Origin of the sequence: Pantoea sp. PSNIH1 (assembly GCF_007680655.1) — a bacterium.
Classification (GTDB): Bacteria; Pseudomonadota; Gammaproteobacteria; order Enterobacterales; family Enterobacteriaceae; genus Pantoea; species Pantoea eucrina.
This window is the reverse complement of the sequence record NZ_VEIP01000001.1, coordinates 1,315,629-1,373,299: the sequence shown is the minus strand read 5'-3', so window position 1 is coordinate 1,373,299 and position 57,671 is coordinate 1,315,629. Positions and strand designations below refer to the sequence as shown.

Sequence of the window (57,671 nt, the reverse complement as noted above, 5' to 3'; positions counted from 1 at the left end):
TGGGGGGGAACATTGTTAGGCATCAGCGTGACTTTTTTCAGTCCGACCTGCTGCGCCAGCGCCTCTGCCGGACGCAGATGACCATAATGCACCGGATCAAACGTGCCGCCAAACAGGGCGCAGAGTTCAGACATAATGTAATCCTGACGGAAAGTGACGCTGACAGAGCAGCAGCGAGAGCGTTTCCAGCTGCGGCCAGAGGTTCTGGCCATAATCCTGCTTCATGGTGAGCTCCAGCTCAGCCAGCAGGTGTACCGCCTGATGCAGTCGTTCAGCGTCCAGCCGCTGCAGCGCCCCGGTGAAGAGCGCGCGCCGGTTTTGCCAGATGCGCTGCTGATCCATCAGCGTGCGCAGAGGCTGCTTAGCCTGATTGCGCTGCAGATGCAGCAGCGTCAGCAGATCGCGCTGCAGGGTGCGCAGCAGGATCACCGGTTCGCTCTCCTCTTTCTGCAGCTGATGCAGGATATGCAGCGCCCGCTTGCCTTTCCCCGCCAGCAGCGCATCCACCCAGTGAAATGGCGTAAAATGGGCCGCATCATTGACTGCGGCTTCCACGCGCGGCAGCGTCAGTTTGCCGTCAGGCCAGAGCAGCGACAGCCGCTCCAGCGCCTGAGCCAGCGCCAGCAGATTGCCTTCATAGCAGTAGCACAGCAGCTGAACCGCTGCCTCATCGACGCTGAGCTGCATCGCTTTGGCCCGCGCGGCGACCCAGCGCGGCAGCTGTGCCTGTTCCGGCGTCTGACACGGCACCAGCACCGCCTGCGGACTCAGCGCTTTGTACCAGGCGCTGTTTTCCTGCGCTTTGGTCAGCTTTGTCATACGCAGCACCAGCAGGATATCGCTATGCAGCAGGGCAGAGAGGGTAACCAGCTGCTCAGCCATCGCAGCATTCGGGCCGTTTTCCGGCAGCGTCAGCGTCAGCGTCTGGCGCAGGGTGAACAGGCTCAGCGCCTGACAGCTGGCAAAAAGCGCCTGCCAGTCAGTCTGGGCATCCAGCGTGACCGAAAAGTGCTCTTCAAATCCCTGACTGCCGGCAGCAGCGCGGATAGCATCCGCACTCTCCTGGATCAGCAGGGGTTCATTACCGGCGAGAAAATAGCAGGCGCGCAGCCCCTCACGAAGCTGCGCGCGCAGTTGCTCAGGATAAATCCTGATCATTGCAGACTGGTGGCGGAAGAGGAGGGCACTTCCGGTGAATCAGAACCCGGGGCGATGATCTCCGGCTCCGGCAGCGTCTCTTTATTATTGAGCTGCGCGGCATGGACCGTCAGCAGTTTACGCACCAGCTGCTCTGCTCCACGCTGACGCATCTCCTGCAGGATCATATCCTGTTCCGCATCCTTTGCCAGTGCGGCGTTAGGGTTGTCGAAGAACGAGCGGTAGACCGTGGTGCTGATAGGGTAAATCCCTTTGCCGGGCAGCACGACCTGTGCGGTCAGCGTCATCACCAGCGAATATTCTGCCGTGGTACCGCTGATAAACACTGAAGCCGTGTCACGCGCCTGCCGCACGCCTCCCAGACGCAGCGTCGGGTAGGTTGCGCTGGCCTCTTTGCTGTCCTCAATGATGTTTACATCGTTGATGCGCAGCTGCTGACGCACGGTGCGCGCCAGCGGGCCGTAAGGATCGCCACTCTGTACAATCAGCGTTTTCATCTCCGGTGGCACCTGAGTGGTGCCGCGCGGATGAAATCCACAGCCTGCGGTGATCAGCACCGCAAACAGGACAAACAGCCTGATAACTAGTTGTCGCACAGTTCCTCCTGAACTTAACCCACGACCAGGTTAAGCAGTTTGCCAGGGACATAAATCACTTTTCGCAGGGTGACGCCGTCCAGATATTTTGCCACCAGTGGCTCCTGTGCGGCTCGCGCCTGCACCTGCTCCTGAGTGGCATCTGCTGCCACGGTGACTTTACCGCGTACTTTACCGTTAACCTGAACGACAACCAGCATTGAATCGTCGACCATTGCGGCTTCATCCGCTACCGGCCACGGCGCATTATCAATGCTGCCTTCGCCACCCAGCGCCTGCCACAGGACATAGCTGGCGTGCGGCGTGAACGGATAGAGCAGGCGCGTAACGGCGACCAGCGCTTCCTGCATCAGTGCGCGATCCTGTTCGCTCTCCTGCGGCGCGCGCAGCAGCTTGTTCATCAGCTCCATGATAGCAGCGATAGCGGTGTTAAAGGTCTGGCGACGACCAATGTCATCTGCGACTTTCGCAATGGTTTTATGCAGATCGCGACGCAGCGCTTTCTGTTCATCATTCAGTGCGCTGACATCCAGCGCGACAGTTGCGCCTTTCGCTACGTGATCGTAAGCCAGTTTCCAGACGCGTTTCAGGAAGCGGTTAGCGCCTTCCACACCAGACTCCTGCCACTCCAGGGTCATATCTGCCGGCGATGCAAACATCATAAACAGGCGTACGGTATCGGCGCCGTAACGCTCAACCATCAGCTGTGGATCGATGCCGTTGTTTTTCGACTTCGACATTTTGCTCATGCCGGCGTAGATAACGTCGCGGCCCTGATTGTCCACTGCTTTGGTAATACGTCCTTTATCATCGCGCTCAACGGTAACATCAACCGGAGAGACCCAGTTGCGCTCGCCGTTAACGCCAACATAGTAGAACGCGTCCGCCAGCACCATGCCCTGACACAGCAGGCGTTTTGCTGGCTCATCGGAGTTAACCAGGCCCGCGTCACGCAGCAGCTTGTGATAGAAGCGGAAGTACATCAGGTGCATGATGGCGTGTTCGATACCGCCTACGTACTGGTCTACCGGCAGCCAGTAGTTGGCCGCCGCCGGATCCAGCATGCCTTCGTTGTAGTTAGCGCAGGTATAGCGCGCGTAGTACCAGGAAGATTCCATAAAGGTGTCAAAGGTATCAGTTTCGCGCAGTGCTGGCTGACCATTCACGGTAGTTTTAGCCCACTCCGGGTCCGCTTTGATCGGGCTGGTGATACCATCCATGACCACATCTTCCGGCAGGATAACCGGCAGCTGATCTTCTGGCGCAGGGATGACCGTGCCATCTTCCAGCGTGACCATCGGAATAGGTGCACCCCAGTAGCGCTGACGCGAAACGCCCCAGTCGCGCAGACGGTAGTTAACTTTGCGTACGCCAACGCCTTTTGCCGTCAGCGCGTCGGCGATTGCGTTAAAGCCCGCCTGGTGATCCAGACCGTCAAACTCACCGGAATTAAACAGCGTGCCTTTTTCGGTCATGGCACCGCTGCTCAGATCGGGTTCTGTGCCATCAAGGTTGCGGATAACAGGCTTGATGTTCAGGCCATATTTAGTCGCAAACTCCCAGTCGCGCTGGTCATGACCAGGTACCGCCATCACCGCACCGGTGCCATATTCCATCAGTACAAAGTTCGCGACCCATACCGGAATGGCTTCACCGGTCAGCGGATGGATAGCAGACAGGCCGGTCGCCATGCCTTTTTTCTCCATCGTGGCCATATCCGCTTCTGCGACTTTAGTCGTACTGCACTCGGCAATGAAATCGGCCAGCACCGGATTGCCTGCGGCAGCCTGTCGCGCCAGCGGATGACCCGCCGCCACGGCGACGTAGGTCGCGCCCATAAAGGTATCGGGACGGGTGGTGTAAACCGTGACCTTTTCGTCGCTGTGCGCAACGTCAAAGGTGATTTCAACCCCTTCTGAACGGCCGATCCAGTTGCGCTGCATGGTTTTAACCTGCTCCGGCCACTCATCCAGCTTGTCGAGGTCGTTAAGCAGTTCTTCAGCGTAGTCGGTGATTTTGATAAACCACTGCGGGATCTCTTTGCGCTCAACTTTGGTGTCGCAGCGCCAGCAGCAGCCATCGATTACCTGCTCATTAGCCAGCACGGTCTGATCGTTCGGGCACCAGTTCACCGCCGAGGTCTTTTTGTACACCAGGCCTTTTTCGTAAAGTTTGGTGAAGAACCACTGTTCCCAGCGATAGTACTCTGGCTGACAGGTCGCCAGTTCACGGCTCCAGTCGTAGCCAAAGCCCAGCAGCTTCAGCTGGTTCTTCATGTAGTTGATGTTGTCGTAGGTCCATGGCGCCGGCGCAGTATTATTTTTTACCGCAGCGCCTTCAGCGGGCAGACCGAAAGCGTCCCAGCCAATCGGCTGCAGGACGTTTTTGCCCAGCATGCGCTGATAGCGGGCAATAACATCGCCAATGGTGTAGTTACGCACGTGGCCCATGTGCAGGCGGCCAGAAGGATAGGGCAGCATCGACAGGCAGTAATATTTCTCTTTGCCTTCCTGCTCGGTGACTTTGAAGGTTTCATTTTCGTCCCAGTGCTGCTGGACGCGGGATTCTATCTCTTCCGGGCGGTATTGCTCTTGCATGGCTGCCTGTGATCCTTAGTAAAAATCGTTTTCCCGGACCGCCTGTTGCAGCAGCAGAGCCGCTGACATCGTCGCCTGATGGCTTGACCGCCGCATCGGACAGGCCGGGTTTGTCTACTTATGATCCGCATAGCATACCCATAAGCCCCGCCCTCAACAACATTTCACCGTCCCTCTCCGCCGCTTTTCTGCGGAATGCGTTGCGGCTTCCGCGCTTTTGCAATTTCCGCGATGACCGTCAGAGCTTTTGCGATAAAGCGGCTAAACTTACAGCAGCCCTCACAGCAGAAAGGAGAATAAAATGAATAACGTGGCGCAGGCGTATCGAACCACGGTAGCAACGTTAACCCAGCGACTGGAGCACGGTGAACGCGATATCGACGCGCTGGTCGCGGAAGCGCGTCAGGATCTGCTGACCGACGAGAGTCTCTCATCTTCTGAAGTGGATGAAGTAATGCGGGCGGTGCGACGCGATCTTTACGAATTCTCCCGCAGCTATCCCGAAGCGGAGAGCGCGCTGGAAGATTCGGTCTTTTTACGTGTGATCCGTGAGAGCCTGTGGAAAGAGCTGGCGGATATCACAGATAAGAGTCAGCTGGAGTGGCGTGAGGTGTTTAAAGACCTGCATCATCACGGCGTTTATCAGAGCGGTGAGGTGGTGGGGCTGGGTAATCTGGTGTGCGAAAACTGCGGCTTTACGCGCGCTATCTATACGCCTGAAAGCCTGACGCGCTGCCCTGAGTGCAATCACGATCAGTTTCAGCGCCAGCCGTTTGAACCCTGACAGATTGCGTTAACAGCGCGCCGCTGCGTGTGTGCAGGCGGCGCGCATGGTTCAGCGGTTAGTGCAGAATTTTTGCCAGGAACTCTTTCGCGCGCCCGGACTGCGGATTATTAAAGAAGTCATCTTTGCGGGTATCTTCGACAATTTTTCCTTCATCCATAAAGATAACGCGATTAGCCACCTTACGCGCAAAGCCCATTTCGTGCGTCACCACCATCATCGTCATGCCTTCGTTTGCCAGTTCAACCATGACATCCAGCACTTCATTGATCATCTCCGGATCGAGCGCGGAGGTGGGCTCATCAAACAGCATGGCGATCGGGTCCATACAGAGCGCACGGGCGATGGCCACACGCTGTTGCTGGCCTCCTGAAAGCTGCCCCGGAAACTTCTCCGCGTGGGCAGAGAGCCCCACGCGCTTCAGCAGGGCTTGTCCTTTATCTCGCGCCGCCGTTTTATCGCGCTTCAGTACTTTTACCTGCGCCAGCACCAGGTTATCGATAATGCTCAGATGAGGAAACAGCTCAAAGTGCTGAAACACCATGCCGACCTGACTGCGCAGTTTGGCCAGATTAGTCTTTTTATTGTTCACTTCAGTGCCGTTGACCTGAATGCTGCCCTGCTGAACCGGCTCCAGTCCGTTGACGGTTTTAATCAGCGTGGATTTGCCCGAGCCCGAGGGCCCGCAGACCACCACCACTTCTCCTTTTTTTACCTCGGTTGAGCAGTCGGTCAGCACCTGAAAGTGCCCATACCACTTAGAAACATTTTTCAGGCTAATCATTTAAACTGTCCTTTTTCTTTTCAGATAGCTAACCAGCAACGACGCGCTCAGGCTGATCGCGAAATAGACCAGACCGGCAAACAGAACCATTTCTACCTGGGTACCATCGCGCTCGCCAATGGTAGAGGCGGTGCGGAAAAAATCAGCCAGGCTCAGTACATAGACCAGTGAGGTATCCTGGAACAGCACAATGCCCTGAGTAAGCAGCAGCGGCACCATGGCGCGAAACGCCTGCGGCAGAATAATCAGCTTCATTGATTGCCACTGCGTCATGCCGAGCGCCAGTGCGGCATTTGATTGTCCGCGAGAGATGCTCTGGATACCGGCGCGAATAATCTCCGAATAATAAGCAGCCTCAAACAGCGCAAAGGCCACCATGGCAGAGATAAGACGAATATCCGTCTGCGGCGACAGGCCCAGCACCTGCTGCAGAAAACTCGGCACAACCAGATAGAACCACAGCAGTACCATCACCAAAGGGACTGAACGGAACAGGTTGACGTAGAGTTTTGCAAACCAGCGTACCGGGGCAAACGTTGAGAGGCGCATAACGGCCAGAATGGTGCCCCAGATAATGCCGAACACCACCGCGACGGCGGTAATTTTAAGCGTAATCACCATGCCATTAAGCAGGTAGGGCAGGCTGGGCGGAATAGAGCTCCAGTCAAAATCGTACATTATTTCCCTCCCAGGTTGCCGGGCAGGCGAATTTTGCGTTCTACCAGACCCATGACCAGCATAATCACCAGATTGATGCCGACATAGGCGAGCGTAATCGCAGTAAAGGACTCATAGGCGTGCGCCGAGTAGTCGAGCAGCTTGCCCGCCTGGGCAGCCAGGTCGACCAGGCCAATCGTGGAGGCGATGGCGGAGTTCTTGACCAGGTTCAGCATTTCCGAGGTCATCGGCGGCACAATCACCCGGTAGGCGTTAGGCAGCAGCACATAACGATAGGTTTGTGGCAGCGTCAGCCCCATAGCCAGTCCGGCATTTTTCTGTCCGCGCGGCAGCGACTGAATCGCCGCCCGCACCTGCTCGCAGACGCGCGCTGCGGTAAAAAGTCCGAGACAGATCATGGAGGAGAGGAAGAACTGAATGTTTGGATCAAGCTCCGCCTTAAACCACATGCCGAGCTTCTCACCAACCAGTTCCGGCGCCACCAGATACCAGAAGAAAAACTGCACAATCAGCGGGATATTACGAAACAGCTCTACATAGCAGGTGCCAATCGCAGCCAGCAGGCGATTCGGTACGGTACGCAGAATGCCAAACAGCGATCCCACCAGGAAGGCGATAATCCAGGCGCAGCAGGAGACCGCGACGGTCACCTGAAATCCGGACCACAGCCAGCCAAGGTAGGTCGTATTGCCGAACGGAGCCTGCTGTAAAAAGATGCCCCAGTTCCAGTCGATACCCATAACGAGCTCCGGTAAAAAAGGGTAGCCAGGCTACCCATAAGATTGTTGAGCGGTCTCTTTTTTCCTGCCGCAGGGGAACGACCCGCAGCAGTCTGTCTGTCCGTACCGCATGTTCAGCAATCAGGAGGGCAGCCTGGCCGCCCTTGTTATCGTTGTTACGTTACAGCGCCTTGTCGTTAGGTGATTTAAACAGGGCCTGCATATCGGAGGAGAGTTCAAAATTCAGATTGAGGTTTTTTGGCGGAATAGGCTGTTTAAACCATTTATCAAACCATTTGGTCGCTTCACCGGAGGTCTGTGCCTTAGCAATGGTTTCATCCAGCAGTTGTTTGAACTGTGGATCGTCTTTACGCAGCATGCAGCCGTAAGCCTCTTTGGATTGCGCGGTACCCGTAATCTCCCAGTTATCAGGCTTTTTCGCCTTGGCGCGCTCACCGGCCAGCAGGGCATCATCCATCATAAAGGCGACGGCACGTCCGGTTTCCAGCGTGCGGAACGAATCGCCATGATCTTTAGCGCTGATAATGCGCATATCGAGCTTTTTCTCATCATTCAGCTTGCGCAGCAGAATTTCAGAGGTGGTACCGGAGGTGACCACAACCGTTTTGCCTTTCAGATCGGTGAAATCTTTAATGTCACCGCCTTTTTTCACCAGTAAACGGGTGCCGATGATGAAGATGGTGTCAGAGAAGGCCGCCTGCTGCTGACGCTCAACGTTGTTTGTCGTGGAACCACATTCAAAATCGTAAGTGCCGTTCTGCAGCAGAGGAATACGGTTCTGCGAGGTAATTGGCAGCATCTTGATCTGCAGATCGGGTTTATTCAGTTTGGCTTTGATCGCTGCCACAATGGCGCTGGAGTAGTCCTGCGAATAGCCGACGACTTTTTGCTGGTTGTCATAATAAGAAAAGGGAACGGATGACTCACGATGGCCGACGACAATAACGCCGCTGTCGTTAATCTTTTTCAGCGTGCCGGTGAAATCTTCTGCCTGAGCCGCGCCCGCTGCTGCTCCCAACAGCAGAAGTGATAAGGCCACTTTGCGCATTTGCATGTTCCAACTCCTTCGTGTGAATGTCGCGCAGAATAAAACTGCGCAGAGCGTGATGTTATGTCTGTGTCCTGCTGCTTTTTTAATAATCCTTTAGCGCAACTGCGCGCAGGATAGGGGACTAACATAGCGAAATGTTAACGCAATGAAACAAAAAAGTTTGTTTTTTGCGAGCCGCTCCGCACCATTACAAGGCAATGTAGCTGCCTTGCGCTGTTTCAGTGCGCAATCATGCCCGTTAACAGTGCGTGAAATTCACGACAGCAAGCCTGCTGCCGGGATTCGCCGCTGTCGTTATGGTTAACAGCAAGCTTCGTGCCACATTACGCAGCATTGCAGGAGAATGTTTCAGCGGAAAGACAAAAAAAAGCGAAGCCGTGGCTTCGCTTTCAGGGAGACGCGAGCGTCAGACGCGCCGGCGTGCAATGGCGGCGGTGATCGCTGCCAGCGTCAGTAACCAGACCGGCCAGATACCGCTGCGCGCATAGGGCGTTTCGCCTGCAGCAGGCGTTACGCGCGCCTCCAGTACCCGGCGGGTAAACTGCGGGATCATCTTTTCAACGTCGCCGTCGGCGTTGACCACGGCCGTAACGCCATTGTTTGTCGAGCGCAGCAGCGGGCGTCCCAGCTCAAGCGCACGCATGCGCGCCATCTGAAAATGCTGCCACGGACCGATCGAGTGGCCGAACCAGGCATCATTTGAAACCGTCAGCAGGAAGTTGGTATCTGGCCGGAAGTTGGCACGTACCTGTTCGCCCAGAACGATTTCATAGCAGATGGCGCTGGTGAGGTTATAACCCGCCACGTTCAGCTGTGGCTGGATGTAAGCACCGCGGCTGAAAGAGGACATGGGCAGATCGAAGAACGGCGCCAGCGGACGAAGCAGGCTCTCCAGCGGCACAAACTCGCCGAACGGCACCAGGTGATTTTTCTGATAGCGGTTACGGCTCTGGTAGTTATAAGGCTGTTTGCCACCGAGCACGATGACGGAGTTATAGTCGTGATAGCGGTTATCACCCTCAACGCGTGAGTCAACAATGCCGGTGATCAAACTGCTGCCGCGCGCGCGCAGTTCCGCGTCCAGCGCCTGTAAAAAGGGCTGCTGGTTACTTTCAAGATCGGTAATAGCTGATTCAGGCCAGATAATCAGCGGCGCACTGCCGATATAGGGCTGACTGTAGCTGGTATAGACGCGCAGCGTGTCGCGCAGCTGCTGCGGATCCCACTTCATCGATTGCGGGATATTACCCTGTACCATCGCCACGTCCACACTGCGTGCCGGCAGCGGCTGATACCAGTGCAGCATACGCAGCGGCCACGGCAGCAGCAGCAGGGCTGCGGCAACAATCAGGCTTTTCAGACTGCGCTGATGCAGGGCAAAGACCAGCAGGCCGGCAATCATCATCAGCAGGAAGGTAATGGTCTCTACGCCCGCAAGTGGCGCAATACCTTTCAGCGGACCGTCAATCTGGCTGTAGCCAAACTGCAGCCAGGGGAAACCCGTCAGGACCCAGCCGCGCAGAAACTCACTGATTTGCCATAACGCCGGCGCCGCCAGCGCCAGCCGCCATAGAGTAGCACGCGGCCAGAAGCGGTTGAGCACCACGGCAAACAGCAGCGGATAGAGCGCCAGATATGCTGCCAGCAGCAGCACCAGAAAGACGTTTACCGGCCCGGGCATACCGCCAAAGGTAGCGATGCTGACATAGACCCAGTTAATGCCGCTGCCAAACAGGCCAAAGCCCCATGTAAAGCCAAGCGCTGCAGCCTGGGCAGGACGACGGTTTAGCAGTAATACCTGCAAACCCGCCAGGGAGATAAGCGCCGCAGGCCAGAAATCGTAAGGAGAAAAGGCGAGGGTGCCGGTGGCACCCGCTATCAGCGCCAGCAGCAGACGCACCCGCTGGCGGGAAAAAAGAGAGGCAGATGCCATAAAGTTATTCGTCTTCGAGTTGCGGTTGTGGAGAATCTTCCGGAATTTTCACATGCACCTGAATAATACGACGGCTGTCCGCCATAGCGACTTTGAAGTGGTAGCCATCAATAGTGATACTCTCGCCGCGAGCCGGAAGGTGGCCAAAGCCCTGCATAACCAGACCGCCAATCGTATCCACTTCGTCATCGCTGAAATCGGTGCCGAACGCCTCGTTGAAATCTTCAATCGGCGTCAGCGCGCGTAACGTGTAGGTATGGCGATTCAGCTGGCGGATGTCGCGATCTTCTTCGTCGTCATACTCATCTTCGATTTCGCCGACAATCAGCTCCAGAATATCTTCGATGGTCACCAGGCCGGATACGCCACCAAATTCATCAATAACAATCGCCATATGATAGCGCTGCGAGCGGAACTCTTTCAGCATGCGGTCAACGCGCTTGCTTTCCGGCACCACTACCGCAGGACGCAGCACCTTTTCCATACTGAAGGGCTCAGCGCTGCTGCTCATAAACGGCAGCAGATCTTTCGCCATCAGAATGCCTTCAACGTGATCTTTATCTTCGCTGATGACCGGAAAACGGGAGTGCGCAGATTCAATAATCACGGCCAGGCACTCTTCCAGACTCTGATTGCGCTTCAGGGTGATCATCTGTGAGCGTGGGATCATGATATCGCGTACGCGCTGTTCGGCGATGTCGAGCACCCCTTCCAGCATGTCGCGGGTATCCTGGTCAATCAGCTCTTTTTGTTCAGAATCACGGATCAGACCCAGCAGTTCATCACGATTTTTAGGTTCACCGTGAAACAGCTGGCTAAGCAGCAGGGAAAAGAAGCCCTTTTTACTACTGGGGGCGTCGTTGTTTTGAGAATGGTCGTCGCTCATGGCGTTTTAATTACGATCTCGCTGTTAGATAAGGATAGCTGCCCGCGTCCCGCCGGCAGCACAGTAGCCTGAACCCACGGCTCAGGCGTCTTCTTTCTCCGAAATGTACGGGTCAGGATAACCAAGAGCAAGCATTATCTCAGTCTCCAGCGCCTCCATCTCTTCGGCTTCACTGTCTTCAATATGGTCATAGCCCAGCAGATGCAGCGTGCCGTGTACGACCATGTGTGCCCAGTGTGCTTCAGTGCTTTTACCCTGTTCAGCCGCTTCCTGCTCAACCACCTGGCGACAGATAATTAAATCACCCAGCAGCGGCAGCTCAATTCCTGGCGGCGCTTCAAAAGGAAAAGAGAGCACGTTGGTCGGCTTGTCTTTGCCGCGATAAGTCAGGTTTAGCTCGTGACTCTCCGCTTCATCAACCAGGCGAATCGTGACCTCACTTTCTGGCTGAAAGGGGGTAACGGCCGCTTCCAGCCAGCGCTGAAAAGCGGTTTCTTCCGGCAGGCCGTGCGCGTCGGCGCAGGCCTGCTGTAAATCCAGTACTACCGTACTCATGACGGCTCCTGTGGTGGTGTGGAGTGCACAGCCTGTGCGGCCAGCGACTCCCGTTTACGCTCTTCCGCCAGTTTATCACGACGCTTCTGATCCGCCTCTTCCCAGGCTTCATAAGCGTTCACAATACGTGCCACTACCGGATGGCGTACCACATCTTCGCTGTGGAAGAAGTTAAAGCTGATCTCTTCGACGTCAGCCAGCACTTCAATCGCGTGGCGCAGACCCGACTTGGTGCTGCGCGGCAGGTCAATCTGCGTCACGTCACCGGTGATCACCGCTTTGGAGTTAAAGCCGATGCGCGTCAGGAACATCTTCATCTGTTCAATGGTGGTGTTCTGGCTTTCATCAAGGATCACAAACGCATCATTCAGCGTACGACCGCGCATATAGGCGAGCGGTGCGACCTCAATCACGTTGCGCTCCATCAGCTTCTCAACCCGTTCAAAGCCGAGCATCTCAAACAGCGCGTCATAAAGCGGGCGCAGATAGGGATCAACCTTCTGGCTCAGATCGCCAGGCAGAAAGCCCAGTTTTTCACCCGCTTCTACCGCCGGGCGGGTCAGCAGGATACGACGAATCTCCTGGCGCTCCAGCGCATCAACCGCGGCGGCAACCGCAAGATAGGTTTTACCGGTACCCGCCGGGCCGATACCAAAGGTGATATCGTGGTCGAGGATGTTGGCGATGTACTGCGCCTGATTCGGCGTGCGCGGCTTAATCACACCGCGTTTGGTTTTAATGTTTACCGCTTTGCCATACTCCGGCACACTTTCAGCGGTCTGCTCCAGCACCCGGCTCTCTTTAATGGCCAGATGGATGTGATCCGGTTCGATATCCGGAATATGGCCGCGTACCGGGGCAGTATCCACGTACAGCGTACGCAGAATATGCGCGGCGGCCTCCACGCTGAGCGCGCGGCCCACCAGTTTGAAATGGTTGTCGCGGCGGTTGATTTCGATGCCCAGACGGCGTTCCAGCTGCTTCACATTGTCATCAAACGGACCGCACAGGCTCATCAGACGCTGGTTATCGGCGGGTTCCAGGGCGATTTCACGAGTTTCGATATTCAATTGAATCCTTTGGGTCACACAGGGCCAGTTGAAAAGGTGTATGGATGCCGCGCGTGCGCGTCATAAGCGTATGACAAAATTATTTATGGGACAGCACCAGGACGCAAGCGCAGGGAAAGATATTTGGGCGACCGCTGCAGAATGCAAGGGGTGGCGGATGAAACAGGCGGCAGCACGCTGCGTGCTGCCGCACAGTGATTAACTGTCAGGGTTGATACAGGCCGACGCCGGTTTCATCCTCTTTGCGGGTACGGGCAATGACGGCCGCCGGACTCTGCGCCACGCGCAGTCCCATGCGATCTTCAGTGCGTACGACCACGCCGCGCAGTGAGTTGGCATAGACATCGACGATTTCAACATCGACAAATTTGCCAATCATGTTCACCGAGCCTTCAAAGTTTACCACGCGGTTATTTTCAGTACGGCCGGTCAGTTCCATCACATTTTTACGTGATGTACCCTCAACCAGAATACGCTGAACGGTACCCACCATACGGCGGCTGATCGCCATCGCCTGCTGCTGGATACGATCCTGCAGAATATAAAGGCGCTGCTTTTTCTCCTCTTCCGGCACGTCGTCTGGCAGGTCAGCCGCAGGCGTACCCGGACGGGCGGAGTAGATAAAGCTGTAGCTGGTGTCAAAGTTAACGTCGTGGATCAGCTTCATGGTCTGTTCGAAGTCGTGCTGAGTTTCACCCGGGAAACCGATGATAAAATCAGAGCTGATTTCGATATCAGGACGTGCTGCGCGCAGCTTGCGAATAATCGCTTTGTACTCCAGCGCAGTGTGCGCCCGCTTCATCAGCGTCAGAATACGGTCAGCGCCGCTCTGGACCGGCAGATGCAGGAAGCTCACCAGCTCTGGCGTATCACGATAGACATCAATGATGTCATCGGTGAACTCAATCGGATGGCTGGTGGTAAAGCGGATGCGGTCGATACCATCAATGGCGGCGACGAGGCGCAGCAGCTCAGCAAACGTGCAGATCTGGTCATCAAAGGTCGCGCCGCGATAGGCGTTGACGTTCTGACCCAGCAGGTTAACCTCGCGCACACCCTGAGCGGCCAGCTGGGCGATTTCCAGCAGGATATCGTCGCAGGGACGGCTGACTTCTTCGCCGCGGGTATACGGCACCACGCAGAAAGTGCAATATTTATTGCAGCCTTCCATGATGGAGACAAAAGCCGTCGGGCCTTCAGCGCGCGGTTCCGGCAGACGGTCAAATTTTTCAATTTCCGGGAAGCTGACGTCAACTACCGGGCTTTTATTCCCGCGTACCTGATTGATCATTTCCGGCAGGCGATGCAGCGTCTGTGGTCCAAAGACGATATCAACACACTGTGCACGCTGGCGCAGTTTATCGCCTTCCTGCGACGCCACGCAGCCGCCCACGCCGATGATAAGATCGGGATTGGCCGCTTTGAGCTTTTTCCAGCGCCCTAACAGGTGAAAGACTTTCTCCTGCGCTTTCTCACGGATAGAGCAGGTATTAAGCAGCAGAACATCTGCGTCTTCGGCTTCCTCCGTCAGAGTGTAGCCGTGCGTGCTGTTCAGCAGGTCAGCCATCTTGGATGAATCGTACTCATTCATCTGACAGCCCCAGGTTTTGATATGCAGTTTTTTGGTCATTGAACCAGCCATTGAATCTGAGCAGGGAAGTGCAGGGGGCATAGTGTAATGCTTTGGGGGGGATGTGACCAGCGTACCTGTCATACTTCGCGCACCAGCGTGACAGCCAGGCTGCTGCAGGCAGCGCGGACACAAAAAGATGTGGCAGCGGCTCAGCCCCCTTCCGGATGATTTCCGGTACACTTTGTTTATCAGCAAACGCCGTGGGGCGTCAGGGCAACAGGAAAGGTGAGGATTGATGCAGGAGAGACAGTATGACGTGGTCATCGTCGGAGGTGGCATGGTGGGGGCGGCGCTGGCGTGCGGGCTGGCGCAGCAGCAGTTCCGCGTCGCTGTCATTGAGCGTGCAGAACCTGAGCCGTTTGATAGCAGCTGCGAGCCTGATATCCGCATCTCCGCGATTGGTGCTTCTTCAGTTGCGTTACTGCAGCAGCTGGGCGCCTGGGCGCGCGTAGAGACGATGCGCAGTGCGCCCTATCGCAAACTGGAAACCTGGGAGTGGCAGAGCGCGCACGTCACGTTTGATGCAGCATCGCTGGGGCTGCCGGTGCTTGGCTATATGGTAGAAAACCGCGTGTTGCAGCGGGCGCTGTGGGAGCAGATGCAGCAGGATGGCGTCGCGCTGCTGTGCCCGGCAACGCTGCAGGATCTGCAGCCGCATAGCGGCGGCTGGCACATCACCCTGGACCAGGGCGCACCGCTTGATGCCCGGCTGGTGGTTGGCGCGGATGGCGCTAACTCGCGGGTGCGGCAGCTGGCAGGCATTGGCGTGCACGGCTGGAACTATGCGCAATCCTGCATGCTTATCAGTACCGAGTGTGAGCATCCGGCGGGTGATGCTACCTGGCAGCAGTTTACGCCGCAGGGGCCGCGAGCTTTTCTGCCGCTTTTTGACCAGCATGCATCGCTGGTGTGGTATGACGCACCCGCGCGTATCCGTCAACTGCAGGCGCTGCCGCTGAGCCAGCTGGAGAAAGAGGTAAAGCTGAATTTCCCGGCCCGTCTCGGCCGTTTTCAGATAAAGAGCGCGGCGTCGTTTCCGCTGGTCCGGCGTCATGCCACGCGCTACGTCATGCCGGGCCTGGCGCTGGTGGGCGATGCTGCGCATACGATTAATCCGCTGGCGGGGCAGGGCGTTAACCTGGGCTATCGCGACGTGGATGCGCTGATTACCGTGCTGACTGAGGCGCGCAGTCAGGCGCAGACGTGGTCAGGAATGGCGGTGCTGCAGCGCTATCAGCGTGAACGCTATCGCGATAATCTGCTGATGCAGGGTGGCATGGATCTGTTCTATTTTGCGTTCAGCAACTCACTGCCGCCGCTGCGCCTGGCGCGTAATCTGGGGTTGATGGCGGCAGAGCGTGCCGGCGGCCTGAAGCGTCGTGCGCTGCGCTACGCGCTGGGACTCTGACCTCACCCACGCTTACTGCTGGCGCGGCGCGCTGGCAGAAAGCCCTGCCGTTTCAGAACGTCAGAAACAACAAAGCCCGCAAAAGCGGGCCTGTTGTGCAATTTGGCTGGGGTGCAGGGATTCGAACCCCGGAATGCTGGTATCAGAAACCAGTGCCTTACCGCTTGGCGACACCCCAATAGGTGTTTGATCAAATTGTCTTTGTATGGCTGGGGTGCAGGGATTCGAACCCCGGAATGCTGGTATCAGAAACCAGTGCCTTACCGCTTGGCGACACCCCAATTATCTGGTGGCTACGACGGGAATCGAACCTGTGACCCCATCATTATGAGTGATGTGCTCTAACCGACTGAGCTACGTAGCCATAATACTGCTTTACTGCTTTTCCCGATGCTGGCTGGGATACCTGGATTCGAACCAGGGAATGCCGGTATCAAAAACCGGTGCCTTACCGCTTGGCGATATCCCATCTGTTAACGCGTATCCACGAAAACATATCGGATTGGCTGGGGTACCTGGATTCGAACCAGGGAATGCCGGTATCAAAAACCGGTGCCTTACCGCTTGGCGATACCCCATCCGGCTGCCGAAGACTGAAATGGTGCGGGAGGCGAGACTTGAACTCGCACACCTTGCGGCGCCAGAACCTAAATCTGGTGCGTCTACCAATTTCGCCACTCCCGCAAAAAAGATGGTGGCTACGACGGGAATCGAACCTGTGACCCCATCATTATGAGTGATGTGCTCTAACCGACTGAGCTACGTAGCCATCTTTTTTCGCGTTACCTTCAACGGCGTTGCGGGGCGCATTATGCGTATTGAGCTTTGTAGCGTCAACAGTTTTTTTGCCGTTTTTTACCTTGCGGCGCCTGTTTGTCTGGCTTGTAACCAGGCTGGCGCTTTATTCAGCAATTTTCGATCACATCCGCGTCAGTTGCAACTAAAAAGGGACCGCAGCGGGTCCCTTACACTATCCGGCGATGCGCTTATTTGTACGCGGACTGATGTACGCCAACGGCACGGCCGGAAGGATCGTCCATGGATTTGAACGCCTCATCCCACTCAATCGCTTTAGCAGAAGAGCAGGCCACAGAAGGTCCGCCAGGCACGCACTCTGCTGCGCTCGGCAGCGGGAACAGCTCCTCAAAGATTTCGCGATAGAGATACGCTTCTTTTGAGCCAGGCGTGTTGTGCGGGAAGCGGAAATGTGCGGTTGCCAGCTGCTGATCGCTGACCTGCTTCGCCGCCACTTCTTTCAGCGTATCGATCCAGCTGTAACCGACCCCATCAGAAAATTGCTCTTTTTGACGCCACGCCACGCTCTCCGGCAGATACGATGAGAAGCATTCACGCAGAATGTGCTTTTCCATCTTCCCGTTGCTGCCGCACAGTTTATCTTCCGGGTTGATGCGCATTGCCACATCCAGGAATTTTTTATCCAGGAACGGCACGCGTGCCTCTACGCCCCAGGCTGACATCGCTTTGTTCGCACGCGCGCAGTCAAACATATGTAGCGCCAGCAGCTTACGCACGTTCTCCTCATGGAACTCACGGGCGTTTGGTGCTTTATGGAAGTAGAGATAGCCGCCAAATACTTCATCTGCGCCCTCACCAGAAAGCACCATCTTGATACCCATCGCCTTGATTTTGCGTGACATCAGATACATCGGCGTTGAGGCGCGAATCGTGGTGACATCATACGTTTCGATGTGGTAAATCACGTCACGGATCGCGTCCAGGCCTTCCTGTACCGTGAAATGAATTTCGTGGTGTACGGTACCGAGATGATCGGCGACCGCCTGCGCAGCTTTCAGATCGGGTGAACCCTCCAGGCCCACAGCAAACGAGTGCAGCTGTGGCCACCAGGCGTCGCTCTTATCAGCATCTTCCACCCGTTTAGCCGCAAAACGCTTGGTAACGGCCGAAATGATTGAAGAGTCCAGTCCGCCTGAGAGCAGCACGCCGTAAGGGACATCAGACATCAGATGGCTTTTTACTGACTCTTCCAGCGCATGTTTCAGGCCTGCAGCATCGGTGGTGTTCTGCGCAACCGCTGCAAAATCCATCCAGTCGCGCTGCCAGTAACGACGGATCTCACCATCAGTGCTGGAGAGGAAGCTTCCCGGCGGGAATTCTTTAATAGAGCGGCAGACCGGAACCAGCGCTTTCATTTCAGACGCCACGTAAAGGTTACCGTGCTCATCATTGCCCATATAGAGCGGAATGATACCGATATGATCGCGACCAATCAGGTACTGCTGTTTAACGCTGTCCCACAGGATGAAAGCGAACATACCCTGCAGGTCATCAAGGAAATCGACGCCTTTTTCCTGATAGAGCGCCAGAATCACTTCGCAGTCGGAGCCGGTCTGAAACGCATAACGATCGCTCAGCTCAGCGCGCAGCGCCTGATGGTTATAAATTTCGCCGTTCACGGCCAGTACGTGAGTGTGGTCAGCGTTATACAGAGGCTGCGCGCCGTTGTTAACGTCAACGATTGAGAGGCGCTCATGCACCAGGATAGCCTTATCATCTGCAAACACCCCGGACCAGTCCGGGCCGCGGTGACGCATCAGACGGGAAGACTCCAGCGCTTTCTTGCGCAGTTCAACAGGATCGCTTTTCAGATCCAGCACACCAAAAATCGAACACATAACTGACTCCTGATCTCACCCTGTGGCGATGTTATTTTGCATTTGTCCGGCAGCCTGCGCTGCGTGATGTATAAGAAAATGCGCTAATTGATGGTGGTTGCGCAAGCAAAATAACGTTTTTATGATAAATAGAGTGTTGCACAGGTGAATAAATTGAATATACACCAAAATAAAGGCTATTTTTTTAGATGATATCTAATAATTTGCCGATTTAGCTCTTTTTATCATCAGGCGCCAAAAACAGTAACGCCCCGCACACCGGCAGGTGGGCAGGGCGTCAGCAGGTGCACGGCGCCGGTCAGAACAGATCGATATCGGCGACGGAAGGGAAAATCCAGTCGGGGCGGAATGGCATTGCGTCGATATCGCTCAGGGTGGAAACACCAGAGAGCACCAGAATAGTTTCCAGTCCCGCCTGGAAGCCCGCCAGAATATCGGTGCGCAGGTTATCACCCACGATCACTGTCTCTTCAGAGTGCGCATGCATTTTGTTCAGCGCCGCCCGCATAATGTAGGGGCTGGGCTTGCCAACATAAAAAGGCTTACGGCCCGAAATGGTTTCGATACCGGCACAGAGGGCGCCGCAGGCGGGAATAAATCCACGCGCGTGGGTATCCGGATTGGTCGCAATAAAGCGCGCGCCGTTAGCCACAAAAAACGCGGCTTTATGCATCATATCCCAGTTAAACGAGCGGGTTTCACCGACGATAACAAAATCAGGATTGACGTCAGTAATGGTAAAGCCGGCGTTGTAGAGTTCATGAACCAGCGCACCTTCTCCGATCACATACGCTTTTTTCCCCTCCTGACGCCGCAGGAAATCAGCGGTGGCCATGGCTGAGGTATAAAACACCGAGTCAGGAATGTCGACGCCGGCGTTGGAGAAACGGTTGGCCAGATCCTGAGCAGTCTGCGACGGATAGTTAGTCAGCACGACCAGCGGCATGCCTTTTTCCAGGATACGCTGCAGAAATTCATTAGCCCCTTTCACGGCCGTGTTGTCATGCATCAACACGCCATCGATATCACAGATTACGCTTTTAATGGTCATACAAGATCCCGTCAGGCCTGCTCAGGCAGGTTACAATTAATCTTCCAGCAGATGCTGCAGCAGAATGCCATTCAGCATAGCGCGTTTTGCCAGCGCAAACGCCCCAATCGCGGAGCGATGATCCAGCTGTGAGCGCACCACCGGCAGGTTTTTACGAAACTCACGCAGCACCTGCGTATTGATACAGCTCTCGATGGCGGGAAACAACACTTTGTCGGCGTCGGTGATTTCGCCCGCCAGCACCACCTTTTGCGGGTTAAAAAGGTTGATTGCAATGGCAATCGCTTTGCCGAGATAACGCCCCACATACTCAATCACTTCACACGCCAGCGCGTCGCCCTGATTAGCAGCGTGACAGATTTGCGGCATCAGGCAGTTATCCAGCGACAGCGTACTTGGATATCCCTGATTCAGCAGATGGCGTACGCGGTTTTCAATCGCGCCATTTGCGGCGATGGTTTCCAGACAGCCGAAGTTGCCGCAGTGGCAGCGTTCGCCTAACGGATCGACCTGGATATGGCCAATTTCACCCACGTTACCGTTACTGCCGAGAAAAATCTGTCCGTTAGCAATAATGCCGGCACCGGTTCCACGATGCAGCCGCACCAGAATCGAGTCAGCGCAGTCGCGGCTTGCACCGAAGTAGTGCTCAGCCAGCGCCAGACTGCGGATATCATGCCCTACAAAGCTGGTCACGCTGAACCGCTGCTGCAGGCTGGCAACCAGCGGCCAGTGGCTGACGGCAATGTGCGGCATATAGCGGATAATCCCTTTAACCGGATCGACCAGCCCGGGCAGGATTACGGCAATAGCGATCAGCTCATGAATTTTCCGCTGATGCACGTTGATAAACGCGCTGATAGCGTTAAACAGCGCGTTCTCCAGCGTCTCCTGCGTGCGCTCCGGTAGCGGATAATCTTCCTGCGCCAGCGATTTGCCGCTTAGATCAAACAGGGTAAGCGTGGCGTCGTTGCGTCCGAGACGGACGCCGATGGTATGGAAATGACGGGTTTCCGTGATAATGGAGATGGCGCGGCGACCGCCGGTAGAGGCCTGCTGCTCGACCTCTTTGATCAAACCGCGTTCAATCAGCTGACGGGTAATTTTAGTGACACTGGCGGGCGCAAGCTGGCTGAGATCGGCAATCTGAATGCGCGAAATCGGCCCCTGTTGATCGATCAACCGATAAACGGCTGCGCTATTGAGTTGTTTGACAAGATCGACATTTCCTATTTGAGTCTGGCCGCCAGTGGTCATTCAATGCTTACTCGCTGAGGACGCTCTCTCCATTGACGAACGTCTTGATGATTTGATAATCGCGGGTAAAAACAGTGAGGTTGGCGGCTTTTCCTGCTGCTACCGTGCCCAGCTGTTTCTCCACGCCCATGGCTCTTGCCGGATAAAGCGTTGCCATACGTAACGCCTCATCCAGGGCAATGCCGCAATACTCTACGCTGTTCTGCACTGCTTCAATCATTGTCAGTGCTGAACCGCTCAGGGTTCCATGCTCATCCACGCACAGACCATTGCGATAGTATATTGTTTTACCTGCAAAAATGAATTTATCAATCGCAGCACCTGCCGGCGCAGTCGCGTCAGTAACCAGAATCAGCCGTTCGCCTTTGAGACGTTTTGCCATGCGCACGTTAGCGTAATTGACATGTAAGCCATCTGCAATGATGCCGCAGTATACATCAGGCGAATCAAACAGCGCACCGACCAGTCCAGGTTCACGGCCGCTAAAAGGACTCATCGCATTATAAAGATGGGTCGCAAAGGTAATGCCAGCGCTGAAGCCGGCTTTTGCCTCGGCATAGGTCGCATTAGAGTGACCGGCAGAAACGATGATACCGGCTGCGCTGAGCTGACGAATAACCTCGCTGCCTGCCTGTTCAGGCGCCAGCGTGACTTTAGTAATGACATCCGCGTTGGCACAAAGGTAGTCGACCAGTGCGGGATCGGGCTGGCGTATCAGAGCCGGATTGTGCGTTCCTTTTTTCTCCCGGTTGAGCCACGGACCTTCAAGGTGCAAACCCAGCGCCTGATTCTGGCGCGTTGTCAGCCAGGCGCGCATGGTTTCCACCGCCTGCTTCATCAGTTCATCACTGCTGGTAATCAGCGTTGGAAGAAAGCTGGTACAGCCTGACTTTTCATTAGCACGCTGCATTATCTCCAGCGTTTCCATGCTCAGCGCTTCAGGCGAATCGTTGAATTGCACACCGCCGCAGCCGTTGAGCTGCAGGTCGATAAAGCCGGGAGCGATAAACGCGCCGGCCATATCCTGTTGCGGTAGCGCTGCATCCAGCATGGCGCGCGGGCAAACCCGATCAATAATACCGTCCGCGATAACTACCGCGTGATCGTCCAGAATGTCATAGCCGGTAAAAATCCGACCGTTTACTAATGCGTACATTATCTCTCTCCCGGCTGCGCCAGCTGTCAACGACAGCAGGCTTCTACATCGTGCTCTCAGACGCCCTGCATATTTTCCGCTTCAAGCTCGCGGAAATATTTTACCGTTTTAATTTTCAGTTCCATTGTCGCTGGCTCATCACATACCACAACCGCTTTTGGATGCAGCTGCAGACAGCTGATGGTCCACATATGGTTTACGTTGCCTTCTACCGCGGCCTGAAGCGCCAGCGCTTTGACGTGGCCTGTCACCAGGATCATTACCTCTTCGGCATCAAGCAGCGTACCCACGCCAACGGTCAGCGCATATTTAGGGACCTGGCTGACATCGCCATCGAAAAAGCGTGAATTAGCGACACGCGTATCATGCGTCAGCGTTTTTATACGTGTACGCGATGAGAGCGAGGAGGCGGGTTCATTAAACGCAATATGGCCATCATTGCCTACACCACCCATAAACAGGTGGATTTTACCAAACGCACGAATCTTCTCTTCATACTGGCGACATTCTGCGTCAATATCTTCCGCATTGCCATTCAGAAGATTGATGTTTTCTGACGGAATATCAACGTGATCGAAAAAGTTGCGATACATAAAGCTGTGATAGCTTTCCGGGTGCGCTTTCGGCAGACCGACATACTCATCCATATTGAATGTGACAACATGCTTAAAGCTGACCTGGCCCGCTTTGTGCATCTCAATCAGATGCTTGTAAGCTTCCAGCGGCGTGCCGCCCGTAGGCAATCCCAGAACAAAGGGACGCTCAGGGCCTGGGTTAAAGGCGTTAATCCGGTTGACGATATGGCGGGCTGCCCATTTGCCAACCTGAGCAGGTGTAGCCAGCGGAATCAGTCTCATAGTGCACCTCGGTTAAACAGATAAAAAGAATATGCTGTAGCAGCCGTGATCAAGTGTGAATGAGGTTAACGCGTTTATCAGCAGGCTACAGCGAAAAAGAGCGGTTGATATTTTTTATCATAAAATAAGTTTGTGGCAGTGACCAGTATTAAGCGACTTATATTGGCTATTAAGGTGATAAAAGTCACAACTGGAGCGGTTTTAATTTGCGAGGCGAATTAATTTATCTTTACACTGCATCTCGCAGAGAATCGTCTTATCAACACGCCAGGTGCCGGGATAATAAAACCAACCCGTACCAGGGGATACGCCAGTCTCATAGGGGGAGAACAAGGTGAGTATATTAGGCTATTTACAAAAAGTCGGCCGTGCGCTGATGGTGCCAGTGGCCACGCTGCCGGCGGCCGCTATCCTGATGGGGGTAGGCTACTGGATCGATCCCGACAGCTGGGGGGCAGGTAACGCACTGGCGGCACTGCTGATAAAGTCAGGCTCCGCGATTATCGACCATATGTCGGTACTGTTTGCGATTGGTGTCGCGTACGGTATGTCTAAGGATAAAGATGGCGCAGCGGCCCTGACCGGCTTTGTTGGCTTTCTTGTGGTGACCACGCTCTGTTCGCCTGCTGCAGTCGCTATGATCCAGAAAATGCCGCTTGAGCAGGTGCCTGCGGCGTTTGGCAAAATTGAAAACCAGTTTGTCGGTATCATGGTGGGTATCCTTTCGGCGGAGATGTATAACCGCTTCAGCCATGTCGAACTGCCTAAAGCGCTCTCTTTCTTCAGCGGGCGTCGCCTGGTACCGATTCTGGTCTCCTTCCTGATGATTGTCGTGGCGTTTATCCTGATGTACGTCTGGCCGGTGATCTTCGGTGGTCTGGTAAGCTTTGGGGAACATATCCAGAAACTGGGTTCTGTCGGGGCGGGGGTATACGCCTTCTTTAACCGACTGCTGATCCCGGTTGGCCTGCACCACGCGCTCAATTCCGTGTTCTGGTTTGATGTTGCGGGTATTAACGACATTCCAAAATTCCTCGGCGGCGCGCAGTCTATTGCTAACGGCAGCGGCATTCCGGGTATTACGGGTCGCTACCAGGCAGGCTTCTTCCCGATCATGATGTTTGGCCTGCCGGGTGCGGCACTGGCTATCTATCACTGCTCGCGTCCTGAGAATCGGGCAAAAGTGGGCGGCATTATGCTGGCAGCCGCTTTTGCCGCATTCTTTACCGGTATCACTGAGCCGCTGGAATTCTCCTTTATGTTCGTGGCCCCGGTGCTCTATGTGATCCACGCGGTACTCACCGGTATTTCCGTGTTTATTGCGGCCAGCATGCAGTGGATTGCCGGCTTTGGCTTCAGCGCCGGCCTGGTAGATATGGTGCTCTCGTCGCGTAACCCGCTGGCGGTGCACTGGTGGATGCTGATCCCGCAGGGCCTGGTCTTCTTCGTGATCTATTACGTCGTCTTCCGTTTCACTATCCGCAAATTTAATCTGCTGACGCCGGGCCGCGAGCTGGCAGCGGATGATGAAACCGATGGTTATGATGTGAATGTCACGCCTGAAAATAGCGGTGAAACGGCGACTGAATCGCTGGCGCGTCGCTATATTGCTGCCGTCGGCGGCTCTGAAAACCTGACGCATATTGATGCCTGTATCACGCGCCTGCGCCTGAACGTGAAAGATTCCGCACAGGTCAGCGAAGGTGTGGCAAAACGTATCGGCGCTTCAGGCGTTATTCGTCTTAATAAGCAGAGCGTGCAGATTATTGTGGGTACGCAGGCGGAGAGTATCGCTACTGCGATGAAGTCCGTATTGACCAAAGGCCCGGTGGCGGCCGCCAGCGCTGCGCCTGTGGCTAAACCGGTTGTGGCAGCAGCAGCGCCTGCGCCCGCGGCTACACATAAGGCGATTGCCACGCTGCTGGCACCGGTATCAGGTCATGTAGTGGCGCTGGATAAGGTGCCGGATGAAGCGTTCGCCAGCAAAGCGGTAGGTGATGGCCTGGCCATTCAGCCGTCGGATAGCCGCGTGGTGGCACCGATTGCCGGTACCATAGTGAAAATCTTCAATACCAATCACGCCTTCTGTCTGGAAACAGAGAGCGGCGTTGAGATAGTGGTGCATATGGGGCTGGACACCGTTGCGCTGGCAGGGCGCGGTTTTACCCGGCTGGTGGAAGAGGGCGCGACCGTTACCGCTGGCGAGCCGATCCTGGAGATGGATCTGGACTATCTGAACGCTCACGCGCGCTCGATGATCAGTCCGGTGGTGGTCAGCAACAGCGACGACTTCGCAGGTCTTACGCTGCTGGCAACCGGCACGGTCGTTGCCGGCGAAACGCCGCTCTATGAGGTGAAAAACTAACCCCGGGCGTCTAACCGATAAGGCAGGAAGCGATTCCTGCCTTTTTTGTTTTAAAAGCGCCAACAAACGGTTGTTTCCCTTCAGCGCTTTGTGGATCATACTCCGTTACTTCGAGGTAAAATCACCCGTTATTGTTTGAGGATTTTGAGATGAGTGAGGCTGAAGCCCGCCCAACGAACTTTATTCGTCAGATCATCGACGAAGATTTGGCGAGCGGTAAGCACAGTAGTGTGCATACCCGTTTCCCGCCAGAGCCCAATGGTTATCTGCATATTGGCCATGCAAAATCGATCTGCCTGAACTTTGGAATCGCACAGGATTATCAGGGGGAATGCAATCTGCGTTTCGATGATACCAATCCGGTTAAAGAGGATATGGAGTTCGTCGAGTCGATCAAAAATGATGTGCAATGGCTGGGCTTTGAGTGGAGCGGCAACATTCGTTACTCATCCGACTATTTTGATCAGCTGTTTAATTATGCTGTCGAGCTGATCAACAAAGGACTGGCGTACGTTGACGAACTGTCACCCGAGCAGATCCGCGAGTATCGCGGCACGCTGACGGCGCCGGGCAAAAACAGCCCGTATCGCGATCGCAGCGTCGAAGAGAACCTGGCGCTGTTCCGGAAAATGCGCGATGGTGGCTTTGAAGAGGGTAAGGCGTGCCTGCGTGCCAAAATCGATATGGCTTCCAGCTTTATTGTGATGCGCGATCCGGTGCTCTACCGCATTAAGTTTGCCGAGCACCATCAGACCGGTAACAAGTGGTGCATCTATCCGATGTACGATTTCACGCACTGCATCTCCGATGCGCTGGAAGGGATCACGCATTCGCTCTGTACGCTGGAGTTTCAGGATAACCGTCGCCTGTATGACTGGGTGCTGGATAACATCACGATTCCGGTGCATCCGCGGCAGTATGAATTTTCGCGCCTGAATCTGGAATATGCAGTGATGTCGAAGCGCAAGCTGACGCAGCTGGTGAGCGAGAAGCGGGTTGAAGGCTGGGACGATCCGCGCATGCTGACCGTTTCAGGCCTGCGCCGTCGTGGTTACAGCGCGGCATCAATTCGTGAGTTCTGCCGCCGCATCGGTATCACCAAACAGGACAATATCGTTGAGATGGCTTCGCTGGAGTCATGCATTCGTGACGACCTCAACGAAAATGCGCCGCGTGCTATGGCCGTGCTCGACCCGCTTAAAGTCGTGATTGAAAACCTGCCTGCCGGGCATGATGAGATCATCACCATGCCAAACCATCCTAACCGGCCGGAGATGGGAACGCGCGACGTGCCTTTCAGCCGCGAAGTGTGGATCGATCGCGCAGATTTCCGTGAAGAAGCTAACAAGCAGTATAAGCGTCTGGTACTGGGTAAAGAAGTGCGCCTGCGTAACGCTTATGTGATTCGCGCTGAGCGCGTGGCAAAAGATGAGGCGGGCAACATCACCTGCATCTATGCAACCTGCGATGTGGATACGCTGAGCAAAGACCCGGCTGATGGCCGCAAAGTAAAAGGGGTGATCCACTGGGTCTCCGCAATTCATGCGCTGCCCGCTGAGTTCCGCCTCTACGATCGTCTGTTCAGCGTGCCTAACCCGGGCGCGGCAGAGGATTTCCTCGCGACCCTGAATCCGGACTCGCTGCAGATTAAGCAGGGCTTTGTGGAGCCAGGACTGCGCGAAGCGGCAGCAACTTCGCCATATCAGTTTGAGCGTGAAGGCTACTTCTGCGCGGACAGCGTCTACTCGCAGCCATCAGCGCTGGTATTTAACCGCACGGTAGGCCTGCGTGATACCTGGGCGAAGATCGGCAGCGAATAATAACCGCTTCCGGCATCATAAAATTATATAAGGGCGAGCATTCGCCCTTTTTTATTATCCTCTTTTGCTCCCCGGCAACCATTTATTCTGCGTTAAATAAAATCGAGCTGGTATGCGGGTTTACGACTTGTCTGACTTTAAAAAAATTAACGCATTTGACCGTGTTAAATCCTTTTTTTCAGGTAGGCTATGCGCACTCCGGACTTGGTCTGTGGCTAGCAAAAAGGGAAAAATAATGACAAGCCTCGCTCAGGAAGCCAAACATAGCGTTGTGGTTTTACATCAGCTCATTGAACGTATTTTTAATCATGCGGATGTCAGCAACGATACCATGGGACTGCTGCTGTCGCATTTCCATCCTGATTTCCGGATGGTTACGCCACAGGGCAGACAGCTGAATCTGAATGACGTTGAAGATCTGTTTCGCCGCCTGTGCGGACAGCGTGAAGGAATGCGCATCGCGACCAGCGAACATGCAATCATTTCTGAGCAGCAAAAAGAGGTCACCATTCAGTATCGCGAACTGCAGATACTGAACGGCGAGAGCCACAGCCGTATTTCGCTGGCGGTGCTGGACTGCACAACGGAAAATCCGCGCTGGCGCTATCTGCAGGAGACACTGGTCGCCTGAACTGCAGCAACAAAAAAACCGGTGCCTGCACCGGTTTTTTTATTTTGCAGCGTAGCTGACGTTATTTATCGTTATGCAGCGTTTCATCTTCCCGGCAGTCACCCACTTCGCAGTGACCATACAGATAGAGGCTATGGTTAGTAAGCTTAATGCCGTGGCGGGTCGCGATTTCGCGCTGGCGCGTTTCGATCGACTCATCGCTGAACTCAATCACTTTACCGCAGTCCAGGCAGATAAGATGATCGTGATGCTGCTGCTGCGTTAATTCAAAAACGGACTTGCCGCCTTCGAAGTTATGACGGGTTACAATGCCCGCGTCGTCAAACTGGTTCAGAACGCGATATACCGTGGCCAGACCAATCTCTTCGCCCATATCGATCAGGCGTTTGTACAAATCTTCCGCACTGACGTGATGGCACTGGGGTTCCTGAAGCACTTCCAGAATCTTTAATCTGGGCAGCGTGACTTTCAGGCCAGCCTTTTTCAATGCGGAATTGTTGTCAGTCATGCGGATATTGTCCTGTTACTTTGCTAGTCATTTGCGGCTTAACAGCCTTGAATGTGTGGTTAACGCGCATTCTCATTTGCGTCTCATTATAGAACCGGGGCAGGCGAATAGAAACCAGGCAAATGCTAAAGAAATCACCAGAGGCGGGAGTAACGCTCTTGCTGTCGCCGGCGGGATTATACAGTGCTGGGTTCTCAGTTCACTCAGCCTCAGCCTGCTGACAGAGGAATAAGCCGTTAACCGTTGCGGGTATTCTACAGAATTGCAGGGAAAAGTTAAAAAAGCGTAGCTATTATTTTTATAGGCAATTCCGTTACCCGATGTTAACCGTGCCTGCATCGGGTAACGGCAACACATTATGCCTCAATAATTTCTTTAAGCTGCAGCTCATCAAAAATCTGCTTCACCCAGCCTTCGACGCGCGCATTCGTCAGCTCTGGCTGACGATCTTCATCGATGGCGAGCCCGAGGAAATGCTTCTCATCGGCCAGACCTTTAGAGGCTTCAAAGTGGTAACCTTCAACAGGCCAGTGGCCCACGATGATTGCGCCATTTGGCTCAATAATGTCGCGAATCGTACCCAGCGCATCGCAGAAGTACTCGGCATAATCTTCCTGGTCGCCACAGCCAAACAGCGCAACCAGCTTGCCATTAAAGTCAATCTCTTCCAGCGTCGGGAAAAAGTCATCCCAGTCGCACTGCGCCTCACCATAATACCAGGTAGGAATACCCAGCAGCAGAATATCAAACGCTTCCAGATCTTCTTTCGTGCTCTTAGCAATGTCATGCACTTCGGCGACATCTTTACCCAGTTGTTTCTGGATCATCTTTGCAATGTTTTCAGTGTTGCCGGTATCGCTGCCGAAGAAAATGCCTACGATTGCCATGGGTTAGGTAGCCTCTTAAATCCTGAATGTGAGAGTAAGTCAACAGACTATACAGATAAGCGAATGATAGCAGACCCTGAAAAAGCGCGGAACGCGCAAAGCGCAGAGTTTGTGTTCCAGTGTGCGGTCTGCATAAATTATATGAGTTTGAGCTGCGTCAGCAGCATCTGCTCAATCAGCTCGCTGCGGCTGATATTTTGCTGCTCAGCCAGCGTATTGAGCGCGTCAACCGCTTCGCCGGACATTTTGAGCTCCACGCGCCGTAGCCCACGAACCTTATCGCGTTTAAGCTGATTGCGCTTATTAATGCGCAGCTGCTCATCACGCGACAGCGGGCTGGTTTTCGGGCGGCCCGGTCGTCGCTCGTCTGCAAAGAGATCAAGCGTGGTACGGTCTGTCTGTTCTTTTGCCATGATTTGCGAAACTGAGTGGGCGCGAACGGCGCCGCGCGATTAAACACATTATCGGCCAGCCACAGTGTCTGACCACCGTGGCAAAATTTTAGCGCGACATCATACTCCAGCGTCAGACGTGACGCCAATCTTAAACATAGCGCAGTAAGCTTTTGCTTTCAGAGCGTAAAAAAGCGCCGCACGGCACGTAACACGGCATCAGGCTTCTCTGCATGCACCCAGTGCCCGGCACCGGCAATGACCTGCGCCCGCGCCTCAGGAAACTGGGCCAGCAGCGCGGCCCGATAGTGATTATCCAGATAAGGAGAGTCGCCGCCGCGAATAAACAGCGCCGGATGAGCCGAGGCGGGAATAGGTTCCCAGCCCGATATCGTCGCGTAGTTATCCCATAATACCGGCACGTTGAACCGCCATTCTCCTTCAGCAAAGGACTTCAGGATAAACTGAATGATCCCCTCTTCAGGGATAAACTGTCGCATCACCGCTGCGGCTTCACTGCGGCGCGTCACGCCGGCTGCGGATACCGCGCGAATCGCCGCAAAGATCTCATCGTGCCGGCGCGTCTGATAGTCAACGGGAGCGATATCAATCAGCACCAGCTTGCCAACGCGTTCAGGCGCCAGCGCACTCAGTGCCATAGCGATTTTGCCCCCCATCGAGTGGCCAATCACATCAACCTGCGTGATCTGCTGCGCATCCAGTGTATCAACCATATCCTGCGCCATTGCAGCATAGCTCATGCTGTTGCTGCGCGCCGATAAACCGTGGTTGCGCACATCCACCTGCAGCGTAGTACGCGCATCGGCTACGCCACGCGCCAGCCCGCCAAGGTTATCCAGGCTGCCGAACAGGCCATGGATAAGCAAAACCGGTGCGCTGTGAGAATCAGATTGTGCAGTTTGCAGACGGGCATTCAAAATCATGGCTAAAGTTCTTACAGTTGAGAGCGTGGGTTAGGGTATCATGATTCTACCTGTCCGGGTGGCGGTCGCCAGGTATTAGGGCATATTCTGACTTTTGCCCGTAAACGTTGCCAGCGCTATCAGCTATTGCGGATTTAACTTTATAATCAATATGTCAGATCCCAGGCTCTCTGCGTGCCCGCTACCGGTAAGGGCGTTGCAGAATGCGGGATTCTGCTAGTTGCCAGACTCGTACGGAATAAGATGAAAACGATTGAAGTTGACGAAGAACTCTACCGTTATATTGCCAGCCACACGCAGCACATCGGTGAAAGCGCCTCAGACATACTGCGTCGCATGCTGAAATTTACCGCCAGCTCGCGCGCTGCAGCAGCGCCAGCAGTAACGGCCCCGGTAAAAGAGGCGACAGCAGCAGCAGAGCCTGAAGCGCGTCCGCAGGACCGCGTGCGTGCCATGCGCGAGCTGATGCTGTCAGATGAGTATGCCGAGCAGAAAAAAGCGGTTAACCGCTTTATGCTGATTTTGTCAACGCTCTATCGTCTCGATCCTGATGCATTTGCCGATGCTACCGCATCGCTGCAGGGACGTACGCGCGTCTATTTTGCCGGTGATGAGCATACGCTGCTGCAAAATGGCACGCATACCAAACCTAAGCATGTGCCAGGTACACCTTACTGGGTCATCACAAACACCAATACAGGCCGTAAATGCAGCATGGTGGAGCACATCATGCTGGCTATGCAGTTCCCTCCGGAGCTGACAGAGAAAGTTTGCGGCACCATTTAAACTGAAGCGTCAGGGAGAAGCGCCAATGGCCAATCACCCCCGTGCCGGGCAGCCTGCCCAGCAGAGCGATTTGATTAACGTTGCACAATTAACCTCGCAGTATTACGTCCTGAAGCCGGATGCGGCTAACCCGGACCATGCGGTGAAATTTGGCACATCTGGCCACCGCGGCAGCGCGGGACGTCACAGCTTCAATGAAGAGCACATTCTGGCTATCGCACAGGCGATCGCCGAAGAGCGCAAAAAGAACGGTATTACGGGTCCATGCTACGTGGGCAAAGATACGCACGCGCTCTCTGAGCCCGCTATTCTGTCAGTACTGGAAGTGCTGGCGGCGAACGGTGTGGATGTCATCGTGCAGCAGGATAACGGCTACACGCCAACGCCCGCTATCTCCAATGCTATTCTGGAGCATAACAAACGCGGCGGCGCGCAGGCTGACGGCATTGTGATCACCCCTTCACACAATCCACCGGAAGATGGCGGCATTAAATACAATCCGCCAAACGGTGGGCCGGCTGATACCAACGTCACAAAAGTGGTGGAAGATCGCGCTAACCAGCTGATCAAAGGCGGTCTGCAGGATGTGAAACGTCTGCCGCTGGATCAGGCGTGGCAGAGCGGCCACATTGTTGAGCAGGATCTGATTCAGCCTTATGTTGAAGGACTGGCGCAGGTTATCGACTTCCCGGCGATTCAGAAAGCGGGACTGAAAATTGGCGTCGATCCGCTTGGCGGCTCAGGTATGGCTTACTGGCAGCGTATCGCTGAGCATTACAACCTCGATCTGACCATCGTTAATGACGCTATCGACCAGACCTTCCGCTTCATGCATCTGGATAAAGATGGCGTGGTGCGCATGGACTGTTCATCAGAGTGCGCGATGGCGGGTCTGCTGGCGTATAAAGACAAGTTTGATCTGGCCTTCGGCAACGATCCCGATTATGACCGTCACGGTATTGTCACGCCAGCTGGCCTGATGAATCCAAACCACTACCTGGCCGTCGCTATCAACTATCTTTTCCAGCATCGTCCGCAGTGGGGTAGTGATGTTGCCGTGGGCAAAACGCTGGTCTCCAGTGCGATGATCGACCGCGTGGTTAATGATATCGGGCGCAAGCTGGTAGAAGTACCGGTGGGCTTTAAGTGGTTCGTTGATGGCCTGTTCGACGGCAGCTTTGGCTTTGGCGGCGAAGAGAGCGCGGGGGCTTCCTTCCTGCGTTTTGATGGTTCAGCCTGGTCAACGGATAAAGATGGCATTATTCTCTGCCTGCTGGCCGCTGAAATCACGGCGGTGACCGGTAAAAATCCGCAGCAGCACTATGATGAGCTGGCGGAGCGCTTTGGCGCGCCAAGCTACAATCGTCTGCAGGCGTCTGCGACCTCGGCACAGAAAGCCGCGCTGTCAAAGCTGTCACCAGAGATGGTCAGCGCTGATACGCTGGCGGGCGATCCGATTACCGCACGCCTGACGGCTGCTCCGGGTAACGGCGCATCTATTGGCGGACTGAAAGTCATGACGGAGAACGGCTGGTTTGCCGCGCGCCCGTCCGGCACTGAAGATGCTTACAAGATTTACTGCGAAAGCTTCCTTGGCGCTGAGCATCGCGAGCTGATTGAGAAAGAAGCGGTGGAAATTGTCAGCGAAGTTCTGAAGAACGCCTGAGGGTGATACCGTGAAAAGGGCCGCTGCTGCGGCCTTTTTTTATGGCATAAAACGGTAGCCGATACCGGTTTCCGTCAGCAGGTGAGCAGGCTGCGTCGGGTTTTCTTCGAGCTTCTGACGCAGGTGGCCCATATAGATGCGCAGATAGTGGCTGTGTTCCACCGCATTGGGGCCCCAGACCTGATTCAGCAGCTGGCGCTGCGTCAGCACCTTGCCGGCGTTATTCAGCAGCAGACTGAGCAGGCGAAACTCGGTTGGCGTCAGATGCACTTCCTGACCGCTGCGGGTGATACGGCGTGCAGCAAGGTCAACGCAGACTTCACCAAACAGCACGCGCGCATCGGGCTGACTGCCCTGATGACGACGTAAAGCCACCCGCACCCTGGCCAGCAGTTCGCCAATGCCAAACGGTTTTGTCAGATAATCATCCGCACCCGCGTCCAGCGCTGCGATCTTATCCTGCTCGTCACTGCGGGCTGAAAGCACAATAACCGGCATCGTGCTCCACTGGCGTACTTCACGAATAAACGCGATGCCATCACCGTCAGGCAGGCCGAGATCGAGGATCGCCAGATCGGGCTTGCGCGTTGCCGCTTCAATCAGACCACGCTGCAGCTGTTCAGCTTCGACAATTTTTACGCCTTCGCTCTCTAACGCCAGGCGTACAAAACGGCGGATCTCTTTTTCATCTTCCACAATCAAAATGGTTGTCACGTGGGCTCCTGCGACACGGTTTTCTCTACTTTAGCAATAAACCGCAGCGGCGTCCGCGCAGCGATTTACCCCAATAAAATAACCCGTTATTCACACTGTTGTAACGCCATTCTGTGAAGCGGAAAATGGTCAAAAAAAGTTCAGAATAAGTGGTCTGATGAGTAGCAAAAGTGAGCAGCCAGGAGTAATATTTGCGGCAGATCACACTTTACAACAGATTGCTCAGGAGGAACGCAATGGATAAACGCTATTCACTGCCAAAAATCGTTATACGGCGCACGCTGGTGCTGATTGCAGGCGTTGCGGCGCTTCCTTTTATGCTATTCCGCCGCGATCGTGCGCGTTTTTATAGCTACCTGCACCGCATCTGGTGCAAAACCAGTACCAAGCCGGTATGGCTGGCGCAGTCCGAAATCGCTGGCGGTATTTACTGGTAACAGAGTTTTTCTGACTGAGGCGGACGCTTTTACCCGAAGCGGCCGCTTTTTTTGACAAAATTTTCCTTATAGCGCCTGCTACATCCTGCCATTCATCGTCATTTGCGCTACACTTAAACCTCTACAAGATTCTGGAGGTTGTACAAGTATGAGCGAGAAAATTCCTGTCGGCATCAGTGCCTGCCTGCTCGGGGATAGCGTCCGATTTGATGGCGGCCACAAGCGTTTTGCCTTTGCAACGGACGAACTCGCGCAATTTGTGCGCTACGAGCCCGTCTGTCCTGAGATGGCTATCGGCCTGCCCACACCGCGTCCGGCATTGAGGCTGGTGAAGCAGGGCGACGATCAGATCCATATCTGTTTCAGCAAAGATGACAATCAGGAAGTCACCAGCGAAATGCGCAGCTGGTCAGCGGAGCGCGTCAAATCGCTGCACCATCTTTGCGGCTATATTCTCTGCGCCAAATCACCCAGCTGCGGTCTGGAGCGGGTGCGCGTTTACGATCCTGCCACAAACAATAATCGCAAATCGGGCATCGGCATCTTTACCTCTTTTTTACAGCAGGAGATGCCCTGGCTGCCGCTGGAAGAGGATGGCCGCCTGCACGATCCGGTTCTGCGCGAAAACTTCACCGGGCGCGTATTTGCGCTGCATGAGTTCAACGAAATGTGGCGCAGCGGACTGACGCGGCACAAACTGATCGCCTTTCACAGCCGGTACAAACTGCTGCTGTTGTCGCACGCGCAGGATGCCTATCGCGAACTGGGACGCTTTGTGGCCGCTATGGATAAATGGGCGTCGCTGGAAGAGTATGCGTTTGAGTACCGTAACCGGCTGATGCAGCTAATGTCGCATCGCGCATCGCGCCGCAATCATACTAATGTGCTGATGCATGTACAGGGCTATTTCCGGCCAAAACTCAGCTCTCCTCAGCGTCAGGAACTGGCGCAGCTGATCGATCGCTATCGCTGTGGCGTTCAGCCGCTGCTGGCCCCTATTACTATGCTGAAACACTACATGGCTGAGTATCCGCATCCCTGGCTGGCGCAGCAGCGCTATTTCGATCCCTACCCGGAAGCACTGCGCCTGCGTTACGGACAATAAGGACAAGGCCCCATGACCACACACCTGCTCTGGCTGCGCAACGATCTGCGTATTAACGATAACAGCGCGCTGGCGGCAGCGTGTCATGATAAAAAGGCTGACGTCATGGCGCTGTTTGTCGCCACGCCGAAACAGTGGCGGCAGCACAGCATGTCAGCAAAACAGGCGACCTTTATTCATCAGAACCTGTGTGAGCTGCAGCAGGCGCTGGCGGAACGCGGCATTCCGCTGCATTTTCATCAGTGCGATGATTTTGCTGCTTCGGTTAATTACCTGAGCGACTTCTGCAAAACGCATCGGGTGGATGCGCTGTTTTACAACTATCAGTATGAAATTAACGAGCGCGAGCGCGACGCTGCCGTCGAAAAAAAGCTGGATGAGCAGGGTATTACCTGTCAGGGATTTGATGACAGCCTGCTGCTGCCGCCGGGCAGCGTGCAGACCGGCAATAATACGACGTTCAAAGTCTTCACGCCGTTCAGCAAAGCGTTTGTAAAACGGCTGCAGCAGGGGATGCCAGAGTGCCATAGCGCTCCTGCCGCGCGCGGTGATGCGCCGCTGAACAGCCTGAAAAAGATCCCCGCATTTGATTATCCGACTGAAAAACCCGATGAAAAGCTGTTTCCGGCCGGCGAACAGGCGGCGTTAAAACGCCTGCGCGCGTTTGCCAGACAGCCGGTGCTGGATTATCCGTCAGAGCGCGATACACCTGCCAGCGACGGGACCAGCCAGCTGTCAGCCTATCTCTCAACCGGCGTACTCTCACCCCGGCAGTGTCTGCATCGGATTGTGAAAGAGCATGCTGATGCGCTGAAAGGAGGAAAAGCCTTTACCTGGATCAGTGAGCTGATCTGGCGGGAATTCTATCGCCATCTGATCGTGGCCTATCCGGCGCTCTGTAAACATCAGCCGTTTATCGACTGGACTCATCACGTCAGCTGGCAGAAAGAGAGCGCCCATTTTGACGCCTGGAAAGCGGGCAAAACCGGCTATCCCATCGTTGATGCAGGTATGCGCCAGATGAACAGCATTGGCTGGATGCACAACCGGCTGCGCATGATCACCGCCAGCTTTCTGGTAAAAGATCTGCTTATCGACTGGCGGCAGGGCGAGCGCTACTTTATGGAACAGCTGATTGACGGTGATTTCGCTGCTAACAACGGCGGCTGGCAGTGGGCAGCCTCTACCGGCACCGATCCCGTTCCCTATTTCCGTATCTTCAACCCGACAACCCAGGGTGAACGGTTCGATAAGCAGGGCGCATTTATCCGGCAGTGGCTGCCGGAGCTGAAAGATGTGCCCGACAGCGATATTCATCAGCCGCACGTCTGGGCGAAGAAAAATAACAAGAAACTCGATTATCCCCTGCCAATCGTGGAACATAAGGCGGCACGCAAAAAGACATTAGACGCCTTTGAACGCGCACGCGGCGCGGCCTGAGGCGATGACGGAGCCTTTATGAATAACATTGAGCTGGAAAAAATCGTTAACCAGCAGCTAAACAGCAGCGCGTTTAGCGACTATGCACCTAACGGACTGCAGGTTGAGGGACGCAGTGAAGTCAGAAGAGTGGTTACCGGCGTTACGGCCTGCCAGGCGCTGCTGGATGAAGCGGTAAAGCGGAATGCCGATGCCGTTCTGGTACACCACGGCTATTTCTGGAAAAACGAAGCCCCGGCAATAAAAGGCATGAAACGACAGCGTCTGCGCACGCTGCTGGCTAACGATATTAATCTCTATGGCTGGCATCTGCCGCTGGATGCGCATCCGCAGCTGGGGAATAACGCGCAGCTGGCGCGCCTGTTTGATATCGACGTCAGGGGTGAAATCGAGCCGCTGCTGCCCTGGGGTGAGCTGCGCACGCCGCTCAGCGGCAGCGACCTGGCAGAAAAAATCGCGCAGCGCCTGGGACGCACGCCGCTGCACTGCGGTGATAACGCACCCGCGCTGATCAAACGCGTGGCCTGGTGCAGCGGCGGTGGTCAGGGCTTTATCGACAACGCGGCCGCGGCCGGCGTTGACGCCTTTATTACGGGCGAAGTCTCTGAGCAGACCATTCACAGCGCGCGCGAACAGGGGCTGCACTTTTTCGCCGCGGGCCATCACGCGACCGAGCGCGACGGTATCAAAGCGCTGGGTGAGTGGCTGGCGCAGCATTACCACCTCGATGTTACCTTTATCGATATCGACAATCCTGCCTGATTTTTCTCTCTCTGCGTCCGCTCGCCGGGCGCAAACTGGTTGACACATCTCCGCCACTTTTGCATAACCTATTGAACCTGAGCAGCTATGTGAAAGGTTTATCGTGCCGCAGCACGTCTGCCGGCGCGCGTTATTCACGATCGGGAGGTGGGTTTTGCAACAGGCACGTTGTTATTTACTGGGAGAGCGGGCGGTTGTACTGGAACTGGCGCCGCCGGTTTCGCTCGCCAGTCAGCAGCGCATCTGGGGATTATGTGAACGACTGCAGCAGGATGAGCAGGTGCAGGAGGTGATCCCCGGTATGAACAACCTCACGCTGATACTGCGCGAGTCACAAATTGATGCGCAGGACGCCATTGAGCGTCTGCAGCGCTGGTGGGAAGAGGGTGAAGAGCAGCTGCAGAATAATCCCCGGCTGATTGAGATCCCGGTGGTGTATGGTGGCAGTGCCGGACCCGATCTGTCAGAAGTGGCAGATCGCGCCGGGCTGACGCCGCCGCAGGTGGTAGAGCTGCACAGCAGCGCAGACTACATTGTCTATTTTCTTGGCTTCCAGCCTGGTTTCCCCTATCTGGGCGGCCTGGATACGCGACTGCATACGCCGCGTCGCGCCGAGCCGCGCGTGGCCGTCCCGGCTGGTTCAGTGGGGATTGGCGGCAGTCAGACCGGTATCTATCCGCTGGCTGCCCCCGGCGGCTGGCAGCTGATTGGCCATACGCCACTCAGCCTGTTTGATCCGCTTAAGCAGCCGCCCACGCTGATGCGCCCCGGCGATCGCGTTCGGTTTGTGCCGCAGAAGGAGGGCATATGCTGAATATTTTACGCGCCGGGTTAATGACCTCGGTACAGGATCGCGGGCGGCACGGCTGGCGTCAGCTGGGCGTCAGCCTGAGCGGTGCGCTGGATGAGCCCTCCATGCGTACCGCAAATATGCTGGTGGGTAACAGCGAGAACAGCGCGGTACTGGAGATTGTGCTGGGTCAGTTCAGGGCGGAGTTTCAGCGCGACGGCTGGTTTGCGCTGACGGGAGCCGCCTGTAACGCTGAGCTGGATGGCAAGCCGGTCTGGACCGGATGGCGCCTGCCGGTGCGGCGTGGTCAGGTTCTTACGCTATCCATGCCAACCAGCGGCATGCGCAGTTATCTGGCGGTAAACGGCGGGTTTGCGGTAGCAGAAATGCTGGGCTCGCACAGCACCGATCTGAAAGCTGCGTTTGGCGGCTGGCAGGGCCGCAGGCTGCAGGATGGCGATCGTCTGCCGCTGGGCGAGCCAACCCGCCGCTTCAGCCAGCCGGCGGGCGTGCGCCAGCTGCTGTGGGGGAACCGCATTCGTGCGCTGCCGGGTCCGGAATATAGCGAATTTACCCAGGAGGCGCAGGAGGCATTCTGGCGTAACCCGTGGAAACTGAGCCCGCAGAGTAACCGTATGGGATATCGCCTGCAGGGCGACAGCCTGCAGCGGACCGCCACGCGCGATCTGCTCTCACATGGTCTGGTGCCTGGCGTGGTGCAGGTGCCGCCAAACGGTCAGCCTATTGTGCTGATGGCGGATGCACAGACCACCGGCGGCTATCCGCGGATCGCCTGCATTATCGAGGCGGATATTTATCAGCTGGCGCAAATCCGGCTCGGCGAACCGATTCACTTTATTCCGTGCACGCTGGAGGAGGCGCTGCTGGCGAAACAGCAGCAGCAGCGCGCGCTGGATCAGATAGCCTGGGGGCTTACGCATGAAAATTGATCTGAATGCCGATCTCGGCGAAGGCAGCAGCAGCGATCGGGAACTGCTGATGCTGGTAAGCTCTGCCAATATCGCCTGCGGTTTTCACGCCGGTGATGCGCAGACCATGCTGCAGTCGGTGCGCTGGGCCAATGCGTCAGGGGTGGCGATTGGCGCTCATCCGGGCTTTCCCGACCGCGAGAACTTCGGTCGCACGGCGATGCAGCTGCCGCCGGAGACAGTCTATGCCCAGATGATCTATCAGATTGGCGCGCTGAAAAGCATGACGGAAAGTGAAGGCGCGCGGCTGTTTCACGTTAAGCCGCACGGCATGCTTTATAACCAGGCCGCCGCCGATCCGCAGCTCGCTGACGCGATTGCCCGGGCAGTACGGGCGGTGGATGCTCAGCTTATTCTGGTTGGCCTGGCGGGCAGCGAGCTGATTGCGGCAGGTGCCCGGTATGGCCTGCGCACCCGCGAAGAGGTGTTTGCCGATCGCGGCTATCTGGCGAGCGGGGCGCTGGTGCCGCGCAGCCAGCCAGGCGCGCTGATTGAGGATGCCGGCCAGGCGCTGGCGCAGACGCTGGCTATGGTAAAGCAGCAGCAGGTGCAAAGCGTGAGCGGTGAGTGGGTCGCCGTCAACGCGGAGACGGTCTGCCTGCACGGTGATGGCGCACACGCGCTGCAGTTTGCCCGTACGCTGCGTGCCGCGTTTGCTGCTGAGCAGATTGCCGTCAGCAGCGCATAACGTCCCTTTTTCGCCCGGCCTGCTACGGCCGGGCTTTTTTGTTTTCAGTGAGGAAAATCATGGAAAACGTTGTCAACCTCTGGCCCCTGCTGGGGATCCTGGCCATCATTATTGGCTTTTTATTACGCTTTAATCCGGTGCTGGTGGTGATCGTCGCGGGCTTTGTTACTGGCCTCGCGGCGCAGATGCCGCTCGGCGACATTCTGGAAAAACTCGGTTCCGGCTTTCTCAATACGCGCAATCTGCCGCTGATCCTGCTGCTGCCGCTGGCGGTAATCGGATTACTGGAACGCCACGGGCTGAAAGAGCGTGCCCAGAGCTGGATTGCGCAGATCAAAACTGCCACCGCCGGCCGTCTGCTTATCGTTTACCTGTTTGTGCGCGAAGCAACCGCCGCGCTGGGGCTGACCAGCCTGGGCGGCCATCCGCAGATGGTGCGTCCGCTGCTGGCACCGATGGCGGAAGGGGCGACGGAGAACCGCTATGGTGAGGTTTCGCCGGAGATACGTCACCGGCTGCGCGCCATGTCTGCCGCAACGGATAACGTCGGCCTTTTCTTTGGTGAGGATATCTTTGTCGCGTTCGGCGCGATTATCTTTATGCATAACTTTATGCAGGAATCAGCCGGCATTACCACCGAGCCGCTGCATATTGCGCTGTGGGGCATCCCGACCGCGCTGTGCGCCTTTCTTATCCACTCGGCCCGGCTGGTGCGGCTGGATCGCCAGCTGTCGCGTGAGCTGGGTGCGCTGAATCAGCAGGCGCTGCACGCCAGGGAGGAGAAGTAATGTTTCAGCAACAATATCTGATGTGGCTGGCAGGGGCGATTCTGCTGGTGGTGGCGCTGCTCTCCTGGGGAGACCGCGCCAATCCGCGCCGTCTGACCACCGGTCTCTTCTGGGCGCTCTATGGCCTGATTTTTCTGATTGGTGATGGCGCTTATCAGCTGGCAGGGCAGTGGGCCGGCGACGCTGAGCTGGGCCGCCGCTGGCTGCATATTGCCACCGGGGTGGTCGTGGTTGTGATGGCGCTGATCGCCGGCTGTGGTGGGGTACGCCTCGGGCGCTATCATCAGCGTACGGATGAGGAGAAACAGGCCAGCGCCAGACGGCTGGGCAATAAGCTGTTCTTACCCGCCCTGGCGATACCGCTGGTTACGGTGATTGGCGTACTGGCGTTTAATCATATTCCCGGACTGCAGGAGCAGGTGTTTGGCGCGGGCAACCACGCTACGCTGGTGACGCTGTTTTCAATGATGGTGGGCTGTATTCTGGGCTGGCTGATTGCACTGGCGTTTACGCGGGAAAAGCCGCTGCAGTCGATGCAGGAGACACGGCGCCTGCTGGATGCGGTAGGCTGGGCGTTTATTCTGCCGCAGATCCTCGCCACGCTGGGGTTGCTGTTTACCAGCGCCGGCGTCGGCAGCGCGATTTCGCATCTCACTGAACACTATCTGGCGGTGGATAACCGGCTGATTGCGGTGGCGGTCTATGCCGGAGGAATGGCGCTGCTGACGATGGTAATGGGCAACGCCTTTGCCGCGTTCCCGATTGTGACGGCCGGCGTCGGCATCCCGATTCTGGTGCTGCAGCATGGCGGAAACCCGGCCGTCATGGCGGCGATCGGCATGTTTTCCGGCTACTGCGGGACGCTGATGACACCGATGGCAGCAAACTTCAACATCGTGCCCGCGCGCCTGCTGGAGCTGCCGGATCGGAATGCGGTGATCAAGGCTCAGGTTCCTACCGGTGTACTACTCTTGTTAGTGAATATTTTCCTGCTCTACTTCCTGATGTTTTTGTGAGGCAGTAATGAAAACGGTGTTGTTAACGGCTTTTGAGCCGTTTGGCGGTGAGCGTCTCAATCCTTCCTGGGAGGCGGTGCGCGACTTTGACGGTAAAATGCTGGCTGGCGTGCGGGTAGTGGTACGCCAGCTGCCGGTGGTGTTTGCAACCTGCGGTGCGGTGCTGACTGACGCGCTGACTACGCTGCAGCCCGATGGCATTCTCTGCGTGGGGCAGGCGGGCGGTCGCTGCGATATTACGCTGGAGCGGGTAGCAATCAATATTCACGATGCGCGTATCCCCGATAACCAGCAGCAGCAGCCGGTGGATGAGCCGGTCGTAGCGGGAGGCCCGGCGGCCTACTTTGCCACGCTGCCCATTAAAGCGATAGTCGCCTCGCTGCGGGAGGCAGGCATTCCCGCCTCGGTTTCGCAAACGGCCGGCACCTTTACCTGCAACAGCGTGATGTACTCTCTGCTGCACTGGCTGCACACCCACGGCAGTCCGGCACGCGGCGGATTTATGCACATTCCCTGGATGCCGCAGCAGGCGGTGAATCATCCTGGCGCGCCGAGCATGTCCGTTAGCAGCGTGACGCAGGCGCTGGAGATCGCCATTCAGGTCATGATGAACACCCATGACGACATCCGTGTTGCGGGTGGCGCAACACACTAATCAGGAGTCTGTATGCCAGAGGGACCGGAGATCCGCCGGGCGGCGGATCAGCTGGAAGCCGCTATCGTGGGCAAGCCCCTTACCGATGTGTGGTTTGCTTTTCCATCGCTGAAAACCTATGAGCCCGCCTTGCTGGGCGAAACGGTTAACGCTATTGAAACGCGCGGTAAAGCGCTGCTGACCCACTTCTCTAATGGCCTGACGCTTTACAGTCACAATCAGCTCTACGGCGTCTGGCGGGTCGTTGCCGCAGGCACGCAGCCCGCGACCACCCGGCAGCTGCGGGTGCGGCTGGAGAGCGCCGATAAAGCCATTCTGCTTTACAGCGCGTCTGATATTGAACTGCTGAATGCGGACACGCTCGGTGCACACCCGTTTCTGCAGCGCGTCGGGCCGGATGTGCTGGATGCCACGCTGACCGTCGCGGAGGTGCGCGAACGCCTGCTTTCGCCGCGGTTCCGGCGCCGGCAGTTCAGCGGCTTGCTGCTGGATCAGGCTTTTCTGGCCGGGCTGGGTAACTATCTGCGGGTGGAGATCCTGTGGCACGCCGGACTGCGCGCGCAGCACCGGGCGCAGGATCTGGATGACGCTCAGCTCGACAGGCTCAGTGACGCGCTGCTGGCGATCCCGCGTCTCTCTTACAAAATGCGTGGCAGCATGAAGAAGTATCATGAAGAGGCGGCGTTTCGCTTTGAAGTCTTTCACCGGCAGGGCAAAAAGTGCCGGCGCTGCGGTACGCTGATTGAGAAAGGCGTGCTCTCATCACGTCCTTTTTACTGGTGTCCGGGGTGCCAGCTGTAGCCAGACGTGGGCAGATTGCGGGCAAAAGAAAAGGGCAGAAGAATCTGCCCTTTTTTATGGCGTGACGGCGCTTATTTTTTCAGCGCTGACTCAAACGGACGCTCGGTATAACCGGTATAGAGCTGACGCGGACGGGCAATTTTCATGCCTTCATCGTGCATCTCTTTCCAGTGTGCAATCCAGCCAACGGTACGCGCCATCGCAAAGATTACGGTAAACATTGAAGAAGGGATGCCCATCGCTTTCAGAATGATGCCGGAGTAGAAATCGACGTTTGGATAGAGTTTACGCTCGATAAAGTAGGGGTCGTTCAGCGCAATGTGTTCCAGCTCCATCGCCACTTCCAGCAGGTCATCTTTCATACCCAGCTCATTGAGCACTTCATGGCAGGTCTCACGCATCACGGTGGCGCGCGGATCGTAGTTCTTGTAAACGCGGTGACCAAAGCCCATCAGGCGGAACGAGTCATTCTTATCTTTAGCACGGCGCACAAACTCCGGAATGTGCTCTACGGTGCTGATCTCTTCCAGCATACGCAGGGTAGCTTCGTTGGCGCCGCCATGTGCCGGCCCCCAGAGTGAAGCGATACCGGCCGCGATACAGGCAAACGGGTTAGCCCCGGATGACCCTGCGGTACGTACGGTAGAGGTGGAGGCGTTCTGTTCGTGATCGGCGTGCAGGATCAGAATACGATCCATCGCGCGCTCAAGCACCGGATTCACTTTGTACTCTTCACACGGTGTGGCAAACATCATATGCAGGAAGTTGCCGGCATAGGAGAGGTCGTTACGCGGATAAACAAAAGGCTGACCGATAGAATATTTGTAACACATGGCTGCCATGGTAGGCATTTTCGACAGCAGGCGGAACGCAGCGATTTCGCGATGGCGCTCAATGTTTACATCCAGCGAGTCGTGATAGAACGCGGCCAGCGCACCGGTTACGCCGCACATAACGGCCATCGGGTGTGAGTCACGACGGAAACCGTGGAACAGACGGGTGATCTGCTCGTGAATCATGGTGTGACGGGTAACGGTCGTGCAGAACTCTTTGAACTGCTCCTGAGTAGGCGCTTCGCCGTACAGCAGGATATAACAGACTTCCAGATAATTTGAGTGGGTCGCCAGCTGGTCAATCGGGAAACCGCGATGCAGCAGAATGCCTTCATCACCATCAATAAACGTTATTTTGGATTCACACGACGCGGTAGAGGTAAAGCCGGGGTCAAATGTAAACAGGCCTTGTGAGCCAAGGGCGCGGACGTCAACAACATCCTGTCCCAGCGTGCCTTGCATCACATCCAGTTCAAGCGTGTTGTTGTCTTGTAGGGTCAGCGTCACTTTTTTATCTGTCATTTTTCGTCTCCATAGCGCCTGGGTAAGTAAGGATCTTTAGACACCAGAATAGTTCGCATGTTGCGTAACACCACTCGCTTCAGATTATCACCTGGCAATAACCTGCACGTAATGAGGTTACGCAGTACTAAGGCATCCGGGGCAAGGATATTCGGACATGACATGGCGCTCATCGCAGATGTTAAAGATCCTGTCACGACATAACTTCTTGGTAACCAATAACCTGACGGTTTATGTTGCTCGTTAGGGCAATGTTACATAACTTGAGCTTAGGGGAAAGTGTATCCCCATAACTTTTGTGCATCATAGGGCTTTAGTGCGATTGTTTGTAACTGAAATGTTGATCTATTGTCAAATCAGATAATTAAAAATGTATATTTTGTGAAAATCGTGACCCTGATCACTGTTCAGCTTAAATGTGACCAAACAGATTGTAGGGGAATTGTAATCAGAATGTGATCGTCCTATACTGCCGCCAGGTCTCCGGAATACCCTGACACCAGGAGCCACCCAGCGTTTTACCCGCTTCATTTAACACTGGATGTTGCTATTTTGGTGGCGGTTGTTGTCTGAACACGCTCAGTGCTCTGCTGCAACTCAGGACCGGAGGAAGCAAAATAAAAAAGAGCTGTGTGGGCAAAACCGTGAAAAAACAAAGACCTGTTAACTTGGATCTCACGACGATCCGGTTTCCCGTTACTGCAATATCGTCCATTCTCCACCGCGTCTCCGGCGTGATTACGTTTGTCGCTCTCGGAATTCTGCTCTGGTTACTGGGTCTCTCTCTCTCCTCTCCCGAAGGTTTTCAGCAGGCGGCATCCATCATGGATAGCTTCTTTGCCAAATTCATTATGTGGGGCATTCTGACCGCGCTGGCCTACCATGCGGCAAGCGGTATCCGTCATATGCTGGCAGATTTTGGCTTTACCGCAGAGACCCTGCAGGTGGGAACCCGTACCGCGCAGGCGGTTTTTGTTATCACTGTCGTGCTCTCAATTCTGGCTGGAGTCCTCGTATGGTAAGCAATGCTTCTGCTTTAGGACGCAACGGTATCCACGACTGGCTTCTGGTCCGTGCTTCCGCAATCCTGATTACGCTCTACATCATCTATCTGCTCGGTTTCGTCGTCATGACCGATACGCTGACCTATGATGTCTGGCGCGGCTTTTTCGCCTCCTCCTTCACCAAAGTGTTTACGCTGCTGACCCTGTTCTCCATTCTGGTTCACGGCTGGATCGGTATGTGGCAGGTACTGACTGACTACGTGAAAGCGCTGGCGCCGCGTTTGTTGCTGCAGCTGGTTATTGTGGTCGCGCTGTTGTCGTATGCCGTTTATGGCACTGTTGTTGTGTGGGGTGTGTAAATGAATTTGCCAGTCAGAGAATTTGATGCCGTGGTGATCGGCGCAGGTGGCGCGGGTATGCGCGCGGCACTGCAAATCTCCCAGTCGGGCCAGAGCTGTGCCCTGTTATCGAAAGTTTTTCCAACCCGTTCCCATACCGTATCGGCGCAGGGCGGCATTACCGTTGCGCTGGGTAACACCCATGACGATAACTGGGAATGGCATATGTACGATACCGTAAAAGGTTCCGACTACATCGGGGACCAGGACGCGATCGAATATATGTGTAAAACCGGTCCGGAAGCGATTCTGGAGCTGGAGCATATGGGACTGCCGTTCTCCCGTTTAGACGATGGCCGCGTTTATCAGCGTCCATTTGGTGGCCAGTCCAAAAACTTTGGCGGCGAGCAGGCCGCACGTACCGCTGCGGCCGCTGACCGTACCGGTCACGCACTGCTGCATACGCTGTATCAGCAGAACCTGAAAAACAAAACCACCATCTTCTCCGAATGGTATGCGCTGGATCTGGTGAAAAACGCAGATGGTGCGATTGTGGGTTGTACCGCTATCTGCATTGAAACCGGTGAAACCGTCTACTTCAAAGCCAAAGCGACTATTCTGGCAACCGGCGGCGCGGGACGTATCTACCAGTCCACCACTAACGCACACATCAATACCGGCGACGGCGTTGGCATGGCAATCCGTGCCGGCGTACCGATGCAGGATATGGAGATGTGGCAGTTCCACCCGACCGGTATTGCGGGTGCGGGCGTGCTGGTCACCGAGGGCTGCCGTGGTGAAGGCGGCTATCTGCTGAACAAACATGGCGAACGCTTCATGGAGCGCTATGCGCCAAACGCCAAAGATCTGGCGGGCCGTGATGTTGTTGCGCGTTCAATGATGGTTGAGATCCGTGAAGGTCGCGGCTGCGATGGCCCGTGGGGTCCGCATATCAAACTGAAGCTCGATCATCTTGGGGCTGAGGTGCTTGAGTCGCGCCTGCCTGGCATTCTTGAGTTGTCGCGCACCTTTGCGCATGTCGATCCGGTTAAAGAGCCGATTCCGGTTATTCCAACCTGTCACTACATGATGGGCGGTATTCCGACCCGCGTAACCGGACAGGCGCTGCGCGTGAACGAGCAGGGCGAAGATGAAGTGATCCCGGGCCTGTTTGCGGTCGGTGAGATTGCCTGCGTATCGGTGCACGGTGCTAACCGTCTGGGCGGTAACTCACTGCTGGATCTGGTGGTGTTTGGTCGCGCGGCAGGGGTGCACCTGATGGAGTGTATCGCTGAGCAGGGCGAGCTGCGCGATGCTACCGCGGAAGAGATCGATGCGGCGATGGCGCGCTTCAATCGCTGGGAAAATAACACCACGGGTGAAGATCCGGTGGAAATCCGCAAAGCGCTGCAGCGCTGCATGCAGAACAACTTCTCGGTGTTCCGCGAAGGTGACGCCATGCGTGAAGGCCTGGCCGAGCTGAAAGCGATTCGCGAGCGTCTGAAGAGTGCGCGTCTGGATGACCGCTCACCCGATTTCAATACGCAGCGTATCGAATGTCTGGAGCTGGATAACCTGATGGAAACCGCTTATGCAACTGCGGTTGCCGCAAACTTCCGCACTGAAAGCCGTGGCGCACATAGCCGCTTCGACTATCCGGAGCGTGATGATGCAAACTGGCTGTGTCACAGTCTCTATGTTCCGCAAACGGAAAGCATGACGCGCCGTGAGGTGAACATGCAGCCGAAACTGCGCGCGGCCTTCCCGCCGAAAGCGCGTACCTATTAATTGCGGAGGTCATGATGAAACTCGAATTTTCAATCTACCGTTATAACCCGGACGTCGATGACAAGCCGCGCATGCAGGATTACACCCTGGAGTCGGAAGACGGGCGCGACATGATGCTGCTGGATGCGCTGATTCGGCTGAAAGAGCAGGATCCAACGCTGGCGTTTCGTCGCTCGTGCCGCGAGGGTGTCTGCGGCTCAGATGGTCTGAACATGAACGGCAAAAATGGTCTGGCCTGCATTACTCCGGTCTCAGCACTGGGTAACGGCAGTAAAAAGATCGTGATTCGCCCGCTGCCAGGTCTGCCGGTGGTGCGCGATCTGGTGGTCGACATGAGCCAGTTCTATACGCAGTATGAGAAAATCAAACCGTTCCTGCTGAACAACGGTGAGAATCCGCCAGCGCGTGAGCATCTGCAGAGCCCGTCGGAGCGTGAGCACCTTGATGGCCTGTATGAGTGTATTCTCTGCGCCTGCTGCTCAACCTCCTGCCCGTCGTTCTGGTGGAACCCGGATAAGTTTATCGGTCCGGCCGGTCTGCTGGCTGCCTATCGCTTCCTGATTGACAGCCGCGACACGGAAACGGATGCGCGTCTCGACAATCTGAGTGATGCTTTCAGCGTATTCCGCTGTCACAGCATCATGAACTGTGTGAGCGTATGTCCGAAAGGGCTGAACCCGACGCGCGCCATCGGCCATATCAAGTCGATGCTGCTGCAGCGCGGGGCGTAAAGCTAAGAAGTCCTGCCGGGAACTCAGGTTCCCGGCAGCGTATGGAAGCCTCTATAAGCGCGGTGCTGACCACGCTTATAAAGGTTCCCTTACGGGCCCGGCGCCGGTAGCGCACAGGTTCGTATCGCTGAACTCACTACGGCAAGCCGTGAAAGCGGCAACAAATGAAACCTCATAAAAAGCAGCTTAATGCTTAAGGGATCACAATGCAGAACAGCGCGATGAAACCCTGGCTGGACTCCTCCTGGCTGGCCGGCGCGAACCAGTCTTACATAGAGCAACTCTATGAGGATTTCCTGACCGATCCTGACTCTGTTGATGAAGTGTGGCGCGACCTGTTCCAGCAGTTGCCAGGTACCGGCGTAAAACCAGAGCAGTTTCACTCCACGACGCGTGACTATTTCCGCCGCCTGGCGAAGGATGCCACCCGCTACACCTCTACCGTTACCGATCCGGCCGCTAACTCCAAACAGGTTAAAGTCCTGCAGCTGATTAACGCGTTCCGTTTCCGTGGCCATCAGCACGCTAATCTTGATCCGCTTGGCCTGTGGAAACAGGATATCGTGGCCGATCTCGACCCGGCCTTTCACGATCTGACCGACGCCGATTTTCAGGAAAGCTTCAACGTAGGCTCATTTGCGATTGGCAAAGAGACGATGAAGCTGGCCGATCTCTACGCCGCCCTGCAGCAGACCTACTGCGGGTCGATTGGCGCAGAGTATATGCACATCAACAATACTGAAGAGAAGCGCTGGATCCAGCAGCGTCTTGAATCAGTGGCTGGACAGGCTTCATTCAGCGCGGAAGAGAAAAAAGGCTTCCTGAAAGAGCTGACCGCAGCCGAAGGTCTGGAAAAATATCTTGGGGCGAAATTCCCCGGCGCCAAACGCTTCTCACTGGAAGGTGGCGATGCGCTGGTGCCTATGCTGCGCGAAATGATTCGCCACGCAGGGAAAAGCGGCACGCGCGAAGTGGTGCTGGGTATGGCGCACCGCGGACGTCTGAACGTGCTGATCAACGTACTGGGCAAAAAGCCGCAGGATCTGTTTGATGAGTTCGCCGGCAAGCACAAAGAGCATCTGGGTACCGGTGATGTGAAATACCACATGGGCTTCTCTTCCGATGTTGAAACCGAAGGGGGCCTGGTGCATCTGGCACTGGCGTTTAACCCGTCGCATCTGGAGATTGTCAGCCCGGTTGTCATGGGCTCCGTACGCGCCCGCCTCGATCGTCTCTCCGAGCCGGGCAGTAACAAAGTTCTGCCTATCACTATTCACGGTGACGCAGCGGTAATTGGTCAGGGTGTGGTGCAGGAAACCCTGAACATGTCGCAGGCGCGTGGTTATGAAGTTGGCGGTACGGTGCGTATTGTGATCAATAACCAGGTTGGCTTTACCACGTCAAATCCAAGAGATGCGCGCTCCACGCCTTATTGTACTGATATCGGTAAGATGGTGCTGGCACCTATTTTCCACGTGAACGCGGACGATCCGGAAGCCGTTGCTTTTGTTACCCGTCTGGCGCTCGACTACCGCAACACCTTTAAGCGTGATGTCTTTATCGATCTAGTCTGCTATCGCCGTCATGGCCATAACGAAGCGGATGAGCCAAGTGCAACGCAGCCGCTGATGTATCAGAAGATTAAAAAGCATCCGACGCCGCGTAAACTTTACGCCGACCGGCTGCAGAGCCAGGGCGTAGCCTCGCAGGAAGATGCCACTGAACTGGTTAACCTCTATCGCGATGCGCTGGATGCCGGTGAGTGCGTGGTGCCGGAATGGCGCCCGATGAGCCTGCACTCGTTTACCTGGTCCCCTTATCTCAACCACGAGTGGGATGAGAGCTACCCGGAAACGGTTGAGCTGAAACGCCTGCAGGAGCTGGCGCGCCGTATCAGCACGGTTCCGGAAGCGGTTGAAGTGCAGTCGCGCGTGGCCAAAATTTACAACGACCGCAAAGAGATGGCGGAAGGCAACAAACCGTTTGACTGGGGCGGGGCAGAGAATCTGGCCTACGCCACGCTGGTGGATGAAGGCATTCCGGTGCGTCTCTCTGGCGAAGATTCCGGACGCGGCACCTTCTTCCACCGCCATGCGGTGATCCACAACCAGCTGAATGGCTCTACCTATACGCCGCTGCACCATATTCATAATGGTCAGGGAGAGTTCAAAGTCTGGGACTCCGTGCTGTCGGAAGAGGCGGTACTGGCGTTTGAATATGGCTACGCCACCGCAGAGCCGCGCGTGCTGACCATCTGGGAAGCGCAGTTTGGTGACTTTGCCAACGGCGCACAGGTGGTTATCGATCAGTTCATCAGCTCGGGCGAGCAGAAGTGGGGCCGCATGTGTGGCCTGGTGATGCTGCTGCCGCACGGCTATGAAGGTCAGGGTCCGGAGCACTCCTCAGCGCGCCTGGAGCGTTATCTGCAGCTCTGCGCTGAGCAGAATATGCAGGTTTGCGTGCCATCTACCCCGGCTCAGGTTTACCACATGCTGCGTCGTCAGGCGCTGCGCGGTATGCGCCGTCCGCTGATTGTGATGTCGCCGAAATCGCTGCTGCGTCATCCGCTGGCGATCTCCAGCCTGGACGATCTGGCAAACGGCAGCTTCCAGCCGGCGATTGGCGAGATCGATGCGCTCGATCCGCAGCAGGTTAAACGCGTGGTGCTCTGCTCCGGTAAGGTCTACTACGATCTGCTGGAACAGCGCCGCAAAAACGAGCAGAGCGATGTTGCCATTGTGCGCATCGAGCAGCTCTATCCTTTCCCGCACAAAGCGGTACAGGAAGCGTTAAAAGATTACGCCCATGTCCAGGATTTCGTCTGGTGTCAGGAAGAGCCGCTCAATCAGGGCGCATGGTATTGCAGTCAGCATCATTTCCGCGAAGTGGTTCCCTTTGGTGCGTCGCTGCGTTACGCAGGCCGTCCGGCATCTGCTTCACCGGCCGTGGGCTATATGTCCGTACATCAACAACAGCAGCAAGACCTGGTCAACGACGCGCTGAACCTTGGTTAATAAAAAGGAAAGAAAATGAGTAGCGTAGAAATTCTCGTTCCCGATTTACCTGAATCCGTAGCGGACGCAACGGTTGCAACCTGGCACAAAAAACCTGGCGATGCAGTCAGCCGTGATGAAGTGCTGGTCGAAATTGAAACCGATAAAGTGGTGCTGGAAGTTCCTGCTGCTGCTGATGGTATTCTGGAAGCCGTGCTGGAAGAAGAGGGTGCTACCGTCACCTCGCGCCAGCTGCTTGGTCGCCTGAAAGAGGGCAACAGCGGCGGGAAAGAGACCTCAGCGAAAGTTGAGAGCAATGAATCTGCACCGGCACAGCGCCAGTCCGCGTCGCTGGAAGAAGAGAGCAGCGACGCGCTGAGCCCTGCTGTACGCCGTCTGATCGCGGAAAACAATCTCGACGCCAGCCAAATCAAAGGCACCGGCGTGGGTGGCCGACTGACGCGCGAAGATATTGAAAAGCACCTGGCGAAAAAGCCGGAAGCGAAAGCGGCTCCGGCTGCTGAAGCGGCGGCTCCGGCTCCGGTTGCTAACCGCAGCGAGAAGCGCGTGCCGATGACCCGCCTGCGCAAACGCGTGGCTGAGCGTCTGCTGGAAGCGAAAAACAGCACCGCCATGCTGACCACGTTCAACGAAATCAACATGAAGCCCATCATGGATCTGCGCAAGCAGTATGGTGAGGCGTTTGAAAAACGTCACGGTGTACGCCTGGGCTTTATGTCCTTCTACATCAAAGCGGTCGTTGAAGCCCTGAAGCGCTTCCCGGAAGTGAACGCCTCTATCGATGGCGAAGATGTGGTGTACCACAACTACTTCGATGTCAGCATCGCCGTTTCTACGCCGCGCGGTCTGGTGACGCCAGTGCTGAAAGATGTGGATGCGCTGAGCATGGCGGATATCGAGAAGAAAATTAAAGAGCTGGCGGTGAAAGGCCGTGATGGCAAGCTGACAGTTGAAGAGCTGACCGGCGGTAACTTCACCATCACCAACGGCGGCGTGTTTGGTTCGCTGATGTCAACGCCAATCATTAACCCGCCGCAGAGCGCCATTCTGGGCATGCACGCCATTAAAGATCGTCCAATGGCGGTCAATGGTCAGGTGGTGATCCTGCCGATGATGTATCTGGCGCTCTCTTACGATCACCGTCTGATCGATGGCCGTGAATCGGTAGGCTATCTGGTCGCAGTGAAAGAGATGCTGGAAGATCCGGCTCGTCTGCTGCTGGATGTCTGATTTTCGCCGGGCGCGCAGCGATGCGCGCCCACATTTAAATGTTTCAGATCTGAATGGATAGAACATCATGAACTTACACGAATACCAGGCGAAGCAGCTGTTTGCACGGTATGGTATGCCAGCACCGACTGGTTATGCCTGCACCACGCCACGTGAAGCCGAAGAAGCCGCCTCAAAAATTGGCGCAGGCCCGTGGGTAGTGAAATGTCAGGTTCATGCCGGTGGCCGTGGTAAAGCGGGCGGCGTGAAGGTAGTGAAAAGTAAAGAAGAGATCCGTGCATTTGCTGAGCACTGGCTGGGTAAACGTCTGGTGACCTATCAGACAGATGCGCTGGGCCAGCCGGTTAACCAGATTCTGGTTGAAGCGGCAACCGATATCGATCAGGAACTCTATCTGGGTGCGGTCGTCGATCGCGCTACGCGCCGCGTGATCTTCATGGCATCAACCGAAGGCGGTGTGGAAATTGAAAAGGTGGCGGAAGAGACTCCGCACCTGATCCACAAAATGGCGCTCGACCCGTTAGCGGGACCGCAGCCATACCAGGGCCGCGAACTGGCGTTCAAACTGGGTCTGACCGGTAAGCAGGTCAGCCAGTTCACCAAAATCTTTATGGGTCTGGCTACCATGTTCCTGGAGCGCGATCTGGCGATGGTTGAGATCAACCCGCTGGTGATCACCAAGCAGGGCGACCTGATCTGCCTGGATGGCAAGCTGGGTGCAGACGGCAACGCGCTGTTCCGCCAGCCTGAACTGCGCGAAATGCGCGATCCAAGCCAGGAAGATCCACGCGAAGCGCACGCAACGCAGTGGGAGCTGAACTATGTCGCGCTGGAAGGCAACATTGGCTGTATGGTCAACGGCGCGGGTCTGGCGATGGGCACAATGGATATCGTGAAGCATCACGGTGGCCAGCCTGCAAACTTCCTTGATGTCGGCGGCGGCGCAACCAAAGAGCGCGTAACCGAAGCCTTCAAAATCATCCTCTCTGACGATGCGGTAAAAGCGGTATTCGTTAACATCTTCGGCGGTATTGTCCGTTGCGATCTGATCGCTGATGGCATCATCGGCGCAGTGGCAGAAGTGGGTGTCAACGTGCCGGTAGTGGTACGTCTGGAAGGTAACAACGCTGAGCTGGGCGCTAAGAAACTGGCGGACAGCGGTCTGAACATCATTGCAGCAACCAGCCTGACAGACGCGGCACAGCGTGTTGTTGCTGCAGCGGAGGGTAAATAATGTCCATTCTGATCGACAAGAACACCAAAGTCATCTGCCAGGGTTTCACCGGTGGCCAGGGGACTTTTCACTCTGAGCAGGCGCTGGCCTATGGCACGCAGCTGGTTGGCGGCGTAACGCCAGGTAAAGGCGGCACTACCCATCTGGGCCTGCCGGTGTTCAATACCGTGCGTGAAGCGGTAGAAGCGACCGGCGCAACGGCCACGGTTATCTACGTTCCGGCTCCGTTTTGCAAAGACGGTATCCTGGAAGCGATCGACGCGGGCATCAAGCTGATCATCACCATCACTGAAGGTATCCCGACGCTGGATATGCTGACTGTGAAAATGAAGCTGGATGAAGCAGGCGTGCGCATGATTGGCCCTAACTGCCCTGGCGTGATCACCCCAGGCGAATGCAAAATCGGCATTATGCCAGGCCACATTCACCAGCCAGGCCGCGTGGGCATCGTGTCACGTTCCGGCACCCTGACCTATGAAGCGGTTAAGCAGACCACAGATATTGGCTATGGCCAGTCTACCTGTGTCGGTATCGGTGGCGACCCGATCCCGGGCTCTAACTTCATCGATATTCTGCAGATGTTCCAGGACGATCCGCAGACCGAAGCGATTGTGATGATCGGTGAAATCGGCGGCAGCGCGGAAGAAGAAGCGGCAGCCTTTATCAAAGAGCACGTCACCAAGCCGGTTGTCGGCTATATCGCAGGCGTAACGGCGCCGAAAGGCAAACGTATGGGCCATGCTGGCGCCATCATTGCCGGCGGTAAAGGCACGGCTGACGAGAAGTTTGCTGCGCTGGAAGCGGCAGGTGTGAAAACTGTCCGCAGCCTGGCCGATATCGGTGATGCGGTAAAAGCAGTTCTGCCTGCTAACTGATTGCGCTGACTGAATAAGCATAAGCCACCTGCGGGTGGCTTTTTTTATGCCTGCAGCGTAGCGGTTTTTATTTATTATCCTGCGCGGCGGATTTTAAAGTTAATAACTCACAGAAAAGGTAATCGTAATTTTAATTAAACGCGGCAGCTTTTGACATCGCTTTAACAACTCTTTCAGGATACATATTCGTAAACTTTATATCTTAATCCAGATCAAATAATAGCGTGTTATAGCAAACTTTACTGCTGGCTAAAAACAACCCGGCCGGTATAAATTGCGCTGCATCAAATCACAGTTTTGCCACGGATAACAGCCGTCTGAGTCGTATGCCCCCGGATCAATATTGTGGCATCTGACGCTGACGCCTGCATGACAGAAATGTGAGGCGATATTTTCAGGGAATTATCACCACTATTACTCGCTCATTTCGGGCCGCAGATTGCGCTATCTGCGGGTAATAAAACCGGAATTAATAATCAGCCGTTCCTGCACGCTGTTGCGCCGTTTACCGTCCGGCAACACAGCGGCATGCGAAGAGTAAGGAGTTCTCATGTTAGATATTGTCGAGCTGTCGCGCTTACAGTTTGCCCTGACGGCGATGTACCACTTTCTGTTCGTACCATTAACGCTGGGTATGGCGTTTCTGCTGGCGATCATGGAAACCGTCTACGTGCTGTCGGGCAAACAGATTTATAAAGATATGACCAAATTCTGGGGCAAGTTGTTTGGCATCAACTTTGCGCTGGGCGTGGCCACCGGACTTACCATGGAGTTCCAGTTCGGCACTAACTGGTCCTATTACTCCCACTACGTCGGCGATATTTTCGGGGCGCCGCTGGCCATCGAAGGATTAATGGCGTTCTTTCTTGAATCCACCTTTGTCGGGCTGTTTTTCTTTGGCTGGGATCGGCTGGGCAAAGTTCAGCATCTGGCGGTCACCTGGCTGGTGGCGCTGGGATCCAACCTCTCTGCGCTCTGGATCCTGGTGGCCAATGGCTGGATGCAAAATCCCATCGCCGCAGCATTCAACGCTGAAACCATGCGTATGGAAATGCTGAGCTTTTCAGAGCTGGTGCTTAACCCGGTCGCACAGGTGAAATTTGTGCATACCGTGGCAGCGGGCTATACCGCTGGCGCCATGTTTGTTCTGGGGATCAGCGGCTGGTATCTGCTTAAAGGGCGTAATGTGGCGTTTGCCCGCCGCTCCTTTGCCATTGCGGCCAGTTTTGGCATGGCGGCGGTGCTCTCGGTGATTGTACTCGGCGATGAGTCGGGCTACGAGATGGGGGATGTCCAGAAAACCAAACTGGCTGCAATCGAGGCGGAGTGGGAGACCCAGCCGGCACCCGCCGCCTTTACGCTATTTGGTATACCGAATCAGGAGACGCAGGAGAACAAATATGCGATTCAGATTCCGTATCTGCTTGGCCTTATCGCCACGCGCTCAGTGGATAAACCCGTTACCGGCCTGAAAGAACTGCAGGCGCAGCATGAGGTGCGGATCCGTAACGGCATCAAAGCGTATGGCCTGCTCAATGCGCTGCGCAGCGGCAATCAGGACCCGGAAGTCCGCCGCGCGTTTGAAGCCAGCAAGCAGGATCTTGGCTACGGCCTGCTGCTTAAGCGCTACACCCCGACGGTCACCGATGCCAGCGAAGCGCAGATACAACAGGCGGTGAAAGACGCCATTCCGCGCGTGGCGCCGCTCTATTTTGCCTTCCGTATCATGGTGCTGTGCGGCGCGCTGTTGCTGGCGATTATTGCCCTCTCATTCTGGAGCGTAGTCCGCGACCGGATCGGTCAGCAGCGCTGGCTGCTGAAAGCCGCACTGTATGGCATTCCGCTGCCGTGGATCGCTATCGAGGCGGGCTGGTTTGTTGCGGAGTACGGGCGTCAGCCGTGGGCAATCGGTGAAGTGTTACCCACCGCCGTAGCGAACTCTTCGCTGACCGTGGGAGACGTGCTGTTTTCGATGACGCTGATTTGCGGACTCTACACGCTGTTTCTGGTGGCAGAGATGTATCTGATGTTCCGGTTTGCCCGCCTGGGGCCGGGCAGCCTGAAAACCGGCCGCTATCACAATGAATCAGTGCAGATCGCTACGCAGCCAGAGCGCGGCTAAAGGAGAGCAACCATGTTTGACTACGAAGTGTTACGTTTTGTCTGGTGGCTGCTGATTGGCATACTGCTGATCGGCTTTGCCGTGGCGGACGGTTTTGATATGGGGGTCGGTATGCTGACGCCCGTGCTCGGACGCAGCGACACCGAGCGCCGTATTATGATCAACACGATTGCACCGCACTGGGACGGCAATCAGGTCTGGCTGATCACGGCTGGCGGTGCGCTGTTTGCCGCCTGGCCCATGGTCTATGCCGCCGCCTTCTCTGGTTTCTATGTCGCCATGATTCTGGTGCTCGCCTCGCTCTTTTTTCGCCCGGTGGGTTTTGATTATCGATCCAAAATTGAAGACAGGCGCTGGCGTGCCGTGTGGGACTGGGGCATCTTTGCCGGCAGTTTTGTTCCGCCGCTGGTGATAGGCGTCGCCTTTGGCAATCTGCTGCAGGGGGTGCCGTTTCATGCAGATAGCTATCTGCGTCTGTTCTATACCGGCAATTTCTTCCAGCTGCTCAATCCATTTGGCCTGCTGGCGGGAGTCATCAGCGTGGCGATGATCCTGACCCAGGGCGCCACCTATCTGCAGATGCGCACCTGCGGTGAGCTGCATTTACGTGCGCGCAGCGCGGCGCAGGCGGGGGCGCTGGTGATGCTCATCGCCTTTGTGCTGGCGGGCTTGTGGGTAAAATATGGCCTTGACGGCTATGTAGTGAAAAGCGTTATCGATCACCACGCAGCCTCTAATCCACTGGGCAAAGAGGTGGTGCGCGAGGCGGGTGCCTGGCTGCGTAATTTTGAGCAGATGCCGCTGCTGTGGGCGTTTCCGCTGCTGGGCGCTGTTCTGCCGCTGCTTACACTACTTTGTTCGCGCGGCGAGCGGGGCGCCTGGGCATTCATCTTCTCTTCCCTGACGCTGGCCTGCGTCATCATGACCGCCGGTATTGCGCTGTTCCCG

52 protein-coding genes and 7 tRNA genes (2 of these 59 cut by a window edge) are annotated in these 57,671 nt (G+C 55.8%); 28 read left to right on the top strand and 31 right to left on the bottom strand.

The features are described 5' to 3' along the window. The 4 genes in view from nadD to leuS are tightly spaced (at most 14 nt apart) and all read right to left on the bottom strand, a layout consistent with a single transcriptional unit that may run on beyond the window. Positions 1-134, bottom strand: the beginning of a protein-coding gene (gene nadD / locus FS690_RS06430; RefSeq protein ID WP_094111645.1) for a nicotinate-nucleotide adenylyltransferase. 535 nt of this gene lie to the left of the window's left edge; 134 of the gene's 669 nt are visible here — the first part of the coding sequence; the start codon lies at positions 132-134; its stop codon lies off the left edge, out of view. Next, complete coding sequence (holA, locus tag FS690_RS06425; protein ID WP_039383140.1) at positions 127-1,158, bottom strand: DNA polymerase III subunit delta; 1,032 nt, start codon at positions 1,156-1,158, stop codon at positions 127-129. The genes nadD and holA overlap by 8 nt, the downstream gene beginning before the upstream one ends. Continuing rightward, positions 1,155-1,754, bottom strand: a complete 600-nt coding sequence (gene lptE / locus FS690_RS06420) for an LPS assembly lipoprotein LptE (protein ID WP_145339205.1) — start codon at positions 1,752-1,754, stop codon at positions 1,155-1,157. Before lptE ends, holA begins: the two co-directional genes overlap by 4 nt. A gap of 14 nt (positions 1,755-1,768) precedes the next feature. Further along, positions 1,769-4,351 carry a leucine--tRNA ligase gene (leuS, locus tag FS690_RS06415; RefSeq protein WP_145339203.1) on the bottom strand — a complete coding sequence of 861 codons (2,583 nt, stop codon included), beginning with the start codon at positions 4,349-4,351 and terminating at the stop codon, positions 1,769-1,771. Between the two features lie 301 nt (positions 4,352-4,652). Here leuS and FS690_RS06410 point away from each other — a divergent pair, with 301 nt between their 5' ends. Next, positions 4,653-5,135, top strand: coding sequence for a zinc ribbon-containing protein (locus tag FS690_RS06410; RefSeq protein WP_039383147.1), 483 nt, complete (start codon positions 4,653-4,655; stop codon positions 5,133-5,135). Positions 5,136-5,193: 58 nt separating this feature from the next. On the opposite strand, the gene FS690_RS06405 is transcribed toward FS690_RS06410, so the two are convergent. The 9 genes from FS690_RS06405 to miaB form a co-directional block, all read right to left on the bottom strand. Next, positions 5,194-5,919: an amino acid ABC transporter ATP-binding protein gene (locus FS690_RS06405; protein ID WP_039383149.1), complete on the bottom strand. Its 726-nt coding sequence runs from the start codon at positions 5,917-5,919 to the stop codon at positions 5,194-5,196. Continuing rightward, positions 5,920-6,597, bottom strand: a complete 678-nt coding sequence (gltK, locus tag FS690_RS06400) for a glutamate/aspartate ABC transporter permease GltK (protein ID WP_039383151.1) — start codon at positions 6,595-6,597, stop codon at positions 5,920-5,922. Continuing rightward, the gene (locus tag FS690_RS06395; RefSeq protein WP_039383152.1) at positions 6,597-7,337 is read right to left on the bottom strand and encodes an amino acid ABC transporter permease; all 741 of its coding nucleotides are present in this window, start codon (positions 7,335-7,337) and stop codon (positions 6,597-6,599) included. The genes gltK and FS690_RS06395 overlap by 1 nt, the downstream gene beginning before the upstream one ends. 160 nt (positions 7,338-7,497) lie before the next feature. Then, positions 7,498-8,391 (bottom strand): glutamate/aspartate ABC transporter substrate-binding protein, encoded by an 894-nt coding sequence (locus FS690_RS06390; RefSeq protein ID WP_104084662.1) that lies wholly within the window; start codon positions 8,389-8,391, stop codon positions 7,498-7,500. A 403-nt stretch (positions 8,392-8,794) separates the two neighbouring features. Further along, on the bottom strand, positions 8,795-10,321 hold the full coding sequence (gene lnt / locus FS690_RS06385; protein ID WP_039383154.1) for an apolipoprotein N-acyltransferase: 1,527 nt from the start codon (positions 10,319-10,321) through the stop codon (positions 8,795-8,797). Between the two features lie 4 nt (positions 10,322-10,325). Then, complete coding sequence (gene corC, locus FS690_RS06380; protein WP_039383156.1) at positions 10,326-11,207, bottom strand: CNNM family magnesium/cobalt transport protein CorC; 882 nt, start codon at positions 11,205-11,207, stop codon at positions 10,326-10,328. An 81-nt stretch (positions 11,208-11,288) separates the two neighbouring features. Continuing rightward, on the bottom strand, positions 11,289-11,762 hold the full coding sequence (gene ybeY, locus FS690_RS06375) for an rRNA maturation RNase YbeY (protein ID WP_071668982.1): 474 nt from the start codon (positions 11,760-11,762) through the stop codon (positions 11,289-11,291). Further along, positions 11,759-12,832: a PhoH family protein gene (locus FS690_RS06370; protein WP_094111648.1), complete on the bottom strand. Its 1,074-nt coding sequence runs from the start codon at positions 12,830-12,832 to the stop codon at positions 11,759-11,761. The genes ybeY and FS690_RS06370 overlap by 4 nt, the downstream gene beginning before the upstream one ends. A 205-nt stretch (positions 12,833-13,037) precedes the next feature. Then, positions 13,038-14,462 (bottom strand): tRNA (N6-isopentenyl adenosine(37)-C2)-methylthiotransferase MiaB, encoded by a 1,425-nt coding sequence (miaB, locus tag FS690_RS06365; protein ID WP_071668984.1) that lies wholly within the window; start codon positions 14,460-14,462, stop codon positions 13,038-13,040. 238 nt (positions 14,463-14,700) lie between these two features. On the opposite strand from miaB, the gene ubiF reads away from it, so the two are divergent. Further along, positions 14,701-15,873: a 3-demethoxyubiquinol 3-hydroxylase gene (gene ubiF, locus FS690_RS06360; RefSeq protein ID WP_039383164.1), complete on the top strand. Its 1,173-nt coding sequence runs from the start codon at positions 14,701-14,703 to the stop codon at positions 15,871-15,873. 103 nt (positions 15,874-15,976) lie between these two features. Here the strand turns inward: ubiF and FS690_RS06355 are convergent. From FS690_RS06355 to nagB, 12 genes are all read right to left on the bottom strand, one after another. Continuing rightward, positions 15,977-16,051 (bottom strand) — tRNA-Gln (locus tag FS690_RS06355). Between the two features lie 28 nt (positions 16,052-16,079). Next, positions 16,080-16,154 (bottom strand) — tRNA-Gln (locus FS690_RS06350). Positions 16,155-16,160: 6 nt separating this feature from the next. After that, positions 16,161-16,237: transfer RNA gene (locus FS690_RS06345), tRNA-Met, on the bottom strand. 30 nt (positions 16,238-16,267) lie between these two features. Beyond that, positions 16,268-16,342 (bottom strand) — tRNA-Gln (locus FS690_RS06340). A 34-nt stretch (positions 16,343-16,376) separates the two neighbouring features. After that, positions 16,377-16,451 (bottom strand) — tRNA-Gln (locus FS690_RS06335). Between the two features lie 21 nt (positions 16,452-16,472). Next, a tRNA-Leu gene (locus tag FS690_RS06330) sits at positions 16,473-16,557 on the bottom strand. Positions 16,558-16,565: 8 nt separating this feature from the next. Then, positions 16,566-16,642 (bottom strand) — tRNA-Met (locus FS690_RS06325). A gap of 217 nt (positions 16,643-16,859) precedes the next feature. Further along, positions 16,860-18,527 (bottom strand): asparagine synthase B, encoded by a 1,668-nt coding sequence (asnB, locus tag FS690_RS06320; RefSeq protein WP_039383166.1) that lies wholly within the window; start codon positions 18,525-18,527, stop codon positions 16,860-16,862. A 298-nt stretch (positions 18,528-18,825) separates the two neighbouring features. Next, positions 18,826-19,578 carry an HAD-IIA family hydrolase gene (locus FS690_RS06315; RefSeq protein WP_039383168.1) on the bottom strand — a complete coding sequence of 251 codons (753 nt, stop codon included), beginning with the start codon at positions 19,576-19,578 and terminating at the stop codon, positions 18,826-18,828. A 36-nt stretch (positions 19,579-19,614) separates the two neighbouring features. Continuing rightward, positions 19,615-20,835 carry an N-acetylglucosamine repressor gene (locus tag FS690_RS06310; protein WP_039383170.1) on the bottom strand — a complete coding sequence of 407 codons (1,221 nt, stop codon included), beginning with the start codon at positions 20,833-20,835 and terminating at the stop codon, positions 19,615-19,617. 7 nt (positions 20,836-20,842) lie between these two features. Next, on the bottom strand, positions 20,843-21,991 hold the full coding sequence (nagA, locus tag FS690_RS06305; RefSeq protein WP_104084663.1) for an N-acetylglucosamine-6-phosphate deacetylase: 1,149 nt from the start codon (positions 21,989-21,991) through the stop codon (positions 20,843-20,845). A gap of 56 nt (positions 21,992-22,047) precedes the next feature. Then, positions 22,048-22,848, bottom strand: coding sequence for a glucosamine-6-phosphate deaminase (nagB, locus tag FS690_RS06300; RefSeq protein WP_071668986.1), 801 nt, complete (start codon positions 22,846-22,848; stop codon positions 22,048-22,050). A gap of 340 nt (positions 22,849-23,188) precedes the next feature. Between nagB and nagE the strand changes: the two genes are divergently transcribed. The 3 genes from nagE to FS690_RS06285 all read left to right on the top strand — a co-directional run bounded on the left by nagE (position 23,189) and on the right by FS690_RS06285 (position 27,664). Further along, a complete protein-coding gene (gene nagE, locus FS690_RS06295) occupies positions 23,189-25,213 on the top strand; it encodes an N-acetylglucosamine-specific PTS transporter subunit IIBC (protein WP_145339344.1) in 2,025 nt (674 codons plus the stop codon). 149 nt (positions 25,214-25,362) lie between these two features. Next, on the top strand, positions 25,363-27,033 hold the full coding sequence (gene glnS, locus FS690_RS06290; RefSeq protein WP_039383178.1) for a glutamine--tRNA ligase: 1,671 nt from the start codon (positions 25,363-25,365) through the stop codon (positions 27,031-27,033). A gap of 235 nt (positions 27,034-27,268) precedes the next feature. Continuing rightward, positions 27,269-27,664: a hypothetical protein gene (locus tag FS690_RS06285; protein WP_039383180.1), complete on the top strand. Its 396-nt coding sequence runs from the start codon at positions 27,269-27,271 to the stop codon at positions 27,662-27,664. Between the two features lie 61 nt (positions 27,665-27,725). Here the strand turns inward: FS690_RS06285 and fur are convergent, their stop codons facing one another. From fur to ybfF, 4 genes are all read right to left on the bottom strand, one after another. Further along, complete coding sequence (fur, locus tag FS690_RS06280) at positions 27,726-28,172, bottom strand: ferric iron uptake transcriptional regulator (RefSeq protein WP_039383181.1); 447 nt, start codon at positions 28,170-28,172, stop codon at positions 27,726-27,728. 356 nt (positions 28,173-28,528) lie between these two features. Continuing rightward, positions 28,529-29,059 carry a flavodoxin FldA gene (gene fldA / locus FS690_RS06275; RefSeq protein ID WP_039383182.1) on the bottom strand — a complete coding sequence of 177 codons (531 nt, stop codon included), beginning with the start codon at positions 29,057-29,059 and terminating at the stop codon, positions 28,529-28,531. A gap of 137 nt (positions 29,060-29,196) precedes the next feature. Then, the gene (ybfE, locus tag FS690_RS06270) at positions 29,197-29,472 is read right to left on the bottom strand and encodes a LexA regulated protein (RefSeq protein WP_039383184.1); all 276 of its coding nucleotides are present in this window, start codon (positions 29,470-29,472) and stop codon (positions 29,197-29,199) included. Positions 29,473-29,630: 158 nt separating this feature from the next. Next, complete coding sequence (ybfF, locus tag FS690_RS06265; RefSeq protein WP_039383185.1) at positions 29,631-30,395, bottom strand: esterase; 765 nt, start codon at positions 30,393-30,395, stop codon at positions 29,631-29,633. A 243-nt stretch (positions 30,396-30,638) separates the two neighbouring features. Here ybfF and seqA point away from each other — a divergent pair, with 243 nt between their 5' ends. Together seqA and pgm are read left to right on the top strand one after the other, a co-directional pair. Continuing rightward, positions 30,639-31,181, top strand: a complete 543-nt coding sequence (gene seqA, locus FS690_RS06260; RefSeq protein WP_039383187.1) for a replication initiation negative regulator SeqA — start codon at positions 30,639-30,641, stop codon at positions 31,179-31,181. Positions 31,182-31,206: 25 nt separating this feature from the next. Further along, the gene (pgm, locus tag FS690_RS06255; protein ID WP_039383189.1) at positions 31,207-32,847 is read left to right on the top strand and encodes a phosphoglucomutase (alpha-D-glucose-1,6-bisphosphate-dependent); all 1,641 of its coding nucleotides are present in this window, start codon (positions 31,207-31,209) and stop codon (positions 32,845-32,847) included. A 39-nt stretch (positions 32,848-32,886) separates the two neighbouring features. Here the strand turns inward: pgm and kdpE are convergent, their stop codons facing one another. Further along, positions 32,887-33,561, bottom strand: a complete 675-nt coding sequence (gene kdpE, locus FS690_RS06250; protein ID WP_039383191.1) for a two-component system response regulator KdpE — start codon at positions 33,559-33,561, stop codon at positions 32,887-32,889. Between the two features lie 236 nt (positions 33,562-33,797). Here kdpE and FS690_RS06245 point away from each other — a divergent pair, with 236 nt between their 5' ends. The 11 genes from FS690_RS06245 (at position 33,798) to nei (ending at position 43,032) form a co-directional block, all read left to right on the top strand. Next, positions 33,798-33,998 (top strand): YbfA family protein, encoded by a 201-nt coding sequence (locus FS690_RS06245; protein ID WP_071668988.1) that lies wholly within the window; start codon positions 33,798-33,800, stop codon positions 33,996-33,998. Between the two features lie 148 nt (positions 33,999-34,146). Beyond that, positions 34,147-35,103 carry a 2-thiouracil desulfurase family protein gene (locus tag FS690_RS06240; protein ID WP_039383196.1) on the top strand — a complete coding sequence of 319 codons (957 nt, stop codon included), beginning with the start codon at positions 34,147-34,149 and terminating at the stop codon, positions 35,101-35,103. 12 nt (positions 35,104-35,115) lie between these two features. Continuing rightward, positions 35,116-36,543, top strand: a complete 1,428-nt coding sequence (phrB, locus tag FS690_RS06235; protein WP_108569691.1) for a deoxyribodipyrimidine photo-lyase — start codon at positions 35,116-35,118, stop codon at positions 36,541-36,543. A gap of 18 nt (positions 36,544-36,561) precedes the next feature. Beyond that, entirely contained in the window at positions 36,562-37,305 is a 744-nt protein-coding gene (locus FS690_RS06230; RefSeq protein ID WP_039383201.1) for a type 2 GTP cyclohydrolase I, read from the top strand. Between the two features lie 154 nt (positions 37,306-37,459). Beyond that, complete coding sequence (pxpB, locus tag FS690_RS06225; protein WP_039383204.1) at positions 37,460-38,119, top strand: 5-oxoprolinase subunit PxpB; 660 nt, start codon at positions 37,460-37,462, stop codon at positions 38,117-38,119. Next, positions 38,113-39,045 (top strand): 5-oxoprolinase subunit PxpC, encoded by a 933-nt coding sequence (gene pxpC / locus FS690_RS06220; RefSeq protein ID WP_039383205.1) that lies wholly within the window; start codon positions 38,113-38,115, stop codon positions 39,043-39,045. The genes pxpB and pxpC overlap by 7 nt, the downstream gene beginning before the upstream one ends. Continuing rightward, positions 39,035-39,772, top strand: a complete 738-nt coding sequence (gene pxpA / locus FS690_RS06215; RefSeq protein ID WP_039383208.1) for a 5-oxoprolinase subunit PxpA — start codon at positions 39,035-39,037, stop codon at positions 39,770-39,772. The genes pxpC and pxpA overlap by 11 nt, the downstream gene beginning before the upstream one ends. Positions 39,773-39,831: 59 nt before the next feature. Beyond that, positions 39,832-40,560 (top strand): DUF969 domain-containing protein, encoded by a 729-nt coding sequence (locus tag FS690_RS06210; protein ID WP_039383210.1) that lies wholly within the window; start codon positions 39,832-39,834, stop codon positions 40,558-40,560. After that, the gene (locus tag FS690_RS06205) at positions 40,560-41,576 is read left to right on the top strand and encodes a DUF979 domain-containing protein (protein WP_039383212.1); all 1,017 of its coding nucleotides are present in this window, start codon (positions 40,560-40,562) and stop codon (positions 41,574-41,576) included. The genes FS690_RS06210 and FS690_RS06205 overlap by 1 nt, the downstream gene beginning before the upstream one ends. 7 nt (positions 41,577-41,583) lie before the next feature. After that, positions 41,584-42,231 (top strand): pyroglutamyl-peptidase I, encoded by a 648-nt coding sequence (pcp, locus tag FS690_RS06200; protein WP_039383214.1) that lies wholly within the window; start codon positions 41,584-41,586, stop codon positions 42,229-42,231. 12 nt (positions 42,232-42,243) lie between these two features. Beyond that, on the top strand, positions 42,244-43,032 hold the full coding sequence (nei, locus tag FS690_RS06195) for an endonuclease VIII (RefSeq protein ID WP_094111658.1): 789 nt from the start codon (positions 42,244-42,246) through the stop codon (positions 43,030-43,032). A 71-nt stretch (positions 43,033-43,103) separates the two neighbouring features. On the opposite strand, the gene FS690_RS06190 is transcribed toward nei, so the two are convergent. Further along, positions 43,104-44,387 (bottom strand): citrate synthase, encoded by a 1,284-nt coding sequence (locus tag FS690_RS06190; protein ID WP_039383219.1) that lies wholly within the window; start codon positions 44,385-44,387, stop codon positions 43,104-43,106. 632 nt (positions 44,388-45,019) lie between these two features. Between FS690_RS06190 and sdhC the strand changes: the two genes are divergently transcribed. The 10 genes from sdhC to cydB form a co-directional block, all read left to right on the top strand. Then, complete coding sequence (sdhC, locus tag FS690_RS06185) at positions 45,020-45,409, top strand: succinate dehydrogenase cytochrome b556 subunit (RefSeq protein ID WP_039383221.1); 390 nt, start codon at positions 45,020-45,022, stop codon at positions 45,407-45,409. Further along, positions 45,403-45,750: a succinate dehydrogenase membrane anchor subunit gene (gene sdhD, locus FS690_RS06180; protein WP_071668989.1), complete on the top strand. Its 348-nt coding sequence runs from the start codon at positions 45,403-45,405 to the stop codon at positions 45,748-45,750. Before sdhC ends, sdhD begins: the two co-directional genes overlap by 7 nt. Further along, positions 45,751-47,517, top strand: coding sequence for a succinate dehydrogenase flavoprotein subunit (sdhA, locus tag FS690_RS06175; RefSeq protein ID WP_145339202.1), 1,767 nt, complete (start codon positions 45,751-45,753; stop codon positions 47,515-47,517). A 14-nt stretch (positions 47,518-47,531) separates the two neighbouring features. Then, positions 47,532-48,248, top strand: a complete 717-nt coding sequence (locus FS690_RS06170; RefSeq protein ID WP_039383229.1) for a succinate dehydrogenase iron-sulfur subunit — start codon at positions 47,532-47,534, stop codon at positions 48,246-48,248. 206 nt (positions 48,249-48,454) lie between these two features. Next, a complete protein-coding gene (gene sucA / locus FS690_RS06165; protein WP_108569694.1) occupies positions 48,455-51,262 on the top strand; it encodes a 2-oxoglutarate dehydrogenase E1 component in 2,808 nt (935 codons plus the stop codon). Between the two features lie 15 nt (positions 51,263-51,277). After that, complete coding sequence (gene odhB / locus FS690_RS06160) at positions 51,278-52,492, top strand: 2-oxoglutarate dehydrogenase complex dihydrolipoyllysine-residue succinyltransferase (RefSeq protein ID WP_039383234.1); 1,215 nt, start codon at positions 51,278-51,280, stop codon at positions 52,490-52,492. A gap of 67 nt (positions 52,493-52,559) precedes the next feature. After that, positions 52,560-53,726: an ADP-forming succinate--CoA ligase subunit beta gene (sucC, locus tag FS690_RS06155; protein WP_039383235.1), complete on the top strand. Its 1,167-nt coding sequence runs from the start codon at positions 52,560-52,562 to the stop codon at positions 53,724-53,726. After that, positions 53,726-54,601 carry a succinate--CoA ligase subunit alpha gene (gene sucD, locus FS690_RS06150; RefSeq protein ID WP_039383236.1) on the top strand — a complete coding sequence of 292 codons (876 nt, stop codon included), beginning with the start codon at positions 53,726-53,728 and terminating at the stop codon, positions 54,599-54,601. The genes sucC and sucD overlap by 1 nt, the downstream gene beginning before the upstream one ends. 550 nt (positions 54,602-55,151) lie before the next feature. Then, on the top strand, positions 55,152-56,723 hold the full coding sequence (gene cydA, locus FS690_RS06145; protein WP_145339200.1) for a cytochrome ubiquinol oxidase subunit I: 1,572 nt from the start codon (positions 55,152-55,154) through the stop codon (positions 56,721-56,723). A gap of 12 nt (positions 56,724-56,735) precedes the next feature. After that, a protein-coding gene (cydB, locus tag FS690_RS06140; protein ID WP_039383238.1) for a cytochrome d ubiquinol oxidase subunit II crosses the window boundary here: on the top strand, positions 56,736-57,671 show its 5' portion. 204 nt of this gene lie beyond the right edge of the window; only the first 936 of its 1,140 coding nucleotides appear in the window; its start codon is at positions 56,736-56,738; the stop codon falls past the right edge of the window.

Bases quoted from the DNA above. Each gene is read 5' to 3' on its own strand.
- pgm (WP_039383189.1), top strand. From the start codon at position 31,207: ATGGCCAATCACCCCCGTGCCGGGCAGCCTGCCCAGCAGAGCGATTTG.
- odhB (WP_039383234.1), top strand. From the start codon at position 51,278: ATGAGTAGCGTAGAAATTCTCGTTCCCGATTTACCTGAATCCGTAGCG.
- ybfF (WP_039383185.1), bottom strand. From the start codon at position 30,395: ATGATTTTGAATGCCCGTCTGCAAACTGCACAATCTGATTCTCACAGC.
- sdhA (WP_145339202.1), top strand. From the start codon at position 45,751: ATGAATTTGCCAGTCAGAGAATTTGATGCCGTGGTGATCGGCGCAGGT.
- miaB (WP_071668984.1), bottom strand. From the start codon at position 14,462: ATGACCAAAAAACTGCATATCAAAACCTGGGGCTGTCAGATGAATGAG.
- ybfE (WP_039383184.1), bottom strand. From the start codon at position 29,472: ATGGCAAAAGAACAGACAGACCGTACCACGCTTGATCTCTTTGCAGAC.
- gltK (WP_039383151.1), bottom strand. From the start codon at position 6,597: ATGTACGATTTTGACTGGAGCTCTATTCCGCCCAGCCTGCCCTACCTG.
- FS690_RS06285 (WP_039383180.1), top strand. From the start codon at position 27,269: ATGACAAGCCTCGCTCAGGAAGCCAAACATAGCGTTGTGGTTTTACAT.
- FS690_RS06190 (WP_039383219.1), bottom strand. From the start codon at position 44,387: ATGACAGATAAAAAAGTGACGCTGACCCTACAAGACAACAACACGCTT.
- sdhD (WP_071668989.1), top strand. From the start codon at position 45,403: ATGGTAAGCAATGCTTCTGCTTTAGGACGCAACGGTATCCACGACTGG.
- FS690_RS06240 (WP_039383196.1), top strand. From the start codon at position 34,147: ATGAGCGAGAAAATTCCTGTCGGCATCAGTGCCTGCCTGCTCGGGGAT.
- sucA (WP_108569694.1), top strand. From the start codon at position 48,455: ATGCAGAACAGCGCGATGAAACCCTGGCTGGACTCCTCCTGGCTGGCC.
- FS690_RS06390 (WP_104084662.1), bottom strand. From the start codon at position 8,391: ATGCAAATGCGCAAAGTGGCCTTATCACTTCTGCTGTTGGGAGCAGCA.
- lnt (WP_039383154.1), bottom strand. From the start codon at position 10,321: ATGGCATCTGCCTCTCTTTTTTCCCGCCAGCGGGTGCGTCTGCTGCTG.
- pcp (WP_039383214.1), top strand. From the start codon at position 41,584: ATGAAAACGGTGTTGTTAACGGCTTTTGAGCCGTTTGGCGGTGAGCGT.
- cydA (WP_145339200.1), top strand. From the start codon at position 55,152: ATGTTAGATATTGTCGAGCTGTCGCGCTTACAGTTTGCCCTGACGGCG.
- FS690_RS06245 (WP_071668988.1), top strand. From the start codon at position 33,798: ATGGATAAACGCTATTCACTGCCAAAAATCGTTATACGGCGCACGCTG.
- asnB (WP_039383166.1), bottom strand. From the start codon at position 18,527: ATGTGTTCGATTTTTGGTGTGCTGGATCTGAAAAGCGATCCTGTTGAA.
- FS690_RS06310 (WP_039383170.1), bottom strand. From the start codon at position 20,835: ATGACCACTGGCGGCCAGACTCAAATAGGAAATGTCGATCTTGTCAAA.
- glnS (WP_039383178.1), top strand. From the start codon at position 25,363: ATGAGTGAGGCTGAAGCCCGCCCAACGAACTTTATTCGTCAGATCATC.
- corC (WP_039383156.1), bottom strand. From the start codon at position 11,207: ATGAGCGACGACCATTCTCAAAACAACGACGCCCCCAGTAGTAAAAAG.
- nagA (WP_104084663.1), bottom strand. From the start codon at position 21,991: ATGTACGCATTAGTAAACGGTCGGATTTTTACCGGCTATGACATTCTG.
- ybeY (WP_071668982.1), bottom strand. From the start codon at position 11,762: ATGAGTACGGTAGTACTGGATTTACAGCAGGCCTGCGCCGACGCGCAC.
- FS690_RS06170 (WP_039383229.1), top strand. From the start codon at position 47,532: ATGAAACTCGAATTTTCAATCTACCGTTATAACCCGGACGTCGATGAC.
- FS690_RS06315 (WP_039383168.1), bottom strand. From the start codon at position 19,578: ATGACCATTAAAAGCGTAATCTGTGATATCGATGGCGTGTTGATGCAT.
- FS690_RS06230 (WP_039383201.1), top strand. From the start codon at position 36,562: ATGAATAACATTGAGCTGGAAAAAATCGTTAACCAGCAGCTAAACAGC.
- leuS (WP_145339203.1), bottom strand. From the start codon at position 4,351: ATGCAAGAGCAATACCGCCCGGAAGAGATAGAATCCCGCGTCCAGCAG.
- nei (WP_094111658.1), top strand. From the start codon at position 42,244: ATGCCAGAGGGACCGGAGATCCGCCGGGCGGCGGATCAGCTGGAAGCC.
- sucD (WP_039383236.1), top strand. From the start codon at position 53,726: ATGTCCATTCTGATCGACAAGAACACCAAAGTCATCTGCCAGGGTTTC.
- nagB (WP_071668986.1), bottom strand. From the start codon at position 22,848: ATGAGACTGATTCCGCTGGCTACACCTGCTCAGGTTGGCAAATGGGCA.
- FS690_RS06395 (WP_039383152.1), bottom strand. From the start codon at position 7,337: ATGGGTATCGACTGGAACTGGGGCATCTTTTTACAGCAGGCTCCGTTC.
- pxpA (WP_039383208.1), top strand. From the start codon at position 39,035: ATGAAAATTGATCTGAATGCCGATCTCGGCGAAGGCAGCAGCAGCGAT.
- fldA (WP_039383182.1), bottom strand. From the start codon at position 29,059: ATGGCAATCGTAGGCATTTTCTTCGGCAGCGATACCGGCAACACTGAA.
- ubiF (WP_039383164.1), top strand. From the start codon at position 14,701: ATGCAGGAGAGACAGTATGACGTGGTCATCGTCGGAGGTGGCATGGTG.
- sucC (WP_039383235.1), top strand. From the start codon at position 52,560: ATGAACTTACACGAATACCAGGCGAAGCAGCTGTTTGCACGGTATGGT.
- FS690_RS06410 (WP_039383147.1), top strand. From the start codon at position 4,653: ATGAATAACGTGGCGCAGGCGTATCGAACCACGGTAGCAACGTTAACC.
- FS690_RS06405 (WP_039383149.1), bottom strand. From the start codon at position 5,919: ATGATTAGCCTGAAAAATGTTTCTAAGTGGTATGGGCACTTTCAGGTG.
- fur (WP_039383181.1), bottom strand. From the start codon at position 28,172: ATGACTGACAACAATTCCGCATTGAAAAAGGCTGGCCTGAAAGTCACG.
- FS690_RS06205 (WP_039383212.1), top strand. From the start codon at position 40,560: ATGTTTCAGCAACAATATCTGATGTGGCTGGCAGGGGCGATTCTGCTG.
- holA (WP_039383140.1), bottom strand. From the start codon at position 1,158: ATGATCAGGATTTATCCTGAGCAACTGCGCGCGCAGCTTCGTGAGGGG.
- phrB (WP_108569691.1), top strand. From the start codon at position 35,116: ATGACCACACACCTGCTCTGGCTGCGCAACGATCTGCGTATTAACGAT.
- FS690_RS06210 (WP_039383210.1), top strand. From the start codon at position 39,832: ATGGAAAACGTTGTCAACCTCTGGCCCCTGCTGGGGATCCTGGCCATC.
- pxpC (WP_039383205.1), top strand. From the start codon at position 38,113: ATGCTGAATATTTTACGCGCCGGGTTAATGACCTCGGTACAGGATCGC.
- seqA (WP_039383187.1), top strand. From the start codon at position 30,639: ATGAAAACGATTGAAGTTGACGAAGAACTCTACCGTTATATTGCCAGC.